Here is a 54953-nt window from a genome sequence, read left to right as displayed (position 1 = left end):
AAGTGAGCTTGACCAACGGAGAGAGCCAGCGCTTCACCGGAGATGGAGTACCGAACACGGTCTCTTCCATCCCTCTCACCGATGTGGACGCCCGCACGCCGGGCGAGGCCACCATCGGGGCCCTCGTCAAGGACGCGACCGCACAGGTCTCCACCCTCGTGCGCGCCGAGGTCGAACTTGCCAAGGCCGAGGTGACGGGCGAGGTCAAGAAGGGTCTGCAGGGCAGCGTCTTCTTCATCCTGGCCTTCACGGTTCTGCTGTTCAGCTCGTTCTTCTTCTTTTTCTTCCTGGCCGAGATGCTCGACACCTGGGTGCCGCGCTGGCTGGCGTTCCTCATCGTCTTCCTGATCATGGTGGTGACCACCGCGATTCTGGCGCTGCTCGGTTATCTGCGCGTGCGCAAGCTGAGGGCTCCGGAGAAGACGATCGAATCGCTCAAGCAGGCCAAGAACGTCATCCCCGGCAGCAGCCATGACGACGCAAAGCCGTCGGTCGATTTCAACGCGCGCCGGTAGCGAGTCTGATCGAAAGTGGCAGCCCCAGATCCATCCACCGTCAGGTTCGACGGCCCCTGGATTCACCGGGACATTCACGCCAACGGCATCCGGTTTCACGTCGTCGAGGTAGGCGACGCGGAGCCGGATGCTCCGTTGGTGGTCCTGTTGCACGGATTCGCCGATTTCTGGTGGTCCTGGCGCCATCAGTTGACGGCACTGTCCGAGCAGGGATTCCGCGTCGTCGCCATGGATCTTCGTGGGTACGGCGATTCCGACAAGCCCCCTCGCGGCTACGACGGTTGGACGCTCGCCGGTGACGTAGCCGGCCTCATTCGTGCGATGGGTTACGGCAAGGCCACGCTGATCGGTCATGCCGACGGCGGGTTGGTGTGCTGGGCGACCGCGCTCCTGCATCCACGCCTGGTGCGGTCGATCGCGTTGATCTCGTCGCCACACCCGATGGCACTCAAGAAAGCAGTCGTGCGCGACCCATATCAGCGCCGCGCGCTTTTGCCCTCGTTCCTGGCCTATCAGGTACCGCTACGCCCGGAACGTCGGTTGACGGCCGACAACGGCGCCGAGGTGGAGCGTCTGGTTCGCTCGCGGTCCGGCCCCACCTGGCCGCAGCAACCCGAGTTCGCGGACGTGATGACCAAGATGCGGGCCGCGATCCGGATCCCGGGCGTCGCGCATTCCACGCTGGAGTACCAGCGCTGGGCCTTCCGCAGCCAGCTCCGGCCCGAGGGTCGTCGTTTCATGCGTTTGATGGATCAGGTTCTTCGCATTCCGATCGTCCAGATTCACGGCGAACTCGACCCGTACGTGCTCACCCGTACCGTGCGACGCGACAAGCACTGGGCTCCCGGCGAAAAACTGCGCACCATTGCCGGAGTTGGTCACTACGCGCATCAGGAAGCCCCCGAGCGCGTCAACCGCGAACTCGAGGACTTCCTCCTTACGGAGAAGTGACCGCTACAGAATGCAGGCGCCTGTCGGCACCGGCGTCGACGCCGAGGCAGCCGCGTTCAACTGGCGCGATACTTCCTGGGCGGTGAGGACGAATCCGGTGTCGCTGTCGTCGACGGCAGCACCGAACACGACGCCGAGGACGCGCCCCTGATCGTCGACCATCGGCCCACCAGAGTTGCCCTGCCGGATGGATCCGCGGACGGTGTAGACCTCACGTTGAGTGGTTCCGGCCTTGTAGATGTCCGGTCCGTTCAGGTTCAGGACCTCACGAACGCGGGCTGCGCTGGCCGTGTACGGACCGCCGCCGGGGTAACCGAGCACCAACGCGTTGTCGCCGGTCCGAGCCTGCTCCGGAGCAAACGGCAGCACCGGTGCGTCCAGTCCGGGAACCGCCAGAATCGCGATGTCGACGGCGGAGTCGAAGAGAACCACCTGCGCGGGCAGCGCGCCCTCCATGGTGTCCACCGTGATGCTCTCGGTTCCGGCAACCACGTGGGCGTTGGTCATGACGCGTTCGGGGGCGACGATGAATCCGGATCCCTCGAGCGCGCGCTGGCAACTCGGTGCGACGCCGTTGATGCGTAGAACACTCGGACGCAACTGCGCCGCCAACGGACTGGCCAGAACGCTCGCGTCGGGTGCTTCGACCTCGGTGATGGGCGTACGCCCGAACGGGCCGATGACGTCCGGCAGACCGGAGGTGTCGAGCAACGCCGAAAACTCCGTCGGGATGCGGCGCAGCCACTGCGGCGCCAGTTCGTCCACGCTGGCGAGAACATCCGAACCACGAACAGCGGCGGCAATATTCGGCTGCGACGAAGAAGTGAGCGGAATCGCGAGCAACCACGCCGCGACCACGACGGCCACCGCCTGTAGACCCGCACCGATGACGCTGTCGACGGATCGCGCCGTCGGACTGTGCATTCCGCTGCGCGCCGCGCGTCCGAGCACCATGCCGGCGACTTCGCCGATGATGACCAACACCACGATCAGCGAGATGCCCGCGAGGATGCGCAGCTTGCCTTCGGTGACGTGCACGAGCAGGTGCGGCGCCAACAGAATCCCGGCGACGGCGCCGAGGATCACGCCGACGAACGCCAGCGCCGACGCCACCGCGCCCTGACGCCATCCGGACGTGGCCGCGATGAGGGCGACCAGAACGATGGCGATGTCCACCCAACGAGAACCTGTCATCGCGGCACCGCCGAATCCTCGACACCTTCACCGAACTCGGACAGCGCTGTGTCCAGGTCTCTCACGTCCTCGTAGTTCCACGGAATCTCCCAGCCCGACACCGTGAACAGCGCCGCGAGGATTCCTGCTGTGAACCCCCAGACCAGCATGCCGTCGGCGCGGAACGCCGGGCCCTGGTATCCGAGGGGATGGCGAACCTGAAACCGGTTGTCGGGGTCGAGCAACGTGCGCAGCGGCACCCTGGCCACCCGTCCGACCTCGCCCTCGTCCTGAATGCCCACCGTCGTCGGCTGCTCCCAGTAGCCGAGCACCGGCGTCACGTCGAAACCCGACGGCGGGATGAAGATCTCCGGCAGCACGGTGAGCGGCTGAACTCCGCTCGGATCGAGCCCGGTCTCTTCCTGAGCTTCACGCAGCGCGGTGCCGACGGGGCCGTCGTCGCCCGGATCGGCGGCACCGCCCGGGAATGCGACCTGTCCGCTGTGCTGACGCATCGTCGACGCCCGTTGGGTCAGCAGGACGTCTGCGCCCTCCGGCAAGCCGCCGACGGCGAGAGGGTCTGCCTCACGCGGTCCGCCGAAGAGCACGAGCACCGCGGCCGGACGCGTCACGGTGCCGCGCGGCGCGCGACGCTCGAGGACTGGGTTGATCCGATGGGGATCGGTGGGCTGGGTGCTGGCGACAGCGCGCAACCACTCGGGAACCGGTGTGCTCATACGACGACTCCCAGATATTGCGCCGCAGCGGCGGCGATCTCGTCCGCACTGCGGAAGGGTTGGGGCAAGACCTTGGCGACTGTTCCATCCGCGCGCACGAGCACCGACACCGGCAGCACCGGCGGTGCGCCCACTGCGATCCGTACCTTGCCGTCACTGTCCTGGACGCCGGGCAAACGCACCGAGTAGTCGATGAGTCGCGTCAAAGCGTTCTCCTGATTCGGATCCGAATGCACGGTCAGCACGTTGATGCTGCCGTCGGCGCGCTCCGCGAATTCCTGAAGGTACGGAAGCTCTTCGGCGCATGGCGCGCACCAGTACGCCCACAGATTGAGCAGAGTCGGCTTTCCGCTCACCGCTGCGGCAAGGTCGACGGGCGCTCCGTCGGAGACGCAGTCGAGGGTGATTCCGGCGAGAGCCGAGCCGGCAGGCGCTTCGCCGGTCGGAGTCGGGCAGGAGGCCAGAGCCGCCTGGCTACGGAGTTGATCGAGCGATTCCGACGACGGAGTGAACGTCGGCGGCTGATACGCGGACGAGGACGGGCCCGTCGAGGTGGGCGTCGTGTCGTCTCCTCCGCGCGGCCAGATCGCCACGACGAGAGCCGCGACGACCACGAGCGCAGCGAGAGACCATCTTCCGGCACTTGTCATCGGCGATCACAACCCTGCCAGGGCGAGCAGATGATCGGTCTCGGGGCCTTTCACCAGGGCCGCGGCCTCGGTTTTGTCGGTCGGGCCGAGCCCGTACGACGGGCAGTCCTTGGCCAGAACACACACACCGCATGCGGGCTTGCGCGCGTGGCAGACCCGTCGGCCGTGAAAGATCACGCGATGCGAGAGCAGAGTCCATTCCTTACGTTCGATCAGTGCCCCGACGGCGTGTTCCACCTTGACGGCATCTTCTTCCTCGGTCCACTTCCACCGACGCACGAGCCGACCGAAGTGGGTGTCGACGGTGATTCCCGGAATGTCGAAGGCATTGCCCAGCACGACGTTCGCGGTCTTGCGTCCGATGCCTGGGAGTTTCACCAGATCTTCGAGCTTGTTCGGGACCTGCCCGTCGTGGCGTTCGAGTAGCGCCTGACCGAGTCCGATCAGCGACGTCGTCTTGTTCCGGTAGAAGCCGGTGGAGCGGATGTACTCCTCGAGTTCGGTCCGATCGGCTTCCGCGTATGCCTTTGCGTCGGGATAACGGGCGAAGAGTGCCGGCGTGACCATGTTGACGCGGACGTCGGTGCATTGCGCCGACAGGATTGTCGCCACTGCCAGTTCCAACGGAGTCGTGAAGTCGAGTTCGCAGTACACGTGTGGGAAAGCCACAGCGAGCTCACGATTCATCCGACGCGCCCGGCGTACCAATCCGAGGTGTGATTCTTCCTTCCGCGCACCCCCCGAACGCGGTTTCTTCCGCTGCTCTGAACTGCCTGTCGGGGTGGTCTGCACTCAGACAACTGTACGGATACGACATGAGTGGAGACTCCGTCGTGTCGATTCTGAGACCTTCGACGTGTTTACTTCCCCCTATGCAAGGACTCGCAGTAATTCTCTTTCCGCTACTGCTTATGCTCTTTGCCCTGGCGATGGAACGAGTCGAAGGGCGATTGCGTCGGCTCTCGGTCCAAGAGCATGAAGTAGAAGACTTCCTCGACCAGGCAAGTCACGACGACGTCGCCCGCCTGGCAAGCGATGGGTTTCCCCAAGCGTTCGCCCGCTTCCACCGGAAGCGTAAGGGCCGTCAGTCGGAGGCTCCCGAGAGCGCCAGCCTGGGCGAAATCCGGACACAACGGGCAAGTTGACGGCCATACAAAGTAGTCACCGCAGCGGATTCCGGAAGAATTTTCGGCTCTTACGTGGCATCAATCACTCGTCGCGAGCTAACGGGACGTAGACTTCGATGCCGTACCTGTTGCATTGAACACAGATTGCATTGGACACAGTGTCTCACTCATGAGGGCTGAGCCTGTGTACGACGGTTTGTGCGCAGCGAGGGTACAAAGATAGATAGCGCAAAAATGACACCACAAACGAACAAATCCCAACAAGGAGCGCACGTGGACGACGTCCTGGCAAGAGCCGGCATCTTCCAAGGAGTCGAGCCCTCAGCGGTAGCGGCGCTGACAAAGCAGCTGCAGCCCGTCGACTTCCCCCGTGGACATGTCATCTTCAACGAAGGTGAACCCGGTGACCGCCTGTACATCATCGTGTCCGGCAAGGTGAAGATCGGTCGACGCTCACCCGACGGTCGCGAGAACCTGCTGACGATCATGGGCCCGTCCGACATGTTCGGCGAACTGTCCATCTTCGACCCCGGCCCCCGCACCTCGACGGCTACGACCGTCACCGAGGTTCGCGCCGTGAGCATGGACCGCGACGCTCTCAAGGCATGGATCCAGCAGCGCCCCGAGATCGCCGAGCAGCTTCTGCGCGTTCTCGCCCGCCGTCTGCGTCGTACCAACAACACCCTGGCCGACCTGATCTTCACGGACGTTCCCGGCCGTGTCGCCAAGGCGCTCCTGCAGCTCGCGCAGCGCTTCGGCACTCAGGAAGGTGGCGCCCTGCGCGTCACTCACGACCTCACGCAGGAAGAGATCGCCCAGCTCGTCGGCGCTTCCCGCGAGACCGTCAACAAGGCGCTCGCTGATTTCGCACACCGCGGATGGCTTCGCCTCGAAGGCAAGAGCGTCCTGATCTCGGATTCCGAGCGCCTCGCTCGTCGCGCGCGCTAGCTCTTCCTGTTCGACTCTTTCGGCCGCTCCCGCTTCGGTGGGGGCGGCCGAAGTCGTTCACTGGACTCTTGCTGTACCTATCGGTAAAGTCTGTACCGATAGGTACATATCTGATCGAGAGGCCCCGCAATGACCGTCCGAGCACCGATTCCGCCCTTCACTCACGAAACTGCCGTCCAAAAGGTCCGCCTCGCCGAGGACGGATGGAACTCACGCGATCCGCACAAGGTGTCGCTGGCCTACACGCCGGACAGTTGGTGGCGTAATCGGTCGACGTTCGTCACCGGCCGATCCGAGATCGTCGAACTTCTGACCGAGAAGTGGACCCGCGAACTGGACTACCGGTTGATCAAAGAGTTGTGGGCACACAGCGACGACCGCATCGCAGTGCGATTCGCGTACGAGTGGCACGATCACGACGGGCAGTGGTTCCGCTCCTACGGCAACGAGAACTGGGAATTCGACGCCGACGGACTCATGCACCACCGTCATGCCAGCATCAACGACGTTTCCATCGAGGAGTCCGAGCGAAAGTTCTTCTGGGATCCGACCGGACCACGCCCGCACGATCATCCGGGCCTGAGCGAGTTGGGTCTGTGATGAAAGGATGAATCCATGGCCAGACAGGTAGCTGAACGCTCGGACACGATTCCCGCTCTCGCGAACGTGTTTCGAACCTACGGGTTCGACGGAGCAAGCCTGGCCGTCATCACCGAACACACCGGTTTGGGCAAAGGCAGTCTCTACAACTTCTTTCCGCGCGGGAAGGAAGAGATGGCCGAGGCCGTACTCGACGAGGTCGACGGATGGTTTCGCAGCGAGGTCTTCGAACCTCTTCGAGCAGAATCGGTTCCACCGAGGCAGCGCGTCCAGAGCATGTTCGCTACCGCGGGCGACTACTTTCGGTCAGGGCAACGCATTTGCCTGTTCGGCGCATTTGCACTCGGTGAAGAGCGAAACCGCTTCGGCGCCAGGGTCCGAACATACTTCGACGAATGGACAGCGGCTCTCGAGGCGGCACTCGTCGGTGCCGAAGATTCCATCGGACTCGCCGAAGAAGCCGTGGCCGGGATCCAAGGGGCGATCGTGATGTCCCGGGCACTGGACGACGGTTCCGTATACAGCCGAGTGACGACGCGACTCGAAGATCGACTGGTACAGGCACTCACGCCGTAACGCATACCGCACGACCACAAAGGCATTTGTGCCGCGGCATCCACCTGGCATGCTCGAAAAAGCATGCACAAGAAGAAAGGAACCCATGCCCTCGTTCGAGACGGTGATCGCATCCACCCCTTCGGGGAAGGTCCGCGGCCGAAAGCGTGACGGTTCCTACTACTTCGGTGCGATCCCCTACGCCAGCGCACCGCGCTTCGAGAAGCCTCGACCGGTGGAACCGTTCTCCGACGTCTTCGACGCCACAGCGCTTGGAACGGTCTTCCCCCAACCACCTTCACGACTCGAACGCATCATGGGGCCACCGCTCCCCGAACCGGAGCACAGCGAGGACAGCTTCACCGTCACCGTCACAACCCCGTCGCTGACCGGTCATCGCCCGGTGATGGTGTGGCTTCACGGTGGCGGGTACTCCAGTGGCGGCGGCTCACTCCCCTGGTACGACGGCGGCGCTTTGTCAGCCGAGGGCGACGTCGTCGTGGTGTCGGTCAACTATCGCGTCGGCGTGCTCGGATACCTCCTCCTCGACGGCGTCAGCCAAGGCAATCTCGGGGTACACGATCAGATCGCGGCGCTCGAGTGGGTGCGCGAGAACATCGAGGCATTCGGCGGCGACCCAGACTCGGTCACCGTATTCGGGCAGTCGGCCGGCGCCCATTCCATTGTGAATCTGTTGAGCAGTAACAACTCTCGAACCCTGTTCCATCGAGCAATTCTGCAGAGCACCCCACGGCCGGACCTCAACTTCACGCAGGCTGCCGCGATCGAGAACGGGGAGACGTTTGCCCGACTGCTCGACGGAGATCCTCGGACCGCGCCGCTCTCCCACATTCTCGACGCATTCCGCGGCACGGCTGTCGAGTTCAGCCGGCGGTCCCCCAATGTCGTGCAACCGCCCTTCGCGCCGATCTCCGAACTGGAACCGGTGATCCGAACTTTCGAAACAGCGCCTGACGTCATCGTGGGATACACCCGAGAGGAGGGATCTGCTTTCGTGCGCGACGTAGCGGGAGTACCCGATCCCGAACACGTCGCCGAAAAGGCACTGACACAGAACATGTTTGCCGAACCGGCAATGGAGCTGGCCGAGACCTTCACAGCGGCCGGCGCGTCGGTGTACACGTACCGCTTCGACTGGGCACCGACGGACGACGTCTTCGGAGCAACTCACTGCATAGAACTACCCTTCGTGTTGGGAACCGAGCAGTCCTGGCAGGGCTCACCGATGCTGGGCAGCAGCGACTGGCAGAGCATCGACGCACTGGGCCGTCGGATACGCCGGCACTGGACGTCGTTTGCGCACACGGGAAGTCCGGACAGCAGCGAAACCTGGGAGAAGTACACCTCGTCCCAATCGATCGGAATCACCTTCTCCTGAGCAACTTCGGGCGCCTACCCACCCGGAGAAATCCCGTCTAGGATTGCTCCATGGACATGCCCAAGCTCCTCGACGGGCGACTCAAACTCCGCCATCTCCTGCTCGTCGACGCATTGAGCCGTCAGGGCAGTGTGGTCGGCGCCGCTGCCGCACTTCACATCACGCAACCTGTCGCGACTCGGAGTCTGCACGACATCGAGTCCATTCTCGGCGTCTCGCTCTTCGACCGCGGCCCTCGCGGCATCACCCCGACCATTTTCGGCGAGGCCTTCACAACTCATGCACGGGCCGTGATCGCGCAGCTGACCGAAGCCGGGCGACACGTCGTCGAACTTGCCGACGCCAATCGCGGAACCGTCATCGTGGGAACACATCTCGCCGGATCCAACGTGCTGCTTCCCGGCGCTATCGCGCGCCTGAAGGTTCACCACCCGTTGCTCACCGTCGTCGTGCGCGAAGGTACGCCAGAGCAGTTGCTCACCGATCTGGAAGCGGGCCGAATCGACCTGATCGTCGGCCGGCTCACCTCACCTACCGATGACACCGCGACAAGACGGAACCTCTACGCCGAATCCGTCGAACTCGTCACCCGCGTAGATCACCCGCTCGCTCACCGCGAGGACGTCCAACTCGAAGAACTACGCGGCTTCCCCTGGATCCTTCCCGGGGTCGAGACAGTGCTCCGCCGCGAACTCGAGGAGTTCTTCGCCCGCAACGGCTTGCCGTTGCCCGAAAATCGGGTCGAGGCAACCTCTTTCCTCACCGTGCGTCAGCTACTGGTCGAGACCGACATGATCGCGGTACTACCGAGCCTCATCCCCCGCGACGACGCGCGCTTGACCACCCTGTCCATCACGCTCGATCCGATCGGGCACAGCGTCGGCATCACCTCGTCGGCGACTCGCACGTCGAGTCCGTCCGCGCAGGCCCTGATCGCGACGCTGGAGTCCTTTGCAACTGAGCTCATGCGACCGTGAAACGCCGATCGGCCCGTTCCCTCCAGAGGGAACGGGCCGATGTCGGATCGACCAGGACTCAGGCGTTTTCGGAGACGCGAATCTCCTCGTGCTCCAAGCCCCGCGACGAATCGGGGACAATCTTGAACAGGGCGATGGCGCCGACCAGGCTGATCGTGCACACCCCGGCGAGATACCAGGTCACACCGACCGAAGATCCGGTGGCGTCGAGCAGAGCCGTGGCGATCATCGGTGCCAGTCCACCGCCGAGAATCGCACCGCTCTGGAGGATCAGAGACGAGCCGGAATAGCGGACCTTGGCCGGGAAAGTGTCGGCGATGATGCTGCCCTGGACACAATGTGTGACCGGAACGATCAGGCCCATGCCCAGGAACGCGATGACGGCGACCATTTTGTTCTCGGTGTTGAGGAGCGGGAAGAACACGATGCACCACAACAGGATTGCAGCTGATCCGCCGATGAACATGTGCCGACGCCCGTACTTGTCGGCGATCTTTGTCCAGAACGGGATGGAAAGGAACCACAGGACTGCTGCCGCGGTCACGCTGAGCACCAGGAATTGCTTGTCGTAACCCAGATGTTGCGTTCCGTACGACAGGGTGAACACCATGAAGGCGTACGCCACGGCGGAGTTCGCCAAGCACGCGGCAAGCGTGAGAGACAAACGGGGGAAGCCGACCTTGAGCGACTCACGCAGCGGGAAGCGGACTATTTCGCCCTTCTCCATGATCCCGGCGAATGACGGCGACTCGGTGACGCGCAGGCGAATCACCAGACCGATCGCCACCAGAACGAAGCTGAGCAGGAACGGGATTCGCCAACCCCACGAAGCGAATGCCGAGTCCGACATCACGGCGTTGGTCGTCAGGAAGATGCCGTTGGCGAGAACCAGTCCGGCGGGTGTGCCCATCTGAGGGAAACCTGCATAGAGATTCTTCTGCCCCGCCGGCGCGTGCTCCATCGACATGAGTGTCGCGCCGGCGCCTTCACCGCCCAGACCGATGCCCTGAACGACGCGCATTGCCACCAGGAGGACGGGCGCCCAGAAACCGATGGAGTCGTAGTTCGGGATGAGGCCGATGAGTGTGGACCCGATGCCCATCATCACCAATGAGACCACGAGCGTGGCCTTGCGCCCGATCCGGTCACCGAAGTGCCCGAACACGAGTCCACCCACCGGCCGTGCAATGAACCCGACGGCGAAGGTGCTGAAGGCAGCCAGCGTGCCGGCCGTGGGGCTCAGGCTCGGGAAGAATTGTTTGTTGAAGATCAACGCGGCGGCTGTGCCGTAGAGGAAGAAGTCGTACCATTCGAGAGTTGTGCCGGCCAGGGTTGCCATGGCAACTCGGCTACGGGCCGCTTTCTCCGGCAACGGCTTTCCGTCGCTCGTAGTGCTGTTGGATATCTTGTCTGACATCGCGGAACCTATCGATTGGATGGGGCAGGCGGACGATGAAGTCTGTAGTCACCGACCCCGTCTTCGGGATTGTCGGTATCACGAGCGTCGTCGATCGTTGTGTTTGGAATTGTGCTCGCTCGAGACATGACTCACAAATGCCGAATTCACCGTCCGCCATACCGGAAAAGGTATAGCCGGGGCCTCAGACGAGACCCAGGAAGCGTTCGGCATTCCCCCGCGAAATCAGTTGGCGCGCAGTATCGTCCAAGGACTCACTCTTGCGAACCACCTCACCGACCGGACGCTCCCCCAAGGGGTACGGGTAATCACTACCCACCATCACACGGTCCACCCCCACCGTGTCCACCAACAGTCGCAGCGCACGCTCGTCGAAGACGACGGAATCCACGTAGAACCTTCCCAGGTAGTGCGAAGGCGGGAACTGCGACGTACCGATGATGTCGTTGCGGCCGTGCCAGGCGTTTTCCATCCGTCCCAACCAGAACGCGAAAGATCCACCACCGTGCGCAAATCCGATCTTGAGACGATCGTCGATCTTGTCGAACACCCCACCGAGAATCAGTGCGAGTATCGACAGGTGCGTTTCGGCCGGCATCGCAGTGAGCCACTGCGCCATCCAGCGATCGAGGCGCGGAGAGTTGGCCATGTCCCACGGGTGCACGAATACCGGCACGTCCAGCGACGCGCAGTACTGCAGGAACGTCACCACGCCCTCGCTGTCGAGGTCCAGATCGCCGACATGATTGCCGATCTCGACACCGCGGTGCCCGTTCGCGATGCACCGCTCCAACTCACGGCACGCTGCGTCGGTGTCTTGCAGAGGCACCTGGCAGAACGGAATCAACCGATCCTTCGCCGGCTCCACGATCTCGAGTGCGAGGTCGTTGAAGATCCGTGCAATGCGACTTGCCTGCTCACCGCTCCGGCCGTAGTTGAAGAACGCCGGAGTAGGTGAGACGACCTGCGTCTGCACGCCGTCGGCATCCATGTCCCGAAGCCGCACCTCGGCGTCCCAGGCATCGGATTGGATGCGACGGAACTCCTTGGTGCCCATCATGATCATTGCTTCGGTTTCCGACTCGACCTTCAGCCACGGCGCTTGCGGCCCCGCGTCTTCGGTCAGATCCGGCCACCCGTTGGGCACGTAGTGGGTGTGGATGTCGATCAGGTTGCTCATAGCTCAGCCCTTGCCGGGATGGAGCGTGCCGCACTTGTCACACGTGCGGGCTTCTTCGCTCTCGTAGAACTTGACGAACACCGGCGGAAGGTCGGCCACGATGTCGCGCACCTGAAGTTCGACCTCGTGAATCTTGTGATCACATTCGAGGCAGTACCACTGGAACTTCTCGAGCGTGCCTTCCTTGCGGACGCGTTCGATGACCAGGCCGATCGAGCCCGCGGTGGGACGCTGCGGCGAATGCGGAATGTCTCCTGGCAGCAACCAAGTTTCACCCTCGCGAATGTCGACGCGCTGAGGACCGTCTTCGGTCATGACATTGACGTGGATGTCGCCTTCGAGCTGGTAGAACCACTCCTCGTACGGATCGAGGTGGTAGTCGGTCCGCTGGTTGGGGCCGCCGACGACCTGCACGATGAAATCGTCTCCGAGCGCCATCGTCTGATTGTTGACGGGCGGCTGCAGGAGGTGGCGGTTGTCGTCGATCCACTTCTTGAAGTCGATGACGGGAGGAATCGTGGTCATGATGCATTCTCCGTATCTTCGGACGCCGAGCGTCGGGAGGCGGGCACGTACGCCACGCCGGAAATTTCGATGAGCAGGTGAGGGTGGGGCAGCTGGTGAACAGCCACAGTCGTTCTCGTCGGACCGTTTTCGTCGAACAGTTCGGCGTACACCTCGTTGTATCCGCCGAAGTCGTTCATCGACACCAGGTAGGAGGTGACCTGAACCAGATCACTCAGTTCTCCGCCCACTTCGGCGAGAATCGCCGTGATGTTCTCGATGACGGCACGCGTCTGCGCCCGAATGTCGAGCGCCGTGGTCCCCATCTCGTCGACCTCGACGCCGACAAACGTGTTGTCGGGTCGACGCGAACTGGTCCCGGAGACATAGACGAAATCGCCGACCACCTTGACGTGGGGGAACTTTCCGCGCGGCTTCGCCAGCTTCTCGATGACCTGCGCCCCACTCATCGCTTCACACCTTTCACCGTGACGGTTCCGAGTCCGTCGATCGTGCACTGTGCGACGCCCTCGTCGAGTCGCACAGCTGCTGTGGCGGCACCGGCCAGAATTACCTGCCCGGCGCGCAACGGGATTCGGCGTCGACGAGCGATGTCGAGCAGTGCATGCAGAGCTCGCACCGGATCGCCGAGAATGGCCGACGTGGAACCGACTACCGTCTCGCCGCCGACTTCCATACGTACGGAACGGTCTTCGACGTTCTGTAGCGGCAGCCACCTCCCGATCACGTACCCGGCAGCGCTGGTGTTGTCAGCGACGACGTCGGTGTAGGTGAAGCGGAAGTCGCGGTACCGCGAGTCGATGATCTCCATTGCGGGAGCCAGTGCGTCGACGCAGGTTTCGATGTCGACGTTCGGATCGTCGAGATCGACGTCCTTCGACAAGCGGTATGCCACTTCGGGTTCGATCTTGGGATGAATGAACGTCCTCAGGTCGACTTCGCCGCCGTTGCTCACGCACATCGCGTCGGTCAACTGACCGACGATCACTTCGGAGACACCCATCTGCGCCATCTTCGCTTTGCTCGTGAAGCCGAGCTTGATGCCCACAATCGATTCACCACGGCTGGTGCGCCGTTCGAGGAGTTCGTTCTGGATCCGGTAGGCCTGGTCGATGTCGATGGTGTGTTCGTCGGCGAGGCTCGGCGTGTCGGTGCGCGTCTGCGCAGCGTCGTCGAGGCGACGCGCGAGCGCGGATACGGTGTCTTCGGGGGCTGTCATCACGCCTCGCTCATTTCTGGAAAACTTTTGCGGTTTCGATGTTCACAGTTGCACACATACATTCGTCGGTTCGGTGTAGAAGTGCAGCGAGGACTCGCCGCCCTCACGTCCGATGCCGGACAGGCCCATACCGCCGAAGGGAGATCGCAGTTCGCGGGTGAACCACGTGTTGACCCAGGAGATTCCGACGTTCATCTTCTGCGCGACGCGGTGTCCGCGGCGCAGGTCGTTGGTCCACACGGAGGCAGCGAGGCCGTACTCGGTGTCGTTTGCCAGGGCGATCGCCTCGGCTTCGGTCTCGAACGGAATGAGTGCTGCGACGGGTCCGAAGATCTCCTCGCGCACGACGCGATCCTTGTTGGTCAAGCCTGTCCACAGGGTGGGTTCGATCCAGGATCCGCCCGACAGTTCCTGTCCGAGGTCCGGAATACCGCCGCCGGTCAGCACTTTCGCGCCTTCCTGCTCGGCGATCTCGAAGTAGTCGAGAACCTTCTTCCGATGCGCCTGCGAAATGAGCGGTCCGGTCGTCGTTGCATCGAGCGTCGGGTCGCCCAGACGCAATCCTGCTGCCCGCTCGACGAGTCCACCGGCGATGTCGTCGAAAATACTGCGGTGCACGTACACCCGCTCGGTGCACAGGCAGACCTGGCCGGTATTGGTGAACACCGATTTGGTCAGGCCCGTCAGAGCTTCGTCGATGTCGACGTCGTCGAAGACGATCGCGGCGTTCTTGCCGCCGAGTTCGAACGAGACCGGACGGACTCGCGGCGCAACGGTTTTCATGACATGCGAACCGGTTGCCGAAGAACCGGTGAAGGTGACACCGTCGATGCCGGGGTGCGTGGTGAGGAACTCGCCGGCGGAGTTCGCACCGAACCCGTGGACGACGTTGTAGACGCCGGCAGGCAGGCCGACCTCTTCGAGCACCTCGGCCAGCAACGACGCAGTCGCCGGGGTTTCCTCGGAGGGCTTGACCACCACGGAGTTTCCGCACGCGAGCGCGGGCGCAACCTTCCAGGTCAGGAGAAGCAGCGGCAGGTTCCACGGAACGATCACGGCGACGACGCCGAGCGGCTTGCGGATCGCGTAGTTCAGCGCCTGCTTGCCGCCCGCGAGGTCCGTGACAAACGATTCCTGTCCCGCCGCGGCGACGATGTCGGCGAAGGTGCGGAAGTTCGTCAGGGCGCGCGCGACGTCGAGTTCGCGTGCCTGCGTGATCGGCTTGCCGGTGTCCGCCATCTCTGCGGCGACGAACTCTTCGAATCGCTCCTCGATCCGGTCGGCAGCGCGTCGCAGCAGAGCCGTCCGCTCTCGAACCGGCGTATCGGCCCAACCGTTGTCCAGAGCACGTCTGGCAGAGGTCACGGCCCGATCGACCAGGGCCTTGTCGGCCTCGTGGACCCGGGCGAGAACACGGCCCGTTGCTGGGTCGACCTGATCGAAGCTCGACGACTCGTCGGGTTCGACATAGGAGCCGTCCACGTAATTGCGGATCCATCCGTCGCATTGTGAGGTCATGGACTAACTATTGGCCCGTGACCCATATCAAACAAATGCAAAAACTGCCGCCAGCTATACCTCGATCGGCATAGATGGCGGCAGTTCGGCCACACAACTCAGCTCTGCATGTCGGCGCCGAGCGCCTCAGCGTCGCAGATACGCCAACTGCACGTTGACGGATTTCTCCGCGACCGGCCACAACTTCGGGTCCACGTCGGAGTAGACGTGTTCGACTACGTCGCGCACCGAGGCCGACTCGCCCAACGTCGACAGAGCAGCCCGCACCTGATCCAGACGCTCCTCGCGGTGGGCGAGGTACTGCTGCGAAATCGCCTGCAGATCGGGTAGGTCCGGACCGTGCCCGGGAAGAACCGTCAGTCCTTCGCCGAGTGCGGCCAGCGATCGCAGCGAGGTGAGGTAGTCCCCCAGATCGCCGTCGGAGTCGTCGAGAACTGCCGTGCCGCGGCCGAGAATGGTGTCGCCCGTCAGCACGCTCGCATCGTTCTCGATGACTATCGACACCGAATCCGCGGTATGGCCCGGCGTCGCGAGGATCCGCAACTTCAGGCCCGCTACCTCGATCACTTCACCGTCGACAAGCGCCGAAGCGCCCCCGCGAAGAAAAGTTGGGTCGACGGAACGCACTGGAGCCGAAGTCAATTCGTGGAAACGGTCCACCCCGCCGGTGTGGTCGTAGTGCCGGTGCGTGATCAAGGTCAGCGCTACCGGACCGATACCAGCGACACGTTGCAGGTGTTCCTCGTCGTTGTCGCCTGGATCGACGACAACACACTCGACGCTGCCCGGAGCGTGCAGAATCCAAGTGTTCGTACCGTCCAGCGTCATCATGCCCGGGTTGTTCTCGAGCAAGACCGAAGCGATGTCGGTGACGCGGCGAAGCTGCGCGTAGGCGGGATGGACAGTCGACATCAGCGAACTTCGACGATCAGTTCCACCTCGACCGGAGAGCCGAGGGGAAGTTCTGCCACGCCGACTGCCGAACGGGCGTGGATACCGGCGTCGCCGAGCACCTCACCGAGGAACTCGGATGCGCCGTTGATCACGCCGGGCTGACCGGTGAATCCTTCGGCGGATGCCACGAAGCCGACAACCTTGACGACACGAACGACGTTGTCGATGCCGACCAGGGCGTCGATGGCAGCGAGAGCGTTGAGCGCGCAGGTGCGAGCCGCGGCCTTGGCGTCCTCATCCGACACGCCCGCGCCGAGCTTGCCGGTCAGCGCCAGTTTTCCGTCGACGAACGGGAGCTGACCCGACGTGTACACGTGGTTGCCGCTGCGAACCGCGGGAACGTACGCAGCGACGGGTGCCGCGACGGCGGGAAGTGCAATGCCCAGTTCGGCGAGACGCTCCGACCAGGTCTGTGTTGCCTCTGCCATGTGATTCAGCCCTTCGGACGCTTCATGTACGCGACGTGCTGCTCGCCCGACGCGCTCGGCAGGACGGCGACGAGTTCCCAGCCGTCGACACCCCAGTTGTCGAGAATTGCCTTCGGATTGTGGACCAGCAACGGAGTCACGGTGTATTCCCAGGAAGTTATTTCGCTCATGCGGTGAGCCTATCCCGCGTACATCTTCGGCCCCAGACTTATAGGCTCGCGGTGTGGTTGCATCCCAAGATGAGCTGAGCAGGACCTGGCCCGAGTCTGCGACGAAGGCCCGCCTGCACTTTGTGTCAGGTAAAGGCGGAACCGGTAAGTCCACGGTTGCCGCCGCGTTGGCGCTCGCGTTGGCCGAAGGCGGCAAGCGCGTTCTCCTCGTGGAGGTCGAGGGCCGCCAGGGAATCGCGCAGCTCTTCGACGTGCCACCGCTTCCACCGCAGGAGACCAAGGTCGCGGCCGCCGAAGGTGGCGGTGAAGTGATGGCTCTGGCCGTCGACATCGAGACCGCGTTCCTCGAATACCTCGAAATGTTCTACAACCTCGGCTTCGCCGGCCGGGCGATGCGTAAGTTCGGCGCCATCGAATTCGCCACCACAATCGCTCCAGGCCTTCGCGACGTTCTGCTCACCGGCAAGATCAAGGAGTGCGTCATCCGCACCGATCGAACCGGCAAACGCGTGTACGACGCCGTTGTCGTCGATGCTCCCCCGACCGGGCGGATCGGCAGCTTCCTCGACGTCACCAAGGCGATGGCCGACCTCGCCAAGGGCGGCCCGGTGCATTCGCAGAGTGAAGGCGTCGTTCGGCTGCTGCACTCGCCGGAGACCGTCGTACATCTTGTTGCGCTTCTCGAAGCGCTGCCCGTTCAGGAAACCGCCGACGCCGCCGCAGAACTGGCGCGTGACGACCTCAACCTCGGTGCCATCATCGTCAACCGCGCCAGCCCGAGGTTCTTGCCCGAAGACCAACTCTCCGGTGCTGCAGCCGGCAACATCGATGCAGCTTCGATCCGGTCGACGCTCTCCGATGTCGGCATCGATCTGTCCGACGACGACTTCGCCGGCCTGCTCACCGAGACGATCGAGCACGCGTCGGTGCTCGAAGCTCAAGAATCCAGTGCGGAGAAGCTCCGCGAGATCGACGGCGCGCGGGTGCAACTTCCCGCACTCGCCGACGGCGTCGATCTCGGTGGGCTCTACGAGCTGGCCGAATACCTCACGGAACAGGGCGTGTGATGACCGAGACCACCGAGAACGTGACGGTCGGCAGTTCCAGGACCGGCCGACGCGCAGCTCCTGCCCTCGATATTTCGGCGATCATCAAGGACCCGACGGCCCGGATCGTGGTGTGTTGCGGCGCAGGTGGCGTCGGCAAGACCACGACGGCTGCGTCGCTGGCGTTGCGGGCAGCCGAAGAGGGCCGACGCGTAGTCGTCCTCACCATCGATCCGGCCCGTCGCCTCGCACAGGCCTTGGGTGTGGCCGAACTCGACAACACTCCGCAGCCGGTGAAGCTGGGTCCCGAGGCCACGGGCGAACTCCACGCGATGATGCTGAACATGCGTCGGACTTTCGACGAGATGGTCATCGAGCATTCGAGCCCTGAGAAGGCCGAGCAGATCCTGGCGAATCCCTTTTACCAAACCGTTGCCACATCGTTCTCCGGAACGCAGGAGTACATGGCGATGGAGAAGTTGGGGCAGCTGGCGTCGAACGACGCGTGGGATCTGGTGATCGTCGATACCCCGCCGTCGCGCAATGCGCTCGACTTCCTCGACGCTCCACAGAGGCTCGGAACATTCCTCGACGGACGGATGATCCGGCTGCTCTCGGCACCCGGCCGTGGCCTGACCAGGCTCGTGGCCGGCGCGATGGGATTGGCCCTGAAGGGTGTCTCGACCATCGTGGGAAGCCAAATGCTTTCGGATGCATCGGCATTCGTGCAGTCGCTCGACTCGATGTTCGGCGGTTTCCGTGAACGCGCCACGAAGACCTACGAGTTGCTGCGTCAGCCGGGGACTCATTTCCTGGTGATCGCAGCGGCCGAGCCCGACGCTCTCCGTGAGGCGGCGTTCTTCGTCGATCGCCTTGCGGGTGACTCGATGCCGTTGGCCGGTCTGGTTCTCAACCGCACTCACCCGACGTTGACGGCTCTGCCTGCCGATCATGCGGTGACCGCCGCCGACAAACTGGAAGCGAAGGAAAATGCGACCGAGGCCGAGGCCCTCACCGCAGCCGTTCTCCGCATCCATGCCCATCGGGCAGTGATCGCGAAGCGAGAAATCGCCTTGCTGAGTCGATTCACCGCAGCTCACCCGAGGGTGCCGCTGATCGGTGTTCCGTCGCTACCGTTCGAGGTCTCGGACCTCGAGGCGCTGCGCGCGGTGGGAGATCAGCTCACTCGTAAGGGCTGATCCCCCGATCGACCTGGATCAGACTGCTGAGTGATGCTGGCGCTGGTCTTCGAAGAACTCGGACCAGGAGTCGACGTCGGGGTGCTGCTTGAGCAGTGCACGGCGCTGACGTTCGGTCATTCCGCCCCACACACCGAACTCGACACGGTTGTCGAGAGCATCTGCTCCGCACTGCATGAGAACCGGGCAGTGACGGCAGATGGTGGCTGCCTTGCGCTGTGCGGCGCCACGAACAAAAAGTTGGTCGGGATCGACCTCGCGGCATCGCGCCTGAGTTACCCAGGCAATTCGTGCCTCGGCCTGCTCGATGTCCAAACGGCTACTCGGGGTGGCTGTGTACATTCTGGGTCCCCTCTACAAAGTCTGACCGTCGCCATGAGGCGAGCAGCGCACCATCTCAGCCGTCTCGCGGTAGCACGTGAAAGCTGAGACACATTCGTGATCGAGTGTTACGTCGATCACACTGATCACAATTTAGGTAAAGAACGCCCCTAACGCAAGACGGTCGGGAGCATTTTTTGGTACGGCAGTACAAAGCGCGTGTTCAGGAGGTTTTGAACACCCGCAAAACACTGAAACCGGTTCCAATGGGTGGGCACACGTACTCTGTAGATCGTGTCGATTGCAAAAACAGTGGCGAAGCTCGCCGGAAGCTCCGCATTGGCGGGTGTCCTGGTCGCAGGGGTGATGTTCCCGGTGGCCGGCGGATTCGGATTCGCGTCCAATCGCGCTGCCGATACCGTCGACAACGTCTCGGCCGAACTGGTCGAAGGCACGGTCCCCGCGGTGTCCACCATGGTCGATGCGGCAGGCAATCCCATTGCCTGGCTGTACGACCAACGACGCTTCGAAGTCCCGAGCGAGAAGATCTCCAACAACATGAAGTTGGCGATCGTCTCCATCGAGGACCGCCGGTTCCCCGACCACAAGGGCGTCGACTGGCAGGGAACGCTGCGCGCCTTCCTCACCAACACGACGACCGGTGAAGTGCAGCAGGGCGCGTCGACACTCGATCAGCAGTATGTGAAGAACTACCAACTGTTGGTCGTGGCCAAGACGGATGCCGAGCGCCGCGCTGCCATCGAGACCACCCCGGCCCGAAAGATCCGCGAGATCCGGATGGCGCTGACGCTGGACAAGGAACTCACGAAAGACGAGATCCTCACCCGGTACCTCAACCTCGTACCTTTCGGCAACGGATCCTTCGGCATTCAGGACGCGGCTCAGACCTACTTCGGCGTCGACGCCGCAGATCTGACCGTTCCGCAGTCCGCGATGCTGGCCGGCATGGTTCAGTCCAGCTCCGCGCTGAACCCGTACACGAACGTCGAGGGCGTGACCGAGCGTCGTAACACCGTGCTCGACACCATGATCACGAACATTCCGGATCGTGCCGACGAGTTCCGTGCGGCCAAGGAAGAGCCCCTCGGCGTCCTCGAAACCCCCAACAACTTGCCGCGCGGCTGCATCGCTGCAGGCGATCGCGGATTCTTCTGTGATTACGCACTGAAGTACCTCTCGGATGCCGGAATCACCCGCGACCAGATCAACGAGGGTGGTTACCTCATCAAGACCACTCTCGATCCGCAGGTCCAGGCGTCCACCAAGGCCGGACTGAACGCGAACGCGAGCGCCAACCTCGACGGCATCGCGAACGTGATGAACGTGATCAGGCCGGGCCAGGATTCACACAAGGTCATCGCGATGGCCAGCAGTCGCACGTACGGACTCAATGCCGACGCCGACGAAACCGTCCAGGCGCAGCCGTACTCCCTTGCCGGTGACGGTGCGGGTTCCGTCTTCAAGATCTTCACGACCGCTGCGGCGATGGAGAAGGGCCTCGGCATCAACGCGACCCTCGACGTGCCCAAGCGCTTCGAAGCCAAGGGCATGGGTAGCGGTGGTGCGGCAGGCTGCCCGGTCTCGACGTACTGCGTGGAGAACGCCGGCAACTATCCGCCGACGCTGTCCGTGACCGACGCCCTGGCACAGTCCCCAAACACCGCTTTCGTCAAGCTCATCGAGGCGACCGGCGTCACGCCGACCGTCGACATGGCTGTCCGTCTCGGCATGCGCTCGTACGCCGATCCCAACACCTCGGGCTTCGACGAGCGCAGCATGGCCGACTTCCAGAAGGAACAAAACCTCGGTTCGTTCACCCTCGGCCCCACCTGGATCAACCCGCTCGAACTCTCCAACGTCGCGGCCACTCTCGCCTCGCACGGCAAGTGGTGCCCGCCGAGTCCCATCGATTCGGTCTTCGACCGCTACGGCAAGCCGGTGGCCGTCACCGAGCAGGGCTGTGAGCAGGTCGTCGAGCCCGGCTTGGCAGACACACTCGCCAACGCCATGAGCCGTGACGACGTCGGCGCCGGTACGTCTGCCGGTGCCGCGAGCAGCGCCGGATGGAGCCTGCCGATGTCGGGCAAGACGGGTACCACCGAGACCCACAAGTCCTCGGCGTTCCTCGGTTTCACCAACAACCTCGCTGCGGCCGTCTACATCTTCGGCGACTCCCCGACACCCGGCGAGATCTGCTCGAGCCCGCTACGCCCCTGCTACAGCGGCAACCTGTACGGCGGTACCGAACCGGCGAGATCCTGGTTCGCGGCAATGAACCCGGTCGCCAACAACTTCGGGCCCACCTCGCTGCCTCCGATCGACGAGAAGTACGCACGGGGATCACAGAACGGCCAGGTTCCCGAGGTTGTCGGCCTGAGCCAGTCGGCGGCGACGTCGAGGTTGCAGGCGTCCGGCTTCACGGTCAATTCCGTGACCACGGCGTCCGGAGCACGCGCGGGAACGGTCACCGGAGTTTCGCCGTCCGGGTCCGCGATCCCGGGTTCGACCGTCACGATCTACATCAGTGACGGGTCCGTAAGGGCTCCGGCAGCACCCGCATCCCCGGCAGCTCCAGCAGCTCCGGCACCGGGCGCGACTCCCCCGGATGCGACTCCGCCGGGAGGCGAACCCGCACCGCCTGCGGGGACCCCACCGAACTGACGGCCCTGAAAACTGACGGCTCTGAAAACAAGAACGGCCGCGATCTCCGAGTGACTCGGAGTTCGCGGCCGTTTTCGGTTTCCGGTGGCGCGCTTCTACAAGCGGGACTTCACTGCTGCAGAGATACGGGCGCCATCGGCCTTGCCCTTGGCCAGCGCGCTGGCGGCCTTGATGACCTGGCCCATCTGACGCATACCCGGACGCTCACCGAGCTCCTCGGACACCTGAGCGAGGGCGGTGTCGACGACGTCGACGAGTTCGGCGTCGGTCAACGGCGTCGGCAGGTACTCGTCGATGATCTGAGCTTCGGCGCGCTCTTTCGCGGCAAGTTCACCGCGGCCGTTCTCGGTGTAGATCTCGGCCGATTCGCCGCGCTTCTTCGATTCCTTTGCAAGGACTTTGATGATTTCTTCGTCGGTGAGGACCCGTGCTTCCTTACCTGCAACCTCTTCGGTCTGGATGGCTGCCATGAGCATCCGAAGGGTGGCTGTACGTAGCGGATCCTTCGCCTTCATGGATGCAACCATGTCGGTTCGGAGGGTGGCTTTGAGCGATGGTGTCGTGTCGGACATGGTGGAAACGCTACGCGCTCGGCGTTTCGAGCGTGCCGATAGTTACCTCCGCCCGGACACAATTCTCTGTGGAATAGCTGTAAAAGGCGGCGAGAGCGACGCAGAAGAACGCCACACCCGTATCCTTGAGAGGTGTCTTCCCAGTTCCGCACCAATCTGACCCGCACCGCACTTGGTGCCGCGGGCGCCGCTGCACTAGGGATCGGGTACGCATCCGGCATCGAACGCAATGCATTTGCACTGCGTGAGGTGACGATGCCAGTCCTGGCGCCCGGTTCGTCGTCGCTGCGGGTCCTCCATCTCAGCGACCTGCACATGATGCCGAACCAACGGTTGAAACAGAATTGGTTGCGTGAGCTCGAAGGCCTCGACCCCGACCTCGTAATCAACACCGGCGACAACTTGTCGCATCAGCGCAGCGTCCCGGCAGTGGTCCAGGCGCTCGGCGATCTGTTGGCTCGGCCGGGTCTGTTCGTCTTCGGCAGCAACGACTACTTCGCTCCGAAACCGAAGAATCCACTGAGCTACATCTTCAACAAGGACAAGCGCATCACCGGCGATCCCCTCCCCTGGGGCGATCTGCGGGCCGCGTTCACCGAACGTGGATGGCTCGACATGACCCACGTGCGCCGCGAACTCGAAGTGGCCGGTATTCGCATTGCTGCCGCCGGCGTCGACGATCCGCACCTGAAGCGCGATCGCTACGACACCGTCGCCGGAACACCGAATCCCGTCGCCCAGCTCAAGCTCGGCCTGACGCACTCACCCGAACCTCGAGTTCTCGACCGGTTCGCCGACGACGGCTACGACCTGGTGCTCGCCGGCCACACGCACGGTGGTCAGCTGTGCCTTCCGTTCTACGGCGCGCTGGTCACCAACTGCCAGATCGACCGATCCCGGGTCAAGGGACCGTCGAAGTGGGGCGCGCACACCCAGCTGCACGTCTCAGCGGGCATCGGCACTTCGCCGTGGGCTCCGGCACGCTTCTGCTGCCGCCCCGAGGCAACTCTGCTGACTTTGGTTCCGGCGACCAGGCGCGAACCGGAGCATGTCTCCGCACACAGTTCCGCAGAGTCTCCAGCGTCGGTTCTACGCAACTGACCTGCGGATTTAATGTCAGTCGACTCGGTAATGTAAGCTAACCGAGGTTCGACACGGGGTGTGGCGCAGCTTGGTAGCGCGCTTCGTTCGGGACGAAGAGGTCGTGGGTTCAAATCCCGCCACCCCGACAGAACTAGAAGGCCCTTGACCTGCCGATACGGTGGTCAAGGGCCTTCTTTTTTGTGTCCATGCAACAGGATATGCAATAGCGACCTACTGAACGAGTGCAGCGAACCTGTCCGCAGCCTCGCGTTGCATCGTCGGACTCACGTGCGAGTAGATGTCCATCGTCGTGGTGATGGTCGAGTGCCCCAGACGCTCCTGCACCACCTTCGGGTGTTCCCCCGACTCCAGCAGCAGCGAGGCGTGCGTGTGCCGCAGCCCCTTCAGCGTCATGTGAGGCAGTACGTCCTCTCCGAGCGCTGCCTTGGCCCACCCCATCCGCAACCCCCACGCCTTCGTGATGGCTTTGGGTTGTCGGCTGGTGCCGTCGAGGTTCCCGAACACGTACCCGGTACCACCTGCCAGCGACAGGGCTACGGCTCCACGCTTGGCCCGGTAGCTCTTCAGTACGTCGAGGGTGTTCTTGTCGAGGTTGACGACTCGTGCGCCACCTGTCTTGGTGAGTTTGACGGTGCCTCGGGCGGTGGTGTCGAGTGCGCGTCGGATGGACACCCTGCCGGATGCCTGGTCGATGTCGGCCCAGCGGAGGGCAAGTGCTTCGGATCTGCGCATGCCGGTGTAGGCGATGAGGTGCCATAGCGGGTAGTAGTCGTCTTCGAGTTCGTTTCGGTTCCACGCGAGGAAGGCTGCGAGCTGCTCTCTGGTCCACGTGAGCATCTCGGGTTTGGCTGCTTTGATTTGGCGGCCTGTGGGGGCTTTGACGATGCCTGCTTTGCGGGCTGGGTTGACTGCGATGTATCCGTCGTCTTTGGCGGCGTCGAACATGGCTCCGATGAGTACGTGCACTTTGTTGACGGTGTTCGCGGACAGCGGTTCACCGACATGGCCGGCGTCTTTGCGGCCTTCGGTGCGGAGATATTTGTAGTGGGCTGCGAGGCGGGTTGCTGTCACTTTGTCGAGTGTCAGATCGCCGAGTTTGGGTTTGACGTGGTTTTTGGCGAGGCGTTTGTATCCGGCGATGGTGGATGCTTCGAGCTGGAGTCCGGCGATCCATTGGTCGGCGTAGGCCGCGATGGTGGGTGCGGTGCGGACAAACTTGATTCGGTTCTTGAGTTGGTTTTTGGCGTCGGTGAGTGCGTTGTCGGCGTCTTCGGCTGTTGCGAATCCTGCTTTGCCGGTTTGCCGGTCTCCGTTGTCGGGTTGTTCGGGGTCGATGGGTACCCAGAGTTGGTAGCGCCATCGGGTGCCGGCTTTGGTGGTGTAGCTGGTGATGCTGCCTTTGCCTGCCCGCCGGCTACGCCTCGCCATTGTCTGGCCTCATTCCGAGTCGAGCGAAATACCGTTCGCGTTCCCACTTCGCGATGTCATCAGGGGCCTTCGTCGAGATCATGTAGGCGATGTCGACCCCGAGCAGACGGGCGATCAATTCGGCTTCGTCGAGAGTGATCTTTCGCTTCCCCTTCTCAAGGCGCGCCACCGCAGAAGCATCTATCTTGATGCCTGCCTGGGTCATCTGCTCAGCAATACCAGCCTGCGTCATTGAGCTCTTCACTGATTCGTCCGCGGTCTGCTCGCTCAACATCATTCGCCGGGCCTTCATCCACATTCCGAATCGGATGCTGGGACTCGGGTTGAACCACTCCCGCAGCTGGTACTTCTCGATCCACGGCCCTCCGCCGGGGTCCGTTGGCCCGTACGTACCGGGCAAGGACAGATCTTGATTCTCTGATTCTGAAGTCATTTGACGATCCCCTTGTTGGTGATTTTCGCCTGCGCTTGTGGGTTCAGCCTACGGGAGGTATGTTGATTATGTCCATTGGTGAATATCACCAGTAACTGCGTTAGTCACATTTCAGGAGAGCAGGGAATGGGAGCACCAAGTCCAACACCAACGTTGTCGATCGACGACATCAAGAACATGACGACAGTTGCAATCACGCGTACGACCGTTGCATCAGCGCTCGGGATAGATCCGCGCACGGTCACGACTGCAATTGAGAACGGGAGCATCCCGAGCGTGACGCTTGGGCGTCGAGTGCTCATCCCCCGTCTGCCATTTCTCGCGCTCTTCGGCGCAAATGACTGAAGGCCTCATCGTGAACCCAGCGGGTGCGACCGCTGGCGACGAGACCTTCACCCGAACAATCCCCCAACAGGAGACTCAGATGCCCACCAGCGTAACCGAAATCATCATCGACCGCGCAAACGAGCAGTTCGGCGACACGAATCCGCCCGCTTGGTACAACGGCCCCCACCGTGAATTCGAGTCAGAGTGTGCAGGAACGGCGATGCGTCCGTTCGAGCGCTACTACGACACTCCCGTTGGCGAAGTCCACTTGTTCCGGTGCGACGAAGCGGCCAAAGGGCAGATGACTCTCGGTGAGAGCACCGTGTACGTGGAAGCAACCGACGACTACCTGTCGGCGGCTGATGCGTTGGCATTCGGCACCGCGGTTGTCATGGCCGCTACTCGTCTCGCAGCGGCAGAAGGTGGAGCGTCGGTCGATGACGTGCACACCCTCATCGACCAGCTACAGGACGTTGTGCGCGAGATGGCACGACGGGCCGAGGTGGACGAATGATCACCGAGCAGCTGCGCCGACGCCGCGCAACGTGCCACCGAATGGAGCGCCTCGACTGCGGGTGCATTGATCCATGGACGTGCAGATGTCACGAAAAGGAAAGCAGCAGAACAGATCCCGAACTCGTGAAAGTTGTTGCCGAGCACCTGCTCGCTGCGACGGGCGGGCCGGGGATTGGACATGACGCGGATGCAGGGCGAGCCCTGTGGCGTCGGGGTGGGCGTGATGCCCACCTCGCGGAACTCATCAACAGGTGCGGAGGCATCAACATATGACAGCTGTGAATTCACCTGCGGAGGTGATTGCGATCAGTCAGCGGCACGCCGTACCCGAACCGCATGTACTCGACGGGATGGTGAATGGCGCTTGGCTTGATGAGCAACACTTTCCACCGTTGCAGTGGAGCGTGCAGGGCATCGTCCCGGAAGGTTTCGGGTTGATCGTTGCGCCACCGAAGGCCGGCAAATCGTGGTTCGTTGCTGGTATCGGACTGGCTTGCGCGGCTGGTGGTCTCGCCCTCGGGAAGATCCCGGTCACCCGGCGCCCAGTTCTGTACATGGCGCTGGAGGACGGGCATCGACGACTACAGGGCCGGTTCCGGCAGATCCTCGGTGAGGGGGTGCCGATCCCGAAGGACATTCATCTGATTGTTCGTGCTCGCCCGCTGGAGGTGGTGTCGATGATCTCCGAGTTTCTGGAGCGCCATGGGTCCAAAGCGCCTCTGATCATTTTGGACACGCTCGGGAAGGTGAAGCCTCCCAAGCGTGCCGGGGAGGATGCGTACACCGCTGACTATGCGATCGGTACGAAGCTGAAAGACCTCGTTGATGCGGTGGCGGGGTCGAGTCTGTTGGTGGTGCACCACACCCGCAAGGCGGAGTCCGACGACTTCGTGGATGCAGTGTCCGGTACGCAGGGCATCGCGGGATCCGCGGACTTCATTCTGGTGTTGGCACGCAAACGTAAGTCTGATGATGCGGTGCTCGCTGTGACGGGCCGGGATGTGCCCGAGAACGAGTACGCCCTCACAACGTCGGACGGTCGGTGGTCACTCGACGGTATGGACCTGACGGACGCGGCTGCCACCGTAGAGAACAGGCAGCAGAAAACGGTGTTGAGTGATCGGTCGATGGAGATTCTGCGGTTCGTTGAGGGCAGGGATCAGACAACGCCGAGTGAACTCGCAGCCCACATCGATATCGATTCCAAGATGGCGGGCACGCTTCTAGGCCGACTGGCGGACGCCGGTCGCATCACGAAGGTGAGCCGAGGTGTCTATGGAAAGTGTGTGGAAAGTGTGGGAACTGTTGAAAGTGAGGTAGATCCCCAGCTCGACATCGACTCACCCACCTCTGAAGACTCCACCAATTCCACACTTTCCACGGTTTCCACACCAGGAGAACACCTATGAAGCCCGTCGTCCTTGAATTCTCCGAGCGAACCAACGACATCTTGGCGTTCGTCAACTCCCGCCCGGAAACCACCGCGAAAGACGTCGAGTCGGCATTAGAGGGAATCAACAACAACGATGCGGGTACGTACTTACGCCGGCTTCGCAAGTACGGGTTGATCAGCAAACGCTACAGAGGTATCTACACACCAGGAGAATCATGACCGTCTACACCTCCGCAACTGCCATGCTCGCGGCTGTCACCGCAAAGATGATCGCGGCCGACGACATCGATCCCGACGACTACGACCTCCCCTCAATCGTCGACGACTGCTTCAACTACTCCGACGCCGCGCAGGGATTCGTCCAAACAGCATCCGATGCCGAGTTCTGGCTTTCCGTCGACCGCCATGCATATGCCTAGGACAACCACATGACAGAAGCCAGTGAGTCGATGGCGCTCGCAGCCAGTCTCATCGCCCTCGCCATGGAAGGACGCGCCGTGGACATCCACATGATGCTCACGTTGATGTCCGACGCCGAACGCACCGGAGTCCTACTCTCTGCCATCGCCTTCGGCGCATCCGCCCAGGAACGCATGGACGAAGCACACGGTCTCGACATCACCGAATCACCTGAATTCCTGCGCAATGCAGCACTCAAACTCACAGCCCCAGAGGAGAAAAACTGATGCCCAACGAAATCGCTACCGGCGACCTGCTCGGCTTGGCGCGAGTGCAGGCACGACGCCGGCTCAAGTCACTCGCCAACGTCGCAGTGAAATTCGAGCCCCAACAGCTCACCCTCCTGAACTCGCTTCTCGACGAGTTTGCCCGCAAGTCCAGCTCGATTCGCAACGAGGAGAACAACAATGACTGACACCGCACCCGAGACCGTCGACTCCCTGCCCGCGTGGGCACAAAAGGTGATCGGAGACCTCCGCAGTGAGGCCGCCACCAACCGCAAAGCGGCCACCGACGCGCAGACCGAACGGGACACCTACCGCGACGAACTAGCCGGCATCGCAACAAAGACTGCACTTGACGGACTGACAGGAATCCTCGCGGACCCCGAAGACCTTGCGCGCTACGTCGATACCACCGCCCTGCGCGGTGACGACGGCAAGCCCGATCCCGGTAAGTACGAACAGGCCGCACGAGACCTCGCCACCGAACGCCCACACCTCGGCATCCCCCCGAAGCCTGCGGGCAGATCCGGCGGCGAAGTATCCGGCGGGCGAACCGAGCTAGCACGGCCCACCGACACGGCGACACAAATCGCTTCCGGCACCGCGGACTTCGTGAGCCTGGTGCAGGGAACCAACTAGCCCGCACAACCTCCGAGACCGGCACCCGTCGTGGTGCCGGTCTCGAACTAGTTGCACAGATGCAAGTAATTCGACTACTGTCACTGTGACGGATCGGCCTGGCGCTGAAATGTCACACCCCAGGTGTACGGGCGCGCAAACTTTGGAATCTCCGAAGTTTCGCGTCACACCTCCGAGGTCCGGCACCTCAAACGTACGACTGCTAGAGCTCGACGCTCGCGGTCAATTCCCTTGGCGTACAACGCTATTCCCTTGCCGGGCACTCGCACACGATCCCGGCCCTGACATACCAGGAGCCACACATGGCACTCTCCACCGCAGGCGCTGGATCGGTTCTCTCCGCAGAGCAGATCACCAACATCGTCACCGTCCCCCTTCAGAAGGCATCCGTCTTCCTCGCATCCGGCCCCACCATCATCGACAGCCACGGCCCGGTGAGGATACCGACTTACACAGGCTCGACTTCCCCGTCCTGGCACGGTGAGAACGAACTCATCGACGAGGTGGAACCCACCTTCTCCGAGGTGCTGCTGTTGGATCCGAAGATCGAATCCATCAAGTCGCTGCACCGCTACTCCAACGAGCTTGCCCGTCAATCGATTGTCGAGACCATCGGCGCGATCCAGTCCCGGATGATTACCGACGTCGCTGGCAAGATCGACGACACGTTCATCGCGGGTACCGGTGCCGGCGGCACCCAGCCGAAGGGCATCCTGAACTACACCGGCACACAGGAAATCCTCACTGTCGGTGTTCCCACGATCGACAAGCTGCACGACGCGGAAGGTCTCGCGCTCGGCGCCGAAATCGACCCGACTCGCCTGCGCTGGTTCATGCACTCCCGAGACTTCGTGAACATCCGCAAGATCAAGGACAGCGCCGGCCGCTACCTCGTGCAGCCCGATGTCACCCAGTCCGGCGCCTACATGCTTCTCGGCCATCCTGTCGTTGTCACCAACCGCATCCCCGTCAACGGTGGCACCGGCACCAACGAGTCCAGCATCGTCCTCGCTGACATGTCCATGATCACCGTTGCCCGCGACATGTCGCCGACAGTCGTACTTTTGGACCAGACCTTCGGTGACTACGACCAGCAGGCTATCCGTGTCGTCTGCCGCTACGACGCTGCTCCCGTCAACCCCAAGGGCATCGTCGTCCTGCGCGGCGTGAAGCTCACGGCGTAGTCATGGCAGGCGCACCCATCCGGCGCGCCCGCAAGAACTCGGGCACGAAGGTCGTCACTGCCTTCGTGCCCGAGTTTCCCGGGCAAGAGTTCGAAGGCCAACGCCCACCCTTCGAGAAAAACAACACCCTGTCGCTCAAGCACGGCGCGCACTCCGAACGCGCCCTCGCACCCATCGCCGAAGCATGGGTCAAGACAGCACTCGAACAGGCGCCCTACCTCCGAGATCCCAGCTATGAGCCAGCACTGTTGGCGTGGGCACGCTTCGAAGCCAAGTGCGATCTGCTGCACGACTGGATCGACAACAACAGCCTCATCGACGGCAACGGACACGCAACCCCCGCCGCGAAACTCCTGCCCACCTACGAGGGCAGAGCCGCAGCACTCCGAGCAACTCTCGGCATGGACCCCATCAGCCGCGCCAAACTCCAACGCGACGCAGCAGCAACACAAGTCGACCTAGCCGCACTCATGGCAGAAGAAGGCCCCAATGCCTAAAACTCTCAACCGAGAAACAGTCCGAGCCGCCAAAGCTGACATCGAAATCTTCGCCCGCGACCTCGTCGGCGCCCCACTCTTCGACTACCAACTCGACGCAGCCCGAAACCCCAGTGACATAACGGTTTTGAACGCAGGCAGGCAGGTCGGAAAATCCACCCTCATGGCAATGTGCGCGCTCCACCGCGCATTCGCCCAACCCGGGTCCATGGTGCTCATCCTCTCTGCCGGAGAATCAGCGGCCAAAACCATGCTCTCCCGAGTCGCCGAACTCATGCGCGGAACCATCCTCGAAGCGTCAACCGTCGAAGACCTCAAAGACCGGATTGTCCTCACCACCGGATCCACAATCCGCTGCCTCCCAGCCTCCGAACGCGCCGTACGAGGCGAAAGCGTGGACCTCTTAATTCTCGACGAGGCAGCGAAACAGCCAGCCGATATGTGGTCAGCAGCGGCTTGGACCACCGTCGCCCGCCCCGGCAGCCGCGTCATCATGGCCTCCACACCATGGTCACAAAACCACTGGTTCCACCGCGCCTACATCGCCGGCCAAGCCAAACGAGACGGCTACTACTCCTACCACTGGCCCAGCACCACCAGCCCCCTCATGAACACCGAACGGCTCGAACAACTCCGAGCCACCATGACCACCCACCAATACAACGCCGAAGTACTCGCCGAATGGTCCGAGGATGTCGGGGCTTACTTCTCAACCGCAGAACTCGACGCCTGCGTCGCGGACTACACCCTCACCCCACCAGACAAGGCGTACGGGCAGCTCGCCGTAGCCGGCCTCGACTGGGGCCGAGTCCACGACGCGCAAGCCGTCACACTCCTCGCAGCCCTCGACGACGACGAACTCAACAAAGCCACCCACCCCGAAGAAACCATCTACTACATTCCCTGGCTCGAAAACCACTTCAACATGCGCTACTCAGACTTCCAACAACGCATCCTCGACATCGCCAAAGGCTACGAACTACGCCACATCGTGTCCGAACTCAATGGCCCCGGCAACCCCGCCACCGAACAACTCTCCGACCTCCTCCGCCGCAACCGACACGTCACCAAAGGTCAGTCCTGGATCGCCGGAGTCAACACCACCAACCGAGGCAAACAGAACGCCTTCGGGATGCTCAAACTCCTCGTTCAGCAGGGCCGTATCGTCTTGCCCCGAGAACCCGACCTGCTCAGTCAGTTGCACTCCCTGACCTACGAACGCACCGACAGCGGACAAATGCGCATCGCCGTACCCGATATAGCCGGACATGACGACGCCGCCATGTCCCTCGCTCAGTGCATGTCCACAATCGGCAACAACACCCTCTACCGAGAAGACAACCCCCGCCCCCGCAAAGACACCATCCTCACCACCCCCGGAGGGACACGCATCCACCAAACCCCCCGCGCCCTCAACAACTGGTACGCCTTCGGCAGAGCACGCGTCCACGACCGCTACAACAAGTGGTAACCCACACAACCCACTGCCGCGCCTGCTCGTACCTCACAGCCTTGCCAACCAATAGCCCCAACCTATAAATATCCAATCAACTGGATAATTATGCAAACAACCAAGCTCACCATCCGCCCACTATGTTCGGACGATGACACCCCCACCATGGCTGCCAGAAGGCGAATACGGACACATCCGATTCATGGCCGAGCAGAAGATCCGCGACTACGAACGCCGAGGCACCGGACGACACGGCGTGACCGAGTACCTCATCCACGCCACAGCCCTACGCAATGTCTGGGACAAACACATCACCCAAACCCAGCAGAACAATGACCCATGCCTCGAATGCAACCAACCATGGCCGTGCAGCTCTATCGCAGCGATCTTCGCACCAGACTGAACGCGTGCCGGCCTGTCCCGATTAGTCGGTTTGTTTGACAGTTCCCCGCGTGTGTGAGACCTCATGCAACAGCTCATGCAATACCGCTATTGCATCGACGTGTATCAGGATGCTGCTTTGACTGTGAGATGCCGAGGTTGAGTGCAGGTCAGAGGTTGTTTCCTGCCCTCGCTTGAACCTAGATGTTTGTGTGGTGTCAGGAGTTCAAATCCCGCCACCCCGACAGTGAAGAACAGAAATCGAGGCCCTTCCGCTTACGCGGGAGGGCCTCGATTTCGTTGACGATAAGGTGAAGCCGTGGCATCCGAACCAGACTTCGCGCACAACGACATGGCGAGCCGTAGCCGACGTGAGAAAGCTGTCGGTCTTGCCAAGTTCGCCTGGGATCGCGATATCAGTAGTGCAGAGTTGCTCGACATGCCCGACGATCGGCTGCGCAAGCTTGCGCGGGCGGCGGGCGCCAATCCGCCAAGCACGCGGGAGACCTGGACGATCGCGGCCGGACTGCTCGACGAGAAAGCCGTGTGGGCAGCAGCCAACCCAGACCGTCCCGAAGCTCGGCGTGAGCATCCGGACGAGAAGATCATGTGGGTGAAGAAGCCGATCGAGCCCTGGCTGTGACAGCCGAATTGAGTGCAGCTGTGACAGCCGAATTGAGCGCAGCTGTGACAGCCGAATTCAGCGGAGCTGTGAACCGGTGATCGGGCAGGTCGATGAAGTAGTTGTGGATTGCTCCGCACCAGCCCAGTTGGCGATCTTCTGGGCCGGAATCCTCGGTGGGCAGCCGGTGGAGCGGAGCGCGGAGTGGGCGTTTGTCGACCCTCCAGGATGGACTCGCCTCGCCTTCCAACGTGTACCGGAATCCAAGCTGACGAAGAATCGTCTACACATCGACGTCAGTGTGGATGACGTCGTCGCTGCGACCGAAGCTGCCGAGCGCCTCGGCGCAACTCGGGTCGGCACTGTCCAGGAGGACCCGGCCGGCACCTTTCAGGTGCTGCTGGATCCCGAGGGAAACGAGTGGTGCGTCGTCCGAAGTGCCGGAAGGTGATTTACGCTCCCGCTACGGTTTCGCGAGCCCAACGGTAGTCGGCCTTACCGCTGGGCGAGCGGAGGATGCTTGGTACGAGCACGATCGAGCGGGGGATCTTGTACCCGGCGACGTGGGTGCGGCAATGCTCCGACAATGATTCCGTCGCAACATCTTCGAATCCCGGTCGAACCTGCACCACCGCGGCGACCTTCTCACCGAATCGAGTGTCGGGCGCACCCGCCACCAAAGCGTCGAAAACTGCCGGGTGAGTTTTGAGTGCCTGCTCCACTTCTTCGGGGTAGACCTTCTCGCCGCCGGAGTTGATGCACATCGAACCGCGCCCGAGCAGCACGATGGTTCCGTCGGCTTCCATCGTGCCCATGTCCCCGAGTACCGCCAGACGAACCCCGTCGACGACGGGAAAAGTTGCAGCAGTCTTGGCCGGGTCGCCGAAGTAGGCAACAGGAACATGGCCGGCCCGGGCGATGAAACCGACTGTGTCCGAGCCTGGTTCGATGCGACGGAATTCGTCGTCCACAAGAATCATGTTGGGGTTGGATCGAATTCGCTTGGAACCGTCCTCACCGAATTCGACGACGCCGTCGTTGCCGGATTCCGAAGCACCGAATGCATCCTTGATCACCAACCCCGGTAGTCGGGTTGTCAGTTCTGCTTTCAGGTTCGGGGAGAACAACGCGCCACCCGACCCGATCAGTTGGAGAGTCGAAAGGTCGTAGCGCCCTTCGCTTGCGGTGATGGCGTCGGCGATCGGCCGAGCAATTGCGTCGCCGACGACGGTGATTCCGGTGATCTTCTCGGCCTCGACCAGTCGCAACACTTCCATCGGATCGAAGCTGCGGGTCAGCACTCGGGGCGCTCCCATGAGGAATGCCGTGAGCAGTGAATAGATTGCGGCTCCATGCATGAGCGGCGGGATGAGTAGCAGCACAGTTGGATTGGTGTTCGCTACAGCTGCATCCACAACCTCTTCGAGACTCCGACGCGGCGGCCCGCTGAGGTTCGCTCCGGACAGCGCGGCGAAGAAGAAGTCCTCGTGCCGCCACACCACACCCTTGGGCATTCCGGTTGTGCCGCCGGTGTAGATGATGAAATGGTCGTCGTTGCTGCGAGGGCCGAAGTCGCGGGTATCAGTCTGCGCGGCAAGGGCGTTCTCGTAGTCTTCGCCGACGATCAGCACGTGGGTGATCTCCGGACACTGCGGAACCACGGCCAATGCCGTCGGCGCGAATTCCTCTTCGACCAGCAGTGCCACCATTTGAGAGTTGGTGTAGATGTACAGGAGTTCTGCATCGGTATAGCGGAAGTTGACGTTGATCGGTACCGCTCTGATCTTCAAGCAAGCCAGGAGCGCTTCGACGTACTCGACGCAGTTACGCATGTGAATACCGACGTGCTGCCCAGGCTCGACGCCCACCGACTGCAGGTGATGAGCGAGTCGGTTCGATCGCAGTTCGAGTTCGGCGTAGCTCAATCGCACGTCTTCCAGAATCAAGGGAACTCGATCGGGGATCGCATCGGCAACGGCCTCGAACAGATCGGCAATGTTCAGGGTCATCGAAATCCTCACTACACGCGTCTTCGCTTACCAGTACAGGTCTTTCGCGAAGCTAACACGTTGGTCGCACCCTGTAGTCCGAATTGCGTAGCGGTCCCGCTGAGCGAGACCTGACGCGCCGCTCACCTGGCGTCAACGGTGCGGATACCTCCCTGACCAAGCCCGATAACCGAAAGGTAGGGTAGCCTAATGCACTCACGCACCACTCTCCGGAGCCGCACGTCGGTCCGGGTCGCCATGGTTGCCTTGGCGACTGTTTTTGCCGCTACGGCCTGCGGCTCTTCCGACGCCGGCGGCAACGCAAACGGCAACACCGATGTCGCGACCGGCGGCAAGCTGTTCAGCACCGCCGACACGGAAACCGCGAAGCTCGGCAGCGATGCCGCGCCAGGCGAGTTCCCTCGCACCATCACCCATGCCCTGGGCGAGACCACCCTCGAGGCCAAGCCGACCCGCGTCGTCGTCCTCGACAGCGGTGAACTCGACGAGGTTCTCTCGCTCGGGATCACCCCGGTCGGCATCGCCAGCCCGGAAAGCGCCGCCGGTCAGCCGTCGTACCTGGCGGACAAGTTGGTCGGTGTCCCCGATGTCGGCACGACCAACAACCTCAACCTCGAGGCGATCACCGCACTGCAGCCCGATCTGATCCTCGGCAGCAAGCTGCGCCAGGACAAGCTTTACCCGCAACTCGCGGCAATCGCTCCGACGGTCTTCAGCATCCGCCCCGGCTTTCCGTGGAAGGAGAACTTCCTCCTTGCCGGTGACGCACTCGGCGAGGAGACCAAGGCTGAGCAGGTTCTCAACGACTACCAAGAGCACGCCGACAAGGTACGTGAGTCGATCGACGGCTCCCCGACCGTTTCACTGGTTCGTTTCATGTCCGGGAAGCTGCGCCTGTACGGCAATCTGTCGTTCATCGGCGTCATCTTGAAGGACGTCGGCCTGCCCCGCCCGGCGATCCAGGACATCGACGAACTGGCCGTCGAGGTCAGCCCGGAAACGATCACCGAGGCGGAGGGTGACCGAATCTTCTACTCCAGCTACGGAAATCCCGCCGACACGGGCCAGACCACGGTTGTTGCCGGACCGCTGTGGGCCAGCATGGACGCAGTCAAGGAAGGACGCGCCACCGAGGTGAGCGACGAGACCTGGTTCCTGGGCCTCGGCCCGACAGGTGCCGGCCTGGTTCTCGACGACCTGCAAGCCAAGCTCGGCAAGTAGCCGTCACCGGCACAAAGAACGCCGCCCGACTCTCCGGAGTCGAGCGGCGTTTTTTGTTCAGCGGTTGTCCTGCTCGAGGTGTTCGTTCATCGTCGAGTGAAGGTCGACGAGAAATTCCTCGAATCGACTGAGCAGTTCGGGCGGGTACTTCGCCATCATGGCGTCGAGTCGCTCGGCAAGGGGCCCGAAGAACTCGTCCGCCAGGTCCTGCACATGCGCACTGCTGTGCAGCGTGACCACTCGCCGGTCGGCATTCTCTCGGGTCCGGACGATATGTCCCGCCTTCTCCAGGCGGTTGAGCAACGCGGTGGTTGCACCCGACGTCAGCGAGATCCGCTCTCCGAGGCGGGCGGGTGAGAGCGGCGTCCCCTTCTCCTCGGCAGCGGTGATTTCCATCAAGGCAGTCGCGTCGGTGGAATGCAGGCCGAGCCACGACGCGAATCGATGGCTGAATTCGGTGAACGTGCCACCGTACGCGCGGAATTCGTCCATCAGCCGCTCCCGCTCCACGGAGATGTCGCGCGGTGCCTCCACCTCGGTGATCCCACCTTTCCTGTGCCAGACGGCGGCCGGTCGAGCCCAGCGCGCACGTTGACAACTTACCGCCTCAAATATACCTTCATTGTAAAGTTACTTCACAATGGAGGTTTATTCGTGAACATCTCACCCACCACCCGCAAGTGGTTGGGCCTGATCGCCATTGCACTCGGCGTGGCACTGATCGTCGTCGACACCACGATCGTCAACGTCATAGTTCCCTCGATCATCGAAGATCTCGGGATCAATTCCGTTCAGGCTCAATGGATCCAAGAGTCCTACGCAATCGTGTTCGCGGCACTTCTGCTATTGGTCGGCAGAGTTGCCGATCTGGTCGGCGCTCGTCGCATCTTCATTGCCGGTGTCATCGTGTTCGGCGCGACGAGCCTGCTGGCCGGACTGGCGCCGAACGGCGGTCTGCTCATCCTGGCGCGCTTCCTGCAGGGCGCCGGCGCGGCCATGATCCTGCCCACGTCACTGTCGCTTCTGAACGCGATGTTCACCGGAAAGGCGCGCGGCCAGGCCTTCGCGGTCTGGGGCTCCACCATCGGCGCTGCATCCGCCCTCGGCCCATTGCTCGGCGGCTGGCTTGCCGAACATGCCTCATGGCGTTGGGCATTCGGGATCAACATTCCGCTTGCTGCGCTCATTCTGATCGGCGCAGTGCTGTTCATCGCGCCCTCACCCCGCACCGCTGGGCGCGTCGACGCCACCGGAGCGGCACTGTCCATCGCCGGCCTGGGCCTGCTGGCCTTCGGACTCGTCGAGGGACGAACGTACGGGTGGCTGACGACGAAGGAACCCTTCGATCTGTTCGGTCTTTCATGGTCCAGCGGCCCGTCGCCGGTTCTGGTGGCGCTGGTTCTCGCCGTTCTGTCGCTCGGTGCGTTCGCTTACCGTCAAACCATGCTCACCCGCAGCGACGATCCGTCGCGGGCACTGATGGACGTACGGTTGTTCTCCATCTCGTCGTTCCGCAACGGCAACATCGCGACGCTGATCATCGGACTCGGCGAGTTCGGAATCGTTGCGGTGCTTCCTCTCTGGCTCCAGTTCACGCTCGGATACAGCGCACTCCAGGCAGGGCTCGCACTGGTTCCCATTGCCATCGGCAGCTTTGTCGCCAGTGGTGCGAGCTTCGGGCTGGCATCGAAGGTCTCGCCGTTGGGCTTGGTCCGTATCGGCCTGGCTCTCGAAGCGCTCGGTCTCGCCGGTCTCGGATTCATCGCTGCGACAGACAGCGCCTGGTGGACTATCGCCGCAGTGCTGTTCTTCTACGGAATCGGCGTCGGTTTTGCGACTGCCCAGGTGACCAACGTCGTGCTCGAGGAGATTCCCGAGCAGAGCGCCGGTCAAGGCTCCGGCATTCAGAGCGCGTTCCGCCAACTCGGATCCGCACTGGGCATCGCTGTCCTCACCACGGTCTTCTTCAGCACTCTCAATTCGACGCTGAACAACGACCTCACCGGATCCGGTGTCGACCAAGCTCAGGCTGATCAGTTGACGCGGGCAGTCACCGACAGCGCAGGCGCCGCCATCGACTCGCTGGCCGGTTCACCGAACACTGCCTTCGTCGCCGACGCTGCCCAATCTGCGATGACTCACGGCATCACACTCGGCGGATACCTTGCGGCCGGATTTGTCGTGGTGGGCCTGATCGCCACGGCGCTCATCCCGAACAAGCCGGCCCCGTCAAACGAGGAGGAAACGAAAGCAGCAGCCGACGCCGCCTGACGGTCGGATCGGTGCAGTACGGTGCCGGTATGCGATTGCCCTGGTCACGGTCAGCACAGTCACGGTCAGCACCGGTGCTCAGTGAGGCCGACATCGTCGCCGTACGTGAGCAAGCACGCGAACTGGTAGTCCCAGGTTTCGCTACGTTCGACGAAATCTGCGAAGCCGCCCGAGACTGTGTCGAGGGCGGCTTCGAGAACGACGAACTCGGCAGACAGATCGACGCAGTAGTGCGTGAGGTCTGGGACCGAAGAGTCGAGGAGCAGACCCAGTGGACGGCTCCCGGAGACTTCGAGCGCCTCTCCGCAGCCTTCGCCGAACTCGAACGCAACGGCATCGTGGCCCGGATGAACTTCACCTGCTGCATGCAGTGCGGCACTACCGAAATCGACGACGAACGCACGCCGTCCGAACCCGACGAGAACGGGTATCCCTTTGCTCAGTGGGCGTACACGTTCTTCCACATGCAAGATGCGGAGCGTCTCGGCGACGAGCCGTCCGATCTCTACTTGTCCTACAGTGCGTTTCGTCCGGCCCACGATCTCGATCCCGCGCTGGTCGCCGCTGCCTTCGGTGGCGACGAAACCGCCAAGGCACACATGATCGCGCATACCGATCAGACCGTCGGGCGCCAGGTAGCCGACGCACTCCGAACTCAGGGGCTGAGCGTCGATTGGAACGGTGACAACAATCAGCGTATCCGTGTCACCGACGTATGTTGGCGCAAACCGCTTCCGCAGTAGGAGATTCAGCTGGGTGGCAATACGCGGTCGAGGAACGTATTGCTGAATACGCGGTGCGGGTCGTGCTCGTCGAGAGTGGCGAGAGCGAAGTCCCAATTCCCGTCGCCACCGGCACGAAAGGTGGCAGGCACTGTGCTGGTGAGGAATTCGTCGTCCTGGTACGCCGCCTGATCGGTGAATGCCCACCCCTTGGACCACTCCGGACGGAAGGTCGCGTAATCGCCGGAGTAGTTCGCGACCATCCACCGTTCCATTTCGCGAAGGAACGCAGGCAATCCCGCGGTGCCGGGAATCGAGACCACGTTCATCCAGATCGCTGTGTCCCAGTCCTGACGATCCGCCCGCGGCCGCACCGCTGACAGGTCCGGCACTCCGGCGCTGTCGACCAACACCTCGCCGTCATCGTCGACACCGCAGAGACGCACTTCGAACGGCATGTTGACGGGATACTGCCCCAACGACGCGTAGTGCGTCATTCGTTCGTTCAGCCAACTCGTCATCTCGTGGACCACTCGGCCGATGTTGGACCGCTTGGTGATCACGGCCCCGCCCCCGGCTACGACGCGCAAGGTCGTGTGCCGGAGGTAGAACAGAACGTCTTTCGACCAACCCCAGAGATCGTCGGTGTCGGTCAGCACCAATCCTGCTGCTACAGCGCCGAACTGAGAGGCGCCGAACAGCGGTGTCGCAGCTTGGAGACCCTGTGCCACCATCCCCAACGGGGTGGTGACTTCTTCGGGAATCGCGTCGGAGAAGAAGTAGTTGTACGGCCCGCTCACCTCTCGGGACTCCGGCGGTTTGACCGGGGTCGGTGTCCAGACCTTGAGCCACGGTGTTTGCGTGAACGGGAACCAGATCGCTTCCACCCGTCCGGATTTCTCGACGAAACTCTCGTAGGTACGCCCTGGCGACCCGGGAGCAGCAAAGAGTTCTTGCCACGGAATGTCGGTGAAACTCTGGCACCGCAGCCGATAATTCTCCCCGGCTTGCAGCGTCACGGAGGTGACGAAGGTTCGACCCAGATGGGTCAGGAAGGCGGTGCTCTCGACGTCCGATCGGTGAAATGTCTTCAGTGCGTACCGATTGATGCCTTCGTCCCACGCCACCACTGTGATCTCGGTGATCAGGTTGCTCAGCGAACCATACGATTGACCAGGGGTGATCGTCTCCCCCACAGCCGGATAGGTTGCCCCGTGGGCACCGATCGCCAGCGCGCCGGCAATGGACAGCTCACCGATCGCCGGAGAGTTGGCCCAGCCGAGCCCTTCTCGCTCGAGCGCTGTCAGAATCGCTTCGATACTGGCGCCAGCGCCCGCCGTGGCTGTTGCGGGTGTGCCGTGCTGCACCACAACCGAATTCAGTTTGGCCATCGTATCGACCAGCAGAACTCGATCCGAAGGTGCGCCGGGCACCACCGTCAACGGACTCCACCCGTGCATCGTTCCCTTCGCACGCACTGTGTACCCGTTGTCGAACGCCCAGTTGGCGAGGGTGACGACGTCATCGCTGTGACGTGCCGTGGCCGTCCACACGCTGTCGAGCATGATTTCTCGCGACCAGTTCGCGTACGCCTGCTGTGACAACGGAATGTCCGACGGAAATCCGGGCGGTGGCGCGATGGTCGATGCCGAACCCCAGGGAACTGCTCCAGCCGGCGCCCAGGAAATGCCCGCGAGAGCAGCTGCGCCGGCACTCGCTGCGAGAAATCCGCGCCGGCTCACACCGTCTTCGCTCGAGCTGTGCTCTGCCATGCGCTCTGCTTGATGCACCACTGCTCACTCCGTCAGCCGACTCGGTTCATGTCAGGGACGAACGTAGAACAAATATGATTACGATGCCAGTGGTTCCGTAATAAAAGTTTTCCGAAGCTCACTGCACCATCGGAGCGAAGACCGCGTAGATCGCTTCCGGGGCACCGTCGAACGCACTGATGATCAACCAGGCAGTCAGAACCGTCAACGCCGGCCCGATCAGGATCTTCTCGAGGTTCCCACCTGCACGGATGGACAGGAATGACGGCAGCCGTTGTTCCCACCATCGTTTGCCGCCGAGCGGAATCAGGGGCGCGAGAAACGGCACCCCTTCCTTGGTGATCGCATCGCCGAGACAGTGCGTGGCGCAACCCAGTGCCACCGCAACACCTAGCCCCGTGGATCCAGCCTCACTCGGATACCACTGCCAGGTGAGGGCAGAGAGCACCAACGCAACGGCGGAGACCGCGAGCCAACCCTTCTCCTTGGCCAATTCACCCGCCAATCCACGGATGGCCAACCCGAGGCAGAAGAACAGGGTGATGATGATGGCTGGCTTCCCGAACTGAACAACCAGCGCCGAGACCCCGGCACCCAACCCGGCGGCGAACAGCGCGGTGTGCGTGAGCGTCCGATGCCCACCACGACGCTTGCCGTCCTTCTTGCCTTTGGTGATGCGGTAGAAGGTCACCGAAATTGCGTCGATGCCTTTGGCCAGAGCCTTGCTGAGCGGACCGAATGATCGCGAAACCGTCGACTGACCGGTATCGAGGTCGGGAAGCAAGGCGGCTCCGGCGCACACCCCGGCAAAGGTCAAAGTTTCCGCAGTGGATGTGGGCCCTCCCCAGTCGAGAGGCAACAACTCCGCAACCACCAACCCCACAGCAGCACCGGACATCGCGTGGGTGGGGCCCATGACCATGAAACACAACACCTTTCGAAACGCGCCCCGCATCAGGCCGTACCGCACCTCTGCAAGACACCACACACATGACGCCGTCGGCGACGGCCCCGGCATGCTCGCCGAGACCGCCCCGAACGTAGCAAGTGCTACCGACAGGCTTGACCAACCTCCAGACCCAGTTGAGTACGGCCGTACCGTTCCAGGTCAAAGCGGTTCATGCGGAGCTTTTTTCGCTCGTCAGCCCGCGGCAACCGTGCATGACAGGGCAACGCCCTCCTCCAGCGGAGCGACACCGGCCATGTCGAGCACCTCTGCCGGAACACCTTCGGTCGTCGGAGCCCACTCGACGGTCGGCAACGCCGGCACCCCTTCACGCGCAACGAATGTCGCAGCTTCGCTCGGCACTTCGATAGTGACTGCGGCCGCACCGGCCTCCTCCGCGCGCACAACCTTGCCCTCGTCGATGAGCTTCTGCAGCTCCTCGTCGGAAATCGGCGCCGCGACACCACACGCTACTTCGGGAGCCACACCCAACTCGGCTGGAGCGGTCGCGATCGATCGAACCGCCACCGGCGACCCGTCGGAGATCGGGTTGGAAGCCCAGGCGATTCCCGGCGCCACTGCCATACCGAGGACCGCCACGGACGCCACCACCACACCGGTCCGGCGGGCCCGCTTGCCGTTCACTTTCAATCGCGTCATCGTAGTTCTCCTTGATCGAACGTTCTCGAGTTCTCGGCGCGGTCGCATCCGAGAAACCCGAGGTTATGAAGCCAACACTGCAGATCTGTTGTCGGTTTCTTAGGAGTTGATGAGAATGCGACGGCCCTCGCTCCGAGCGAGGCCCCAGGCCTTGATCCGATGGCACCATGGCTGGGGTGAGTACACGCGAGCGCATCCTGATCGTTGACGACGACGCGAAGGTTCTGAATTCGCTCGAACGTGGACTCCGATTGTCGGGCTTCGACACGGCAACTGCCGTCGACGGACGATCGGCCTTGTCATCGGTGAACAAGCAATGCCCGGCCGCGCTCGTTCTCGACGTCAACATGCCCGGCCTCGACGGCGTCGGGGTGGTGACCGCCCTGCGCGCGATCGGCAACGAGGTTCCGATCTGCGTACTCAGCGCCCGAAGTTCCGTGGGTGATCGCATCGCGGGGCTGGAGGCGGGCGCCGACGACTACCTCACCAAGCCCTTCGAGTTGGCCGAGCTCGTCGCCAGACTCCGCGCATTACTTCGACGCACGACGCGAGCCACCCCGTCGGTCGACCATCCGATCACGGTGGGACCGCTGACGGTCGATCTCCGTGGCCATCGAGCGCACATCGACGGTAGGCGAATCGAACTCACCAAAAGAGAATTCGACCTGTTGTCGGTACTCGCCGAGCACGCCGGTGTCGTACTCAGTCGCGCACAACTCCTGCGACTCGTCTGGGGTTACGACTTCGCCGCCGACACCAATGTCGTCGACGTCTTTGTCACCTACCTACGCAAGAAACTCGAAGTCGACGGAGCGCCCCGCGTGATCCACACAGTGCGTGGGGTGGGCTTCGTCCTGAGGGCCGAACGATGAAGCGGCCGCTGTCACTTCAGACTCGCGTAGCCATCGCCTCGGGCCTGGCCGCCGGAATCGTGATTGCCGCGATCGGAATTGCGTTCGCGGTCTTTCTGCGTGTCAACGGATCCGAACAACTCGAACGCACTCTCGATTCCGTCACCCTGGGCGTCGCGGCGAGTGCGCCGAGCCCGCTATTCATCGAAACACCAACTGCAACAACAGAACCATCCGTGGTCAGCCCCGGATTCAACGCCGCGACCGTCAGCGCCTTGGCTACCACCGATGTTCGCAGTCGTGATGTTCTGGTGCCCGGCGACAGCGGCGCCGCACTGGCCGTCAGCATCCCCGAAGACCCACTGACCCAGGCAATCCGTGAGCAGCAGTTCCAAGTGGCCGCTGCAGCAGTGGTCGCCATCCTTGCCGCGGCCGGGCTCGGTTGGTTCCTCACCGGCCGAGCCGTCCGGCCACTACAGCAATTGACCGAGACCACCAGTTCGATCGGCAACAACCTCGACGTCGACGGACTCTCGCGCCGGGCACCGTCGGTACGTGGAACGCGAGAAGCCGAAGAACTGTCGGAGGCAATCCACAGCATGCTCAGTCGCATCGAAAGCGATCGAAGCCGCACCGAGGAGGCGTTGGAGTCGGCACGCGATTTCGCTCGCGTCTCCGCCCACGAACTGCGCACACCTCTCACGTCGATGCGTACCGATCTCGAAGTTCTCGCAACACTCGATCTCACGGAAAGCCAACGGCGCGAACTGTCCGGCGAATTGTTGGAAGCGCAGCGCCAGATCGAGCGCACCCTGACCGACCTCGAGACTCTAGCCCTGGGTGACGTGGCCGATCCCGAGGATTGTGCCGACGTCGATCTCGTCGAGGTTGCCGATCGCGCCGTCGCTGACGCCGGCCGTCTGCACCCGCAGGTCGACGTTCGTTTGAAAGCACCGGAAGAACTTTCGGTTCAGGCCTTTCCCGCGGGTATCCGTCTGGTGCTGACCAACGCCGTCACCAATTCCGTTCGGCACGGCAATGCCGACGAAGTCGAGATCACCGTCCGATCAGGGGCTGCGACGGGTTCGGCGACGGTTTTCGTCGACGACAACGGCACCGTGATCGCGCCTTCGGAACGCGAAGCTATGTTCGAGAGATTCGTTCGTGGTACCGGTGCGGGCGACGCCGGAAGCGGTTTGGGACTGGCCCTCGTCGCGCAGCAGGCGAGGCTGCACGGCGGTAGCGCGCGACTCGACAAGAGCCCACTCGGCGGAACTCGATTGATCTTCTCGATCAACCCAATTCGACGTGCAGAGCCTCGAGCAGCGGCTTGGCCGCCTCGTCGAAGAATCGGTCTTGGGTATCTCCACCGATCTGTACCAGTGCCACATCGGTGAATCCGGCGTCGGTGTATGCCTTGACCGCTTCGACGATCACATCGAGATCGGGACCACACGGAATGCTTTCAGCTACATCCTCTTTGCGCACGAACTGAGTCGCACCCGAGAAGCTCGCCGGCGTCGGCAGTTCGGAGTTCACGGACCACCCTCCGCCGAACCACCGGAACTGCTGATGAGCTCGTGCAATTGCCGTGTCGCGATCAGGGTCCCACGAGATCGGAATCTGACCGATGGTCCGGCCTGCGGGAGCCAATCCGTATGCTCGGCCGTGCACGTGCTTCCACAAGTGCACTAGCTCCGAATCCGGTTGCACGGCAATCAGATCGTCGGCCATCGGACCGAAACGCTCGACGGACTTGTCTCCGGACATGGCCAGCGCCAGCGGAACCGGGTTCTCGGGGAGATCCCAGATCCTGGCGGACTGGACGTCGAAGTACTCCCCCTTCCAGCTCACCAGATCTCCGGCGAGCAGTGCGCGAATGATGCTCACCGCCTCCTGCAGCATGTCCTGGCGGGTGTCGATGGACGGCCAACCCTCGCCGACCACATGCTCGTTCAGGCTCTCGCCACTTCCCAATCCCAGGGTGAAGCGTCCGTCCGCGAGGATCTGGATCGTCGCAGCTTTCTGAGCGACGACGGCGGGGTGGTACCTCACGGTCGGACAAGTCACGTACGTCATCAAACCGACTCGCTCGGTGGCGTGGGCGACTGCCCCCAGCACCGACCAGGCGTAGGGTGCATGCCCCTGCTCGGTCAGCCACGGCGAGTAGTGATCACTCATCACTTCGAAGTCGAAGCCGACTTCTTCGGCCCGAACTGCATGGCGAACCAGTTCTTTCGGACCTGCCTGCTCCGTCATCAAGGTGTAGCCGAATCGTGCCATCACTGATCAACTCCCGGTATCTAGGCCTGAAACGAGTTCGGAAATCACACTGCCGTCGAGGTGGTCGAGGAGGTCGCGGGCGTCGTCGTACACGGCAGTCGCACCCGCACCTTCGAGTTCGTCGGTCGACATGCCACCACTGCGCACTCCCACAGCCACAACGCCCGCCCATGTCGCCGCCTTCATGTCCCAGACGGCATCCCCGACCATGACCGCATTGCCCGCGTCGACACCTGCCTTCGCGAGCGCGACCTCGATCAGGTCCGGATCAGGTTTGGCCTCGTCGACGGATTCCGAAGAGGTGGCGGCGTAGATCATTTCGTCGATGTCGAGCGTCCGGCGTAGCAACTTCAGTTCGTCGTCCGGCGCCGAGGTAGCGAGCACCACATGCAGTCCGAGCGAGTGAACTCGGCGGATCAACTCGCGCGCTCCCGGCAGTACTCGGAGACGGTCGGCCGACTGCCGGTAGTACGTGGTGTGAAGTTCTTTGGCTCGCGGTCCGCACCCGTCGATGTCTTCGCCGAGCAAGGACTCCAGTAGTTGGTCTCCGTCCATGCCGATGCTGCGGTGTACCCGCCACGCGTCGACCGGGCGACCTACCTCGAAGAAAGCTCGCGACCACGCTTCTACGTGCAGATAGTTGGAATCGACGAGCGTTCCGTCGATGTCGAAGAGAACCGCACCTATTGCCATGGGAATTGACTGCCCAACACCTCGGTTCGCGAAACTTGTGCCCCGAGCATTCTCAGCTCGAGAAGCGGATCATGGAGAGTGCGAACAGCAGAAGTGCACGTCGAACAGGGGTGTCGTCATGGAGTCAGTCGTTGTATTCCTTCTCGCATGCTTCGTCTATTGGTTTGCGCTTCTGTAGTTGGGTAGACGGAAACGGACCGCTGCCGGGAAGTGATTTCCCTTGCAGCGGTCCGCATTCGGTAGACCTAAGCGATGCTCATGTCAGCGGGTCACTGACCTGCGCGTACACCTTCTTCGACGCGCTTGCCCAAATCTGCGTCGACGTTCTTCCAGTACTCGAAGACACGCAACAGAACTTCCTCACTGACGCCGGCAAGGGCGTGGCCGACGATGTTGCTCACCAGGCGCTCACGAGCTGCGTCGTCGAGAACTTCACGGACCAGCGTTCCGGCCTGCGTGAAGTCGCCGTCCTCGGCGTGCTCGATGTATCCGGCGCGCACTGCCTTGCCGTCGAACGCCCACAGTCCTTCGTCACCGGCAACCGACGGATCGGCATGCGGTCCGCCGTACGAGTTCGGTGCGTACACCGGCGTCGACGGGGAATTGAAGCTGTAACGCATGGCGCCCTCCTTGGAGTAGGAGTTCACCTCGTTCTTCGGGGCATTGACCGGCAGGTCGGCGTAGTTGGTGCCGATGCGGTAACGATGTGCGTCGGCGTAGGAGAAGACGCGGCCGAGAAGCATCTTGTCCGGGCTGAATCCGATGCCGGGCACCACGTTCGACGGCTCGAACGAAGCCTGCTCGATCTGCGCGAAGAAGTTCTCCGGATTGCGGTTCAGCGTCCACTTGCCGACCTCGATCAGTGGGTAGTCCTTCTGGGACCAGACCTTGGTGAGGTCGAACGGGTTGAAGCGGTAGCCTTCGGCCTCGTCGACCGGCATGATCTGAACCTTGAGTGTCCAGCTCGGGAAATTACCGGCCTCGATGGCGTTGTACAGATCCGCGCGGTGGTAGTCGGGATCGCTACCGGCGAGGCTGTCTGCTTCGGCCTGCGTCAGGAACTCGATGCCCTGATCGGTCTTGAAGTGGTACTTCACCCAGAAGCGTTCACCCGCAGCGTTGACCCACTGGTAGGTGTGCGATCCGAAGCCGTCCATGTTGCGCCAGGTCTTCGGGATACCGCGGTCACCCATCAGCCAGGTCACCTGGTGAGCGGTCTCGGGACGCAGAGTCCAGAAGTCCCACTGCATGTCGTGGTCACGAAGACCGGAGCCGGGCAGTCGCTTCTGCGAACGAATGAAGTCGGGGAACTTGATGGCGTCCTTGATGAAGAACACCGGGGTGTTGTTGCCGACGAGGTCGTAGTTTCCCTCTTCGGTGTAGAACTTCATCGCAAAACCGCGCGGATCGCGCCAGGTGTCCGGGCTGCCCTGCTCACCGGCGACGGTGGAGAAGCGGACGAGTGACTCGGTCTTCTTACCCGGCTGCAGGAACGCGGCCTTGGTGTACTTGCTGACGTCGTGTGTGATGACGAGTTCACCGAAAGCGCCGCCGCCCTTGGCGTGGACGATGCGCTCCGGGACACGCTCGCGGTTGAACTGCGCGAGCTTCTCGATCAGGTAGTGGTCGTGAAGGAGCACCGGCCCCTGAATACCCGCGGTCAGCGATTCGTCATCACTTGCGACCGCGATACCGAAATTGTTGGTGGTGGGCTTGGTCATGGCGAAGCCTCCTAGCGTTGTGGGCTGGGCGTCAGAGGAGCGGGGCTGCATCCGAGTCGAGCGCATGGGCTGCATGCGAGGTGGCTGACTCGGAGGTTCTGGACGCATCAATTCGATTCTGCGAGACCGCGTCCGACTCGGTGTCGGATTCGGCAGAATTCTTCAGGCAATCTTCGCAACGGCCCCAGAACACGACCTCGGCTTCGTCGATTTCGAAGCCGTGATTATCGGAAGGTTCGAGGCAGGGAGCTTGGCCGACAACACAATCGACGTCGACGACCTTGCCGCAGCCGCGACAGACGAGGTGATGGTGGTTGTCACCAGTCCTCGTCTCGAACCGTGCGGGCGAACCCGCCGGCTCGATGCGTCGCAGCAATCCTGCGTTCACGCATGCCTTCAGCACGTCGTAAACGGCCTGTGTGGATACCGATCCGAGCTGCTGCCGCACGAGTGCTGCAACAGAATCGGCGTCTGAATGCGGTTGGGCTGTAACCGCATCCAGCACGGCGAGGCGCGGAGCAGTGACCCTCAACCCGACGGCGCGCAATTGCGCTCGGGGGTCGAAGTCATGCTCTCCGTCTCGCATGTTTCCCAGTATGCCGCTTTTCTGGAATTAGTCAAGAAAAGGATTGCCTAAGTTGAATCGAGACCGGTGTCACATATCAAGGACGGGAACAAATCCGGGGAGACCGCCGTTGAACACCCTGTCGGCGTCCGAACAAGCCCCGGGCCCCACCCCTTTTGTCGCTGCGAGCGACCACCCGCCGAGAGGCGCCTGTGGGACGTCGACACCTGACTTTCACACCACACGACCAAGGCCGCCCGGTCACTGACGGGCGGCCTTGGTCGCTTTTCGCAGGTCAAACCCCCGTTACCGACGCCTGGCCGCTCCCGTAGTCATTTTTCCGCCCAGAATCACGACGCCGTGATGGGTGCCCGCAGCCAACCAGTCCGGCAGGGTCTGCCCCTCTGCCTCGACGCTCACGCGCGCGTATCGGAACGATCCCGTCAGCCTTGCCGACGCGATCGCCAGACCTCCACCGGACTCCGGCTGCGCAAATCCCAACGCCCCGGCAATCGGCAGACGCGGCCCGAGCATCCGCGTATCCGAACGCACCCGCCATCCGTCGCCGGTTGCAGTGAATTTCTGCTGCACGTCTCCGTCGAACTCGGCCAGAACCTTGGGTAGTTGCCAGTGGACTCGCCCACCGTGCACCGACGGTTCCGAATCCACCGCGATGAAAGGGACCGCCATCCGCGGCATAGGCCCGATCCGTTTCCCTGGCGCATGCAAGACCGGACTGGCGAGGATCTCGCGATACGGGCCGACCGGCGAATCGAGGTAGTCCACCATCATGGCCACCGTCATCGGAATCGTTCGACCATCCGGGCCGAGCTCCCGCGCCGCCGACGTACTGCGGTGCCACCACAGTGTCGCGCGAACGCGAGCCGGCCACGGCGGCGGATCACTCACCGGCCAGTCGACGCGGTCACTTGTCGATTCAGGCACGCTCCACATCGGACACCTTCTCAGCTCGAATGGTCAGGGGAAGCCGCAAAGCGCCTGGTGCATGCGTCGGCACCACCGGATCGGACGGCAAAGTCGGATCGATACGTACGTATAGCTCGCCGGTCTTCGGGCGGGCGTCCGCGCCACCCTTGTTCGGCCACATCGCGCACGCTCGTTCCGCCTGCGCAGTGATGGTCAGGGAAGGATTCACTCCGAGATTTGCGCTCACCACCGAACCGTCCATGACGTGCAGTCCCTCGTGACCGTATGCACGCAGATACGGATCGACGACGCCACTCGACGCGCTGTCACCGATCGCGCAGCCACCCAGAAAGTGTGCCGTCATCGGGATGTTCACGATCTCGGCGATGGAACCACCCGGGTCGCCGTCGATCTTCTCGGCGACCTTGCGAATGGCTGTATGACCCTGCGGAATCCACTGAGGAGGTGGATCGCCCGGTCCCGGTCTACTGGTGAGGGAGCGCCCGAATCGTTTGGTGTTCTTGGAAAGTTCGAGGGAGTTGTCGTCGGTCTGCATCACCAGCGCGATGACGGTTCGCTCGGACCAGTTCCGTACCGACAACGACCGCAAGAACGCTCCTGGGTGTCGGGCCGCGACTGCCAGAGTCTTCAGCACCCGGGGAGTTCGCCCACCGCCGTCACTCAGGACGGTCTGCAGAAGTCCTATTGCATTGCTGCCCTTGCCGTATCGCACCGGCTCGATGTGCGTGTGATCATCCGGGTGAAAGGACGACGTGATGGCTACGCCCTGCGTGAAGTTCCGTCGACGCGACTTCGACGTTGCGGCCAGTACGGCTTCGGAATTGGTACGTACGACGGTGCCGAGAGTATCCGACAGGCCCGGCAGGGCACCGGATTCCTTCATACCGAGCAGCAGTCTCGCCGTTCCGTACGTTCCGGCGGCAACCACCACCTGATCGGCGGTGAACCGAACTTCTCGCCGGCGGACGCCGTCCGTTCGCCTCGCGAGCAGGCGGTAACCACCGCTTGCCGCCGGCCGAAGGTCGGTGACGGTCGTGAGCGGATGAACCCTGGCGCCCGCTTGCTCGGCGAGATGGAGGTAGTTCTTGACCAGCGTGTTCTTCGCACCGACTCGGCAACCGGTCATACATCCCCCGCATTCCGTGCAACCTGTGCGTTCGGGTCCTTTTCCGCCGAAGAACGGGTCCGGCACGGAAACTCCTGCCTCCCCGAAGAAAACCCCGACGGGGGTGGACGTGAAGGTCTCCCCCACGCCCATCTCTTCGGCTACGTCCTTCATCACCGCATCGGCAGGAGTGAAGGACGGATTGGTGCGAACACCCAACATCCGTTTGGCCTGGTCGTAGTACGGCGCCAGTTCGTCGTGCCAGTCAGTGATGTGCGCCCACTGACGGTCTTCGAAGAACCGATTGGGTGGCTGATACAACGTGTTGGCGTAGTTCAACGACCCACCTCCGACGCCGGCCCCCGCCATCACGAGCACATCCGGAAGAAGATGGATGCGCTGAACCCCATAACATCCGATCCACGGCGCCCACAGGTACTTTCGAAGTCTCCAACTGGTTTCAGGCAACTCGTCGTCGGCAAACCGTCGACCGGCTTCGAGCACCCCGACGCGGTAGCCCTTCTCCGTCAGGCGAAGAGCGGCGACACTGCCACCGAATCCCGAACCGATAACCACCACGTCGTAGTGCGTCGCGGTCATGCCTCGACGCTTTCGATCTTGCGAGCGGAGTAGTTCTCCCGATCGAAATGCTCCAGCAGCGAACGGAATTTGAAAGTGAACGTCGGCCACTGCACCGAGTTGCGCCCCTCCGGATCGATGTACCAACTCGAGCATCCGCCCTTGTTCCACACCGTGTGCTGCAACTCGTGCTGAATTCCCTTGTTGTAGTGCACCTGCACCGTCTCGTTCACGTCGAGGGCATCGATCCGCTCTCGCTTCATGGTGTTCAAGGCGTCGTTGACGTACTCGGCCTGGGACTCGAGCATGTACACGATCGAACTGTGTCCGAGGTTGGTGTTCGGACCGTACATGAGGAACAGATTCGGGAACCCGCTGACCGCAGTACCCTTGTACGCGTTGGGACTACCGTTCCAATGTGCGGCCAGCGTCTCGCCACGTTTTCCGGTGATCAGATGCGCAACAGGCGGTTCCGTCGGCGTGAACCCCGTGGCGAAGATGATGGTGTCGACCTTGTGCTCGACTCCGCGTCCGTCGACCACTCCGTTTTCGGTGACCGAGACGAGCCCACTGTCGACCAGACTCACGTCCGCGCGGTCAAGGGTGCGCAACCAGTCGTTGGACAGAAGCATGCGCTTGCAACCGATCGTGAAATCGGGAGTCAGTTTCCGGCGCAACTCCGGATCTTTCACCTGTCTGCGCAGATGAAGGCGCGCGGCCGCCTCGAAGGCAGGCAGCACCCACGTCGCGTGCGACATCGCGGCACCGAGTAGCTCACGGAAGCCGTAAACCCACCCTCGAATCACCTTCTGTGTAGCGGGAATCCGCGAGTACACGGCCTTCTGTGCAGCAGGCAGGGTGCGATCCATCCGAGGGATCACCCAGGCCGGAGTTCGCTGGAACACGGTGACATGGGCAGCAGGGTCGGCAATTTCGGGAACGAACTGAACCGCCGACGCCCCCGTTCCGATCACGGCTACGCGCTCACCACGCAGTTCGTGTTCGTGGTTCCACGTCGCCGAATGGAAAGTGGTCCCGGAGAATTGGTCGAGACCGGGAAAATCCGGGATCTTGGGCGTCGACAACGCTCCGGTCGCGGCGACCAGAGCTTTGGCCGTCAACGACCCTCGAGATGTCCGAATACGCCACAGCGCCGCATCCTCATCCCACACAGCAGCTTCGAGTTCGCAGTTCAGGACTACGCGTTCCACGATGCCGGTGTCTGCGGCTACCTTCTTCAGATAGTTGTAGATCTCGGGTTGACGAGCAAAGGTATGACTCCAATCGGCGCTCGGCGCAAAAGAATACGAGTACAACGCCGTCGGCACGTCACAGGCACAGCCTGGATAGGTGTTGTCGCGCCAAGTGCCGCCGATGTCAGCTCCACGCTCGATCAACACGACGTCTGCAGCGCGATTGTCGCGAAGCATTCTGGCCGCCAAGCCCATACCGGCAAATCCGGCACCGACGATCAGCGTTTCGACATGTTCGGGAAGCTTCACTTCTTCTCCACTCGGGATTGCCAGGCCGGCAACAGTCGCGCTCTGAGCGCGTCGTCGGCTTCGGATGTACGAAACAGGGCTGAGACGGCAAGCCCACGAACGAGTTCGATGGTGAGTTCGACCGACTCGGAATCGAACCGATCACCGAACAACTCGGCGCTGCCGAACTCGAGCGCCTCACTCACCTTGCGTTCGAGGGGCACCGTCGCCGCATGCAGAACGGGATCGGTCCGCGCCGCGACCCACAATTCGAGGGCGGCATAGAACAGCGGCCCGGAGAACGCGTCCGACAGGACCTCGAGGCCTCGACCACGATCCACTTCAGCGGTGAGGATTTCTTCCAGCCGCTTGTCGACCAGATACTCGACGGCCGCGACGACCAGCGATTCCTTGGTCGGAAAATGATGCAGTTGCGTACCCCGCGAGACGCCTGCGCGGCGGGCGATCTCTTGCGTGCTGGTCCGCGCGTAGCCCAGCTCGACCAACGATTCGACGGCGGCGTCGAGGAGGCGCCCACGCATCGCCGCTGTACGTTCGGCCTGGGTACGGCTTACTTTCGCATCGGAAGTGGTCTCGGTCACAAGACAACTGTAGAGCGGAAACGTAAAACAGTCCAGGCTGACTTCAAATCTTGACACGTAACATACCGGTCAGTCAGCTCTGCCTGATAACGTCCTCGCATCGAGCGGAGGGAAACAATCGCTATGCCAGAGCAAACAGCATTTCCACACCGCCGTGTCGGGTTGGTGGAAGACCACGAGTCGGTAGCAATCGGCGTGTCCGTGATGCTCGAGGACGAGCCGGACCTCGAATTGGTGTGCATCGCGACCACTGTGTCCGAGATGCTCGCTCAGAACGTCGCCTTGGATCTGGCAATCCTCGACCTCCGGCTGGCCGACGGTTCATCGCCCAAGAGCAATGTCGAGCAACTGCGGGCCGCCGGGCTCGAGACATTGATCTTCACCGGGGCGGAAAACCCGTACCTCGTTCGCTCGGCCGCCCGTGCCGGCGTACTGGGTGTTGTACGCAAGTCCGAACCGACTGCCGTCGTGGTTGATGCGATACGCGCCGCCGCGTCGGGAAGGCAGGTGGTGACGACAGAGTGGGCTGCCGCAATCGACGGGGATCCAGGTCTCGACGAAGTGGGTCTGAGCCCTCGACAACTCGAGGTCCTCGAACTTTACGCATCCGGAGAGAAGGCGGATCGAGTTGCGCGACTCACCGGTTTGGCGCCGCAGACGGTTAACGACTACCTCCAGCGCATCAGGCAGAAATATGCGGCTGTCGGACGACCCGCACCGACAAAAACGGATTTGTACAAACGCGCGGTCGAAGACGGGGTGTTACCAATTCCTGAACGGCCTACTTCCGGAAAAAAGCTGACTTTGACTAACAATGAGGTTCGGCAACAATAACTCTCACAGCGCTGCCCCTGAAAATATGGGCAGAGGAATTGATGTCTGGGAAAAATTTCCCTCTTCGAATTACATTCATCTGACAAGAAGACGGCACTGTCGGGGGTCTGTCATTCCGCTACAGAGAAGTAAGGACGAAACTCATGACAGTCACTGTGGAAAACTGC

At 62.4% G+C, this 54953-nt stretch carries 64 protein-coding genes and 1 tRNA gene (2 of these 65 cut by a window edge); 35 read left to right on the top strand and 30 right to left on the bottom strand.

Annotation, left to right across the window (positions count from 1 at the left end):
• The 3 genes in view from nhaA to PCS43_RS13680 are tightly spaced (at most 15 nt apart) and all read left to right on the top strand, a layout consistent with a single transcriptional unit that may run on beyond the window.
• Positions 1 to 6, top strand: partial view of a Na+/H+ antiporter NhaA gene (gene nhaA, locus PCS43_RS13690; protein ID WP_007732414.1) — the final stretch only. Its footprint begins 1329 nt before the window's first position; the window shows 6 of its 1335 coding nt (coding positions 1330-1335); its start codon lies beyond the left edge, outside the window; it ends in the stop codon at positions 4 to 6.
• Positions 3 to 515 carry a phage holin family protein gene (locus PCS43_RS13685; RefSeq protein ID WP_209911124.1) on the top strand — a complete coding sequence of 171 codons (513 nt, stop codon included), beginning with the start codon at positions 3 to 5 and terminating at the stop codon, positions 513 to 515. The genes nhaA and PCS43_RS13685 overlap by 4 nt, the downstream gene beginning before the upstream one ends.
• A gap of 15 nt (positions 516 to 530) precedes the next feature.
• On the top strand, positions 531 to 1466 hold the full coding sequence (locus tag PCS43_RS13680) for an alpha/beta fold hydrolase (protein WP_019746624.1): 936 nt from the start codon (positions 531 to 533) through the stop codon (positions 1464 to 1466).
• Between the two features lie 3 nt (positions 1467 to 1469).
• On the opposite strand, the gene PCS43_RS13675 is transcribed toward PCS43_RS13680, so the two are convergent.
• From PCS43_RS13675 to nth, 4 genes are read right to left on the bottom strand one after another with little or no spacing between them, the layout of a single operon-like run.
• On the bottom strand, positions 1470 to 2660 hold the full coding sequence (locus tag PCS43_RS13675; RefSeq protein WP_209911121.1) for a MarP family serine protease: 1191 nt from the start codon (positions 2658 to 2660) through the stop codon (positions 1470 to 1472).
• The gene (locus tag PCS43_RS13670) at positions 2657 to 3376 is read right to left on the bottom strand and encodes an NUDIX hydrolase (protein ID WP_007732411.1); all 720 of its coding nucleotides are present in this window, start codon (positions 3374 to 3376) and stop codon (positions 2657 to 2659) included. The genes PCS43_RS13675 and PCS43_RS13670 overlap by 4 nt, the downstream gene beginning before the upstream one ends.
• Positions 3373 to 4026 (bottom strand): TlpA family protein disulfide reductase, encoded by a 654-nt coding sequence (locus PCS43_RS13665; protein WP_209911118.1) that lies wholly within the window; start codon positions 4024 to 4026, stop codon positions 3373 to 3375. Before PCS43_RS13665 ends, PCS43_RS13670 begins: the two co-directional genes overlap by 4 nt.
• Positions 4027 to 4032: 6 nt before the next feature.
• Positions 4033 to 4818, bottom strand: a complete 786-nt coding sequence (gene nth, locus PCS43_RS13660) for an endonuclease III (RefSeq protein ID WP_003943471.1) — start codon at positions 4816 to 4818, stop codon at positions 4033 to 4035.
• An 80-nt stretch (positions 4819 to 4898) separates the two neighbouring features.
• Here nth and PCS43_RS13655 point away from each other — a divergent pair, with 80 nt between their 5' ends.
• The 6 genes from PCS43_RS13655 (at position 4899) to PCS43_RS13630 (ending at position 9632) form a co-directional block, all read left to right on the top strand.
• Complete coding sequence (locus tag PCS43_RS13655) at positions 4899 to 5171, top strand: hypothetical protein (protein WP_209911115.1); 273 nt, start codon at positions 4899 to 4901, stop codon at positions 5169 to 5171.
• Between the two features lie 255 nt (positions 5172 to 5426).
• Complete coding sequence (locus PCS43_RS13650) at positions 5427 to 6101, top strand: Crp/Fnr family transcriptional regulator (RefSeq protein ID WP_003943506.1); 675 nt, start codon at positions 5427 to 5429, stop codon at positions 6099 to 6101.
• Between the two features lie 129 nt (positions 6102 to 6230).
• The gene (locus tag PCS43_RS13645) at positions 6231 to 6701 is read left to right on the top strand and encodes a nuclear transport factor 2 family protein (RefSeq protein ID WP_003943523.1); all 471 of its coding nucleotides are present in this window, start codon (positions 6231 to 6233) and stop codon (positions 6699 to 6701) included.
• 15 nt (positions 6702 to 6716) lie between these two features.
• The gene (locus tag PCS43_RS13640; RefSeq protein ID WP_209911111.1) at positions 6717 to 7277 is read left to right on the top strand and encodes a TetR/AcrR family transcriptional regulator; all 561 of its coding nucleotides are present in this window, start codon (positions 6717 to 6719) and stop codon (positions 7275 to 7277) included.
• A gap of 85 nt (positions 7278 to 7362) precedes the next feature.
• Positions 7363 to 8655, top strand: coding sequence for a carboxylesterase family protein (locus tag PCS43_RS13635; RefSeq protein ID WP_209911108.1), 1293 nt, complete (start codon positions 7363 to 7365; stop codon positions 8653 to 8655).
• A 50-nt stretch (positions 8656 to 8705) separates the two neighbouring features.
• A complete protein-coding gene (locus PCS43_RS13630) occupies positions 8706 to 9632 on the top strand; it encodes a LysR substrate-binding domain-containing protein (protein ID WP_003943516.1) in 927 nt (308 codons plus the stop codon).
• Positions 9633 to 9690: 58 nt separating this feature from the next.
• On the opposite strand, the gene PCS43_RS13625 is transcribed toward PCS43_RS13630, so the two are convergent.
• The 9 genes from PCS43_RS13625 to PCS43_RS13585 all read right to left on the bottom strand — a co-directional run bounded on the left by PCS43_RS13625 (position 9691) and on the right by PCS43_RS13585 (position 17043).
• Entirely contained in the window at positions 9691 to 11049 is a 1359-nt protein-coding gene (locus tag PCS43_RS13625; RefSeq protein ID WP_042446679.1) for an MFS transporter, read from the bottom strand.
• Positions 11050 to 11233: 184 nt separating this feature from the next.
• Positions 11234 to 12229: an amidohydrolase family protein gene (locus PCS43_RS13620; protein WP_270923058.1), complete on the bottom strand. Its 996-nt coding sequence runs from the start codon at positions 12227 to 12229 to the stop codon at positions 11234 to 11236.
• 3 nt (positions 12230 to 12232) lie between these two features.
• Positions 12233 to 12754 (bottom strand): 3-hydroxyanthranilate 3,4-dioxygenase, encoded by a 522-nt coding sequence (locus PCS43_RS13615; protein ID WP_003943511.1) that lies wholly within the window; start codon positions 12752 to 12754, stop codon positions 12233 to 12235.
• Positions 12751 to 13203 (bottom strand): RidA family protein, encoded by a 453-nt coding sequence (locus PCS43_RS13610; protein ID WP_007732394.1) that lies wholly within the window; start codon positions 13201 to 13203, stop codon positions 12751 to 12753. Before PCS43_RS13610 ends, PCS43_RS13615 begins: the two co-directional genes overlap by 4 nt.
• On the bottom strand, positions 13200 to 13973 hold the full coding sequence (locus PCS43_RS13605) for a 2-keto-4-pentenoate hydratase (protein ID WP_003943526.1): 774 nt from the start codon (positions 13971 to 13973) through the stop codon (positions 13200 to 13202). The genes PCS43_RS13610 and PCS43_RS13605 overlap by 4 nt, the downstream gene beginning before the upstream one ends.
• A 42-nt stretch (positions 13974 to 14015) precedes the next feature.
• Entirely contained in the window at positions 14016 to 15491 is a 1476-nt protein-coding gene (locus tag PCS43_RS13600; RefSeq protein ID WP_020905966.1) for a 2-hydroxymuconic semialdehyde dehydrogenase, read from the bottom strand.
• Between the two features lie 126 nt (positions 15492 to 15617).
• Complete coding sequence (locus tag PCS43_RS13595; RefSeq protein WP_007732381.1) at positions 15618 to 16403, bottom strand: MBL fold metallo-hydrolase; 786 nt, start codon at positions 16401 to 16403, stop codon at positions 15618 to 15620.
• A complete protein-coding gene (locus PCS43_RS13590; RefSeq protein WP_003943508.1) occupies positions 16403 to 16873 on the bottom strand; it encodes a RidA family protein in 471 nt (156 codons plus the stop codon). The genes PCS43_RS13595 and PCS43_RS13590 overlap by 1 nt, the downstream gene beginning before the upstream one ends.
• Positions 16874 to 16878: 5 nt before the next feature.
• Positions 16879 to 17043, bottom strand: coding sequence for a hypothetical protein (locus tag PCS43_RS13585; RefSeq protein WP_003943454.1), 165 nt, complete (start codon positions 17041 to 17043; stop codon positions 16879 to 16881).
• 53 nt (positions 17044 to 17096) lie between these two features.
• Between PCS43_RS13585 and PCS43_RS13580 the strand changes: the two genes are divergently transcribed.
• Positions 17097 to 18110 carry an ArsA family ATPase gene (locus tag PCS43_RS13580; RefSeq protein WP_037130910.1) on the top strand — a complete coding sequence of 338 codons (1014 nt, stop codon included), beginning with the start codon at positions 17097 to 17099 and terminating at the stop codon, positions 18108 to 18110.
• The gene (locus PCS43_RS13575; RefSeq protein ID WP_007732380.1) at positions 18110 to 19288 is read left to right on the top strand and encodes an ArsA family ATPase; all 1179 of its coding nucleotides are present in this window, start codon (positions 18110 to 18112) and stop codon (positions 19286 to 19288) included. The genes PCS43_RS13580 and PCS43_RS13575 overlap by 1 nt, the downstream gene beginning before the upstream one ends.
• A gap of 18 nt (positions 19289 to 19306) precedes the next feature.
• On the opposite strand, the gene PCS43_RS13570 is transcribed toward PCS43_RS13575, so the two are convergent.
• On the bottom strand, positions 19307 to 19630 hold the full coding sequence (locus tag PCS43_RS13570; RefSeq protein WP_007732375.1) for a WhiB family transcriptional regulator: 324 nt from the start codon (positions 19628 to 19630) through the stop codon (positions 19307 to 19309).
• A 291-nt stretch (positions 19631 to 19921) separates the two neighbouring features.
• On the opposite strand from PCS43_RS13570, the gene PCS43_RS13565 reads away from it, so the two are divergent.
• Positions 19922 to 22291, top strand: coding sequence for a penicillin-binding protein (locus PCS43_RS13565; RefSeq protein WP_003943525.1), 2370 nt, complete (start codon positions 19922 to 19924; stop codon positions 22289 to 22291).
• A gap of 95 nt (positions 22292 to 22386) precedes the next feature.
• Here the strand turns inward: PCS43_RS13565 and PCS43_RS13560 are convergent, their stop codons facing one another.
• Positions 22387 to 22863 (bottom strand): GatB/YqeY domain-containing protein, encoded by a 477-nt coding sequence (locus PCS43_RS13560; protein ID WP_003943491.1) that lies wholly within the window; start codon positions 22861 to 22863, stop codon positions 22387 to 22389.
• A 132-nt stretch (positions 22864 to 22995) separates the two neighbouring features.
• Between PCS43_RS13560 and PCS43_RS13555 the strand changes: the two genes are divergently transcribed.
• Positions 22996 to 23964, top strand: a complete 969-nt coding sequence (locus PCS43_RS13555) for a metallophosphoesterase (protein ID WP_042446661.1) — start codon at positions 22996 to 22998, stop codon at positions 23962 to 23964.
• Between the two features lie 54 nt (positions 23965 to 24018).
• A tRNA-Pro gene (locus PCS43_RS13550) sits at positions 24019 to 24092 on the top strand.
• Positions 24093 to 24177: 85 nt separating this feature from the next.
• Here the strand turns inward: PCS43_RS13550 and PCS43_RS13545 are convergent.
• The gene (locus PCS43_RS13545; RefSeq protein ID WP_270923057.1) at positions 24178 to 25395 is read right to left on the bottom strand and encodes a tyrosine-type recombinase/integrase; all 1218 of its coding nucleotides are present in this window, start codon (positions 25393 to 25395) and stop codon (positions 24178 to 24180) included.
• Entirely contained in the window at positions 25382 to 25828 is a 447-nt protein-coding gene (locus PCS43_RS13540; protein WP_270923056.1) for a helix-turn-helix domain-containing protein, read from the bottom strand. Before PCS43_RS13540 ends, PCS43_RS13545 begins: the two co-directional genes overlap by 14 nt.
• 126 nt (positions 25829 to 25954) lie before the next feature.
• On the opposite strand from PCS43_RS13540, the gene PCS43_RS13535 reads away from it, so the two are divergent.
• The 14 genes from PCS43_RS13535 (at position 25955) to PCS43_RS13470 (ending at position 33974) form a co-directional block, all read left to right on the top strand.
• Complete coding sequence (locus PCS43_RS13535; protein WP_270923055.1) at positions 25955 to 26173, top strand: helix-turn-helix domain-containing protein; 219 nt, start codon at positions 25955 to 25957, stop codon at positions 26171 to 26173.
• Between the two features lie 79 nt (positions 26174 to 26252).
• The gene (locus PCS43_RS13530; protein ID WP_270923054.1) at positions 26253 to 26669 is read left to right on the top strand and encodes a hypothetical protein; all 417 of its coding nucleotides are present in this window, start codon (positions 26253 to 26255) and stop codon (positions 26667 to 26669) included.
• Positions 26670 to 26940: 271 nt separating this feature from the next.
• Entirely contained in the window at positions 26941 to 28080 is a 1140-nt protein-coding gene (locus PCS43_RS13525) for an AAA family ATPase (RefSeq protein ID WP_270923053.1), read from the top strand.
• Positions 28077 to 28283 carry a hypothetical protein gene (locus PCS43_RS13520; protein ID WP_270923052.1) on the top strand — a complete coding sequence of 69 codons (207 nt, stop codon included), beginning with the start codon at positions 28077 to 28079 and terminating at the stop codon, positions 28281 to 28283. The genes PCS43_RS13525 and PCS43_RS13520 overlap by 4 nt, the downstream gene beginning before the upstream one ends.
• Complete coding sequence (locus PCS43_RS13515) at positions 28280 to 28483, top strand: hypothetical protein (protein WP_270923051.1); 204 nt, start codon at positions 28280 to 28282, stop codon at positions 28481 to 28483. The genes PCS43_RS13520 and PCS43_RS13515 overlap by 4 nt, the downstream gene beginning before the upstream one ends.
• A gap of 9 nt (positions 28484 to 28492) precedes the next feature.
• Positions 28493 to 28750, top strand: coding sequence for a hypothetical protein (locus tag PCS43_RS13510; RefSeq protein WP_270923050.1), 258 nt, complete (start codon positions 28493 to 28495; stop codon positions 28748 to 28750).
• On the top strand, positions 28750 to 28938 hold the full coding sequence (locus PCS43_RS13505; RefSeq protein ID WP_270923049.1) for a hypothetical protein: 189 nt from the start codon (positions 28750 to 28752) through the stop codon (positions 28936 to 28938). The genes PCS43_RS13510 and PCS43_RS13505 overlap by 1 nt, the downstream gene beginning before the upstream one ends.
• On the top strand, positions 28931 to 29386 hold the full coding sequence (locus PCS43_RS13500) for a hypothetical protein (RefSeq protein WP_270923048.1): 456 nt from the start codon (positions 28931 to 28933) through the stop codon (positions 29384 to 29386). Before PCS43_RS13505 ends, PCS43_RS13500 begins: the two co-directional genes overlap by 8 nt.
• Before the next feature lie 302 nt (positions 29387 to 29688).
• A complete protein-coding gene (locus PCS43_RS13495) occupies positions 29689 to 30570 on the top strand; it encodes a phage major capsid protein (protein ID WP_209922622.1) in 882 nt (293 codons plus the stop codon).
• Positions 30571 to 30572: 2 nt separating this feature from the next.
• Positions 30573 to 31067: a hypothetical protein gene (locus PCS43_RS13490; RefSeq protein WP_245219737.1), complete on the top strand. Its 495-nt coding sequence runs from the start codon at positions 30573 to 30575 to the stop codon at positions 31065 to 31067.
• Positions 31060 to 32538, top strand: a complete 1479-nt coding sequence (locus PCS43_RS13485; RefSeq protein ID WP_270923047.1) for a terminase large subunit domain-containing protein — start codon at positions 31060 to 31062, stop codon at positions 32536 to 32538. The genes PCS43_RS13490 and PCS43_RS13485 overlap by 8 nt, the downstream gene beginning before the upstream one ends.
• A gap of 133 nt (positions 32539 to 32671) precedes the next feature.
• The gene (locus tag PCS43_RS13480) at positions 32672 to 32923 is read left to right on the top strand and encodes a hypothetical protein (RefSeq protein ID WP_270923046.1); all 252 of its coding nucleotides are present in this window, start codon (positions 32672 to 32674) and stop codon (positions 32921 to 32923) included.
• 297 nt (positions 32924 to 33220) lie between these two features.
• Positions 33221 to 33544, top strand: a complete 324-nt coding sequence (locus PCS43_RS13475; protein ID WP_003943496.1) for a hypothetical protein — start codon at positions 33221 to 33223, stop codon at positions 33542 to 33544.
• Positions 33545 to 33620: 76 nt separating this feature from the next.
• Entirely contained in the window at positions 33621 to 33974 is a 354-nt protein-coding gene (locus tag PCS43_RS13470) for a VOC family protein (protein ID WP_058227115.1), read from the top strand.
• A 1-nt stretch (position 33975) separates the two neighbouring features.
• Here the strand turns inward: PCS43_RS13470 and PCS43_RS13465 are convergent, their stop codons facing one another.
• Positions 33976 to 35532, bottom strand: coding sequence for an acyl-CoA synthetase (locus PCS43_RS13465; RefSeq protein ID WP_209911105.1), 1557 nt, complete (start codon positions 35530 to 35532; stop codon positions 33976 to 33978).
• Positions 35533 to 35721: 189 nt separating this feature from the next.
• Between PCS43_RS13465 and PCS43_RS13460 the strand changes: the two genes are divergently transcribed.
• Complete coding sequence (locus PCS43_RS13460; protein ID WP_003943522.1) at positions 35722 to 36753, top strand: ABC transporter substrate-binding protein; 1032 nt, start codon at positions 35722 to 35724, stop codon at positions 36751 to 36753.
• Between the two features lie 57 nt (positions 36754 to 36810).
• On the opposite strand, the gene PCS43_RS13455 is transcribed toward PCS43_RS13460, so the two are convergent.
• Complete coding sequence (locus tag PCS43_RS13455; RefSeq protein WP_209911101.1) at positions 36811 to 37287, bottom strand: MarR family winged helix-turn-helix transcriptional regulator; 477 nt, start codon at positions 37285 to 37287, stop codon at positions 36811 to 36813.
• A gap of 120 nt (positions 37288 to 37407) precedes the next feature.
• Between PCS43_RS13455 and PCS43_RS13450 the strand changes: the two genes are divergently transcribed.
• A complete protein-coding gene (locus PCS43_RS13450; protein ID WP_209911098.1) occupies positions 37408 to 39024 on the top strand; it encodes a DHA2 family efflux MFS transporter permease subunit in 1617 nt (538 codons plus the stop codon).
• 29 nt (positions 39025 to 39053) lie between these two features.
• A complete protein-coding gene (locus tag PCS43_RS13445) occupies positions 39054 to 39767 on the top strand; it encodes a DUF6891 domain-containing protein (RefSeq protein ID WP_245361528.1) in 714 nt (237 codons plus the stop codon).
• A 5-nt stretch (positions 39768 to 39772) separates the two neighbouring features.
• Here PCS43_RS13445 and PCS43_RS13440 read toward each other — a convergent pair whose 3' ends face one another.
• The 3 genes from PCS43_RS13440 to PCS43_RS13430 all read right to left on the bottom strand — a co-directional run bounded on the left by PCS43_RS13440 (position 39773) and on the right by PCS43_RS13430 (position 43124).
• A complete protein-coding gene (locus PCS43_RS13440; protein ID WP_245361527.1) occupies positions 39773 to 41518 on the bottom strand; it encodes a cholesterol oxidase substrate-binding domain-containing protein in 1746 nt (581 codons plus the stop codon).
• Positions 41519 to 41636: 118 nt separating this feature from the next.
• On the bottom strand, positions 41637 to 42440 hold the full coding sequence (locus PCS43_RS13435; RefSeq protein ID WP_007732353.1) for a metal-dependent hydrolase: 804 nt from the start codon (positions 42438 to 42440) through the stop codon (positions 41637 to 41639).
• Positions 42441 to 42659: 219 nt separating this feature from the next.
• Positions 42660 to 43124 carry a light harvesting protein subunit alpha gene (locus tag PCS43_RS13430; protein WP_209911090.1) on the bottom strand — a complete coding sequence of 155 codons (465 nt, stop codon included), beginning with the start codon at positions 43122 to 43124 and terminating at the stop codon, positions 42660 to 42662.
• 167 nt (positions 43125 to 43291) lie between these two features.
• Here PCS43_RS13430 and PCS43_RS13425 point away from each other — a divergent pair, with 167 nt between their 5' ends.
• Both PCS43_RS13425 and PCS43_RS13420 read left to right on the top strand, forming a co-directional pair.
• Positions 43292 to 43996 (top strand): response regulator transcription factor, encoded by a 705-nt coding sequence (locus PCS43_RS13425; RefSeq protein ID WP_003943475.1) that lies wholly within the window; start codon positions 43292 to 43294, stop codon positions 43994 to 43996.
• Complete coding sequence (locus PCS43_RS13420; RefSeq protein ID WP_042446646.1) at positions 43993 to 45372, top strand: sensor histidine kinase; 1380 nt, start codon at positions 43993 to 43995, stop codon at positions 45370 to 45372. Before PCS43_RS13425 ends, PCS43_RS13420 begins: the two co-directional genes overlap by 4 nt.
• Here PCS43_RS13420 and PCS43_RS13415 read toward each other — a convergent pair.
• From PCS43_RS13415 to PCS43_RS13380, 8 genes are all read right to left on the bottom strand, one after another.
• Positions 45269 to 46258 carry an LLM class F420-dependent oxidoreductase gene (locus PCS43_RS13415; protein ID WP_007732341.1) on the bottom strand — a complete coding sequence of 330 codons (990 nt, stop codon included), beginning with the start codon at positions 46256 to 46258 and terminating at the stop codon, positions 45269 to 45271. The genes PCS43_RS13420 and PCS43_RS13415 overlap by 104 nt on opposite strands.
• Before the next feature lie 6 nt (positions 46259 to 46264).
• Positions 46265 to 46951: an HAD family hydrolase gene (locus tag PCS43_RS13410; RefSeq protein ID WP_065455116.1), complete on the bottom strand. Its 687-nt coding sequence runs from the start codon at positions 46949 to 46951 to the stop codon at positions 46265 to 46267.
• Positions 46952 to 47220: 269 nt separating this feature from the next.
• On the bottom strand, positions 47221 to 48672 hold the full coding sequence (locus PCS43_RS13405; protein WP_003943483.1) for a catalase: 1452 nt from the start codon (positions 48670 to 48672) through the stop codon (positions 47221 to 47223).
• A 31-nt stretch (positions 48673 to 48703) separates the two neighbouring features.
• Positions 48704 to 49258 carry a Fur family transcriptional regulator gene (locus tag PCS43_RS13400; protein WP_209911085.1) on the bottom strand — a complete coding sequence of 185 codons (555 nt, stop codon included), beginning with the start codon at positions 49256 to 49258 and terminating at the stop codon, positions 48704 to 48706.
• Between the two features lie 285 nt (positions 49259 to 49543).
• Positions 49544 to 50191: a hypothetical protein gene (locus tag PCS43_RS13395; protein ID WP_007732330.1), complete on the bottom strand. Its 648-nt coding sequence runs from the start codon at positions 50189 to 50191 to the stop codon at positions 49544 to 49546.
• On the bottom strand, positions 50175 to 51890 hold the full coding sequence (locus tag PCS43_RS13390) for a GMC oxidoreductase (protein WP_209911082.1): 1716 nt from the start codon (positions 51888 to 51890) through the stop codon (positions 50175 to 50177). The genes PCS43_RS13395 and PCS43_RS13390 overlap by 17 nt, the downstream gene beginning before the upstream one ends.
• Positions 51887 to 53371, bottom strand: a complete 1485-nt coding sequence (locus PCS43_RS13385; RefSeq protein WP_209911079.1) for a flavin-containing monooxygenase — start codon at positions 53369 to 53371, stop codon at positions 51887 to 51889. Before PCS43_RS13385 ends, PCS43_RS13390 begins: the two co-directional genes overlap by 4 nt.
• Positions 53368 to 53892: a TetR/AcrR family transcriptional regulator gene (locus PCS43_RS13380; protein ID WP_202427151.1), complete on the bottom strand. Its 525-nt coding sequence runs from the start codon at positions 53890 to 53892 to the stop codon at positions 53368 to 53370. The genes PCS43_RS13385 and PCS43_RS13380 overlap by 4 nt, the downstream gene beginning before the upstream one ends.
• A 183-nt stretch (positions 53893 to 54075) precedes the next feature.
• On the opposite strand from PCS43_RS13380, the gene PCS43_RS13375 reads away from it, so the two are divergent.
• Together PCS43_RS13375 and PCS43_RS13370 are read left to right on the top strand one after the other, a co-directional pair.
• Positions 54076 to 54786: a response regulator transcription factor gene (locus tag PCS43_RS13375; RefSeq protein ID WP_007732315.1), complete on the top strand. Its 711-nt coding sequence runs from the start codon at positions 54076 to 54078 to the stop codon at positions 54784 to 54786.
• 143 nt (positions 54787 to 54929) lie between these two features.
• Positions 54930 to 54953: the beginning of a response regulator transcription factor gene (locus PCS43_RS13370; protein ID WP_370333094.1), read on the top strand. It continues 243 nt past the right edge of the window; the window shows 24 of its 267 coding nt (coding positions 1-24); it begins with the start codon at positions 54930 to 54932; its stop codon lies beyond the right edge, outside the window.

The organism is Rhodococcus sp. C-2 (assembly GCF_027854095.1).
In the GTDB taxonomy this organism is placed as follows: domain Bacteria; phylum Actinomycetota; class Actinomycetes; order Mycobacteriales; family Mycobacteriaceae; genus Rhodococcus_F; species Rhodococcus_F qingshengii.
The sequence above is the reverse complement of the archived record's forward strand: the minus strand, read 5'-3'. Positions and strand labels throughout refer to the sequence as shown.

Excerpts from the sequence above, each read along its gene's own strand:
- PCS43_RS13505 (WP_270923049.1), top strand. The coding sequence starts at position 28,750 with ATGCCCAACGAAATCGCTACCGGCGACCTGCTCGGCTTGGCGCGAGTG.
- PCS43_RS13480 (WP_270923046.1), top strand. The coding sequence starts at position 32,672 with ATGACACCCCCACCATGGCTGCCAGAAGGCGAATACGGACACATCCGA.
- PCS43_RS13620 (WP_270923058.1), bottom strand. The coding sequence starts at position 12,229 with ATGAGCAACCTGATCGACATCCACACCCACTACGTGCCCAACGGGTGG.
- PCS43_RS13595 (WP_007732381.1), bottom strand. The coding sequence starts at position 16,403 with ATGTCGACTGTCCATCCCGCCTACGCGCAGCTTCGCCGCGTCACCGAC.
- PCS43_RS13425 (WP_003943475.1), top strand. The coding sequence starts at position 43,292 with ATGGCTGGGGTGAGTACACGCGAGCGCATCCTGATCGTTGACGACGAC.
- PCS43_RS13640 (WP_209911111.1), top strand. The coding sequence starts at position 6,717 with ATGGCCAGACAGGTAGCTGAACGCTCGGACACGATTCCCGCTCTCGCG.
- PCS43_RS13510 (WP_270923050.1), top strand. The coding sequence starts at position 28,493 with ATGACAGAAGCCAGTGAGTCGATGGCGCTCGCAGCCAGTCTCATCGCC.
- PCS43_RS13495 (WP_209922622.1), top strand. The coding sequence starts at position 29,689 with ATGGCACTCTCCACCGCAGGCGCTGGATCGGTTCTCTCCGCAGAGCAG.
- PCS43_RS13460 (WP_003943522.1), top strand. The coding sequence starts at position 35,722 with ATGCACTCACGCACCACTCTCCGGAGCCGCACGTCGGTCCGGGTCGCC.
- PCS43_RS13610 (WP_007732394.1), bottom strand. The coding sequence starts at position 13,203 with ATGAGTGGGGCGCAGGTCATCGAGAAGCTGGCGAAGCCGCGCGGAAAG.
- PCS43_RS13525 (WP_270923053.1), top strand. The coding sequence starts at position 26,941 with ATGACAGCTGTGAATTCACCTGCGGAGGTGATTGCGATCAGTCAGCGG.
- PCS43_RS13410 (WP_065455116.1), bottom strand. The coding sequence starts at position 46,951 with ATGGCAATAGGTGCGGTTCTCTTCGACATCGACGGAACGCTCGTCGAT.
- PCS43_RS13400 (WP_209911085.1), bottom strand. The coding sequence starts at position 49,258 with ATGCGAGACGGAGAGCATGACTTCGACCCCCGAGCGCAATTGCGCGCC.
- PCS43_RS13465 (WP_209911105.1), bottom strand. The coding sequence starts at position 35,532 with ATGACCCTGAACATTGCCGATCTGTTCGAGGCCGTTGCCGATGCGATC.
- PCS43_RS13440 (WP_245361527.1), bottom strand. The coding sequence starts at position 41,518 with ATGGCAGAGCACAGCTCGAGCGAAGACGGTGTGAGCCGGCGCGGATTT.
- PCS43_RS13445 (WP_245361528.1), top strand. The coding sequence starts at position 39,054 with ATGCGATTGCCCTGGTCACGGTCAGCACAGTCACGGTCAGCACCGGTG.
- PCS43_RS13500 (WP_270923048.1), top strand. The coding sequence starts at position 28,931 with ATGACTGACACCGCACCCGAGACCGTCGACTCCCTGCCCGCGTGGGCA.
- PCS43_RS13590 (WP_003943508.1), bottom strand. The coding sequence starts at position 16,873 with ATGGCAGAGGCAACACAGACCTGGTCGGAGCGTCTCGCCGAACTGGGC.
- PCS43_RS13420 (WP_042446646.1), top strand. The coding sequence starts at position 43,993 with ATGAAGCGGCCGCTGTCACTTCAGACTCGCGTAGCCATCGCCTCGGGC.
- PCS43_RS13575 (WP_007732380.1), top strand. The coding sequence starts at position 18,110 with ATGACCGAGACCACCGAGAACGTGACGGTCGGCAGTTCCAGGACCGGC.
- PCS43_RS13600 (WP_020905966.1), bottom strand. The coding sequence starts at position 15,491 with ATGACCTCACAATGCGACGGATGGATCCGCAATTACGTGGACGGCTCC.
- PCS43_RS13655 (WP_209911115.1), top strand. The coding sequence starts at position 4,899 with ATGCAAGGACTCGCAGTAATTCTCTTTCCGCTACTGCTTATGCTCTTT.
- PCS43_RS13675 (WP_209911121.1), bottom strand. The coding sequence starts at position 2,660 with ATGACAGGTTCTCGTTGGGTGGACATCGCCATCGTTCTGGTCGCCCTC.
- PCS43_RS13535 (WP_270923055.1), top strand. The coding sequence starts at position 25,955 with ATGGGAGCACCAAGTCCAACACCAACGTTGTCGATCGACGACATCAAG.
- PCS43_RS13560 (WP_003943491.1), bottom strand. The coding sequence starts at position 22,863 with ATGTCCGACACGACACCATCGCTCAAAGCCACCCTCCGAACCGACATG.
- PCS43_RS13415 (WP_007732341.1), bottom strand. The coding sequence starts at position 46,258 with ATGGCACGATTCGGCTACACCTTGATGACGGAGCAGGCAGGTCCGAAA.
- PCS43_RS13380 (WP_202427151.1), bottom strand. The coding sequence starts at position 53,892 with ATGCGTGGGCGCCTCCTCGACGCCGCCGTCGAATCGTTGGTCGAGCTG.
- PCS43_RS13645 (WP_003943523.1), top strand. The coding sequence starts at position 6,231 with ATGACCGTCCGAGCACCGATTCCGCCCTTCACTCACGAAACTGCCGTC.
- PCS43_RS13540 (WP_270923056.1), bottom strand. The coding sequence starts at position 25,828 with ATGACTTCAGAATCAGAGAATCAAGATCTGTCCTTGCCCGGTACGTAC.
- PCS43_RS13670 (WP_007732411.1), bottom strand. The coding sequence starts at position 3,376 with ATGAGCACACCGGTTCCCGAGTGGTTGCGCGCTGTCGCCAGCACCCAG.
- PCS43_RS13545 (WP_270923057.1), bottom strand. The coding sequence starts at position 25,395 with ATGGCGAGGCGTAGCCGGCGGGCAGGCAAAGGCAGCATCACCAGCTAC.
- PCS43_RS13625 (WP_042446679.1), bottom strand. The coding sequence starts at position 11,049 with ATGTCAGACAAGATATCCAACAGCACTACGAGCGACGGAAAGCCGTTG.
- PCS43_RS13665 (WP_209911118.1), bottom strand. The coding sequence starts at position 4,026 with ATGACAAGTGCCGGAAGATGGTCTCTCGCTGCGCTCGTGGTCGTCGCG.
- PCS43_RS13390 (WP_209911082.1), bottom strand. The coding sequence starts at position 51,890 with ATGACCGCGACGCACTACGACGTGGTGGTTATCGGTTCGGGATTCGGT.
- PCS43_RS13405 (WP_003943483.1), bottom strand. The coding sequence starts at position 48,672 with ATGACCAAGCCCACCACCAACAATTTCGGTATCGCGGTCGCAAGTGAT.
- PCS43_RS13615 (WP_003943511.1), bottom strand. The coding sequence starts at position 12,754 with ATGACCACGATTCCTCCCGTCATCGACTTCAAGAAGTGGATCGACGAC.
- PCS43_RS13605 (WP_003943526.1), bottom strand. The coding sequence starts at position 13,973 with ATGACAGCCCCCGAAGACACCGTATCCGCGCTCGCGCGTCGCCTCGAC.
- PCS43_RS13515 (WP_270923051.1), top strand. The coding sequence starts at position 28,280 with ATGACCGTCTACACCTCCGCAACTGCCATGCTCGCGGCTGTCACCGCA.
- PCS43_RS13375 (WP_007732315.1), top strand. The coding sequence starts at position 54,076 with ATGCCAGAGCAAACAGCATTTCCACACCGCCGTGTCGGGTTGGTGGAA.
- PCS43_RS13530 (WP_270923054.1), top strand. The coding sequence starts at position 26,253 with ATGCCCACCAGCGTAACCGAAATCATCATCGACCGCGCAAACGAGCAG.
- PCS43_RS13630 (WP_003943516.1), top strand. The coding sequence starts at position 8,706 with ATGGACATGCCCAAGCTCCTCGACGGGCGACTCAAACTCCGCCATCTC.
- PCS43_RS13485 (WP_270923047.1), top strand. The coding sequence starts at position 31,060 with ATGCCTAAAACTCTCAACCGAGAAACAGTCCGAGCCGCCAAAGCTGAC.
- PCS43_RS13585 (WP_003943454.1), bottom strand. The coding sequence starts at position 17,043 with ATGAGCGAAATAACTTCCTGGGAATACACCGTGACTCCGTTGCTGGTC.
- PCS43_RS13570 (WP_007732375.1), bottom strand. The coding sequence starts at position 19,630 with ATGTACACAGCCACCCCGAGTAGCCGTTTGGACATCGAGCAGGCCGAG.
- PCS43_RS13435 (WP_007732353.1), bottom strand. The coding sequence starts at position 42,440 with ATGGTCATGGGCCCCACCCACGCGATGTCCGGTGCTGCTGTGGGGTTG.
- PCS43_RS13430 (WP_209911090.1), bottom strand. The coding sequence starts at position 43,124 with ATGACGCGATTGAAAGTGAACGGCAAGCGGGCCCGCCGGACCGGTGTG.
- PCS43_RS13635 (WP_209911108.1), top strand. The coding sequence starts at position 7,363 with ATGCCCTCGTTCGAGACGGTGATCGCATCCACCCCTTCGGGGAAGGTC.
- PCS43_RS13520 (WP_270923052.1), top strand. The coding sequence starts at position 28,077 with ATGAAGCCCGTCGTCCTTGAATTCTCCGAGCGAACCAACGACATCTTG.
- PCS43_RS13395 (WP_007732330.1), bottom strand. The coding sequence starts at position 50,191 with ATGTGGAGCGTGCCTGAATCGACAAGTGACCGCGTCGACTGGCCGGTG.
- PCS43_RS13490 (WP_245219737.1), top strand. The coding sequence starts at position 30,573 with ATGGCAGGCGCACCCATCCGGCGCGCCCGCAAGAACTCGGGCACGAAG.